This window comes from Meiothermus sp. (genome assembly GCF_037443965.1).
Lineage (GTDB): Bacteria > Deinococcota > Deinococci > Deinococcales > Thermaceae > Meiothermus.
Map to the genome: position 1 here is coordinate 1 of NZ_JBBINI010000024.1, position 54,822 is coordinate 54,822.

Below are 54,822 nucleotides of genomic sequence, written 5' to 3' on the forward strand. Positions count from 1 at the left end.
GGTAGTATCGTTCACTTCGGCAAGCCTAAACGATACTACCGAAATGCTTTTCTACTCCCTTCGGTCGGCTTGAATCCTTCACCTCTGACTGCGGCGGGCGGTGAAGGATTCAAGCGGAAACGGTATGGCTGCTCGAGCGTCCGCCCGAGGTGGAGGTCTACCGAAGGAGGCTATGAGCTAATGAGCTATCACCACATACCCGATCTTCTGGAGGAAGTAGCGCCACCCCAAAATGGCATCCTCAGCCGTACCCTACACAGCGAGGGCGGCATCAAGACCGTTATTTTTGCATTCGACAGCGGGCAGGAACTTTCCGAGCACTCCGCCGCGCACCCGGCTATTCTGCACATACTTTCGGGGCAAGGCCAACTCAAACTGGGCCATGAGGAAAAACCAGCCATGCCCGGCACCTGGGTCTATATGCCGGCTGGGCTGGTGCACGCGGTGCGGGCCGAAGGTCCCCTAATGATGCTGCTAACCTTGTTGCCAAAGGATTGAGTATGGTGGCTCCGACCCCCAGTATCAAAGTCCCCCTCAAGTCGGTGGCGCTCCCCAACGAGCACGGCGGCTGGGGATTCACCCTCGAGCCCGTTCTGCTGGGCCTGCTGGTTGCGCCTGCCTGGGCTGGGCTGGGTTTGGGCATCTTCGCGCTGGCGGCTTTTCTTACCCGCCACCCCCTCAAGCTGTGGCTGGCCGATTTGCGCAAGGGTAAGTCCTACCCTCGAACCCCCATTGCCCGTAATTTCGCCCTGCTCTACGCAGGGTTCGCTTTGGCGGGTCTACTGCTTGCAACCTGGATGGCCCAGGGTGCTTTCTGGTGGCCGCTGCTACTGGCCTTGCCGCTGATGGGCCTTCAGCTCTGGTTCGATGCCCACAACCAGGGCCGCAACCTCGTCCCCGAGTTGGCCGGAGCGGTTGCAATGGGTTCAGTGGCGGCGAGCATCGGGCTGGCAGGGGGCCTGGAGGCCGGGCCCGCGCTGGGGTTGTGGCTGGTGCTGGCGATGCGCTCTATGGCAGCCATCTACTACGCTCGAGCCCAGGTTCGGCGGGCCAGGGGCGAGTCGGTCAATCGGGTAGCTGTCTACCTTACGGAGGTTCTCGCCGTTGCGGTGCTCATCATCGGAACGCGGGTGGGTCTGGTTCCCTGGCCGAGCGTGGTGGCCCTGGCCATGCTCATTCCACTTTCGCTCTATACCTTTAGCAAACCTCCGGTGCCCGCCAGGGTGGTCGGCTGGACGCAGATGGCGTTTGGACTGTTGATCGTAGGGTGCACAGGGTTGGGCCTGCGACTGGGATAGCCGGTGCCCAGAGAAGCCAGCTCAGGGCGTGTTGGGGGTTCTCTGCTCGATGCCTGGCGTGAAAAACATCCTGCGGTTTTCCGGCCAGAACAGCCACACCAAGCCCAGTATGGGCTGGACGAGCGGCAAAAAGCCGTAGTCAATGCCAAAGTCGTGCCAGACCGTGCGCCCAATCACCTCAGGTAGGAAAACGCTGAGGGTTCCCACCACCAGCACGCCCGCCGTCTCGAAGACCAGCACCCCCACCGACATCCGCCAGGCCCAGGGTTTGCGAATGACAAATGCTACCGTCGCCAACAAATAGCATATAGCCGCCACTGCCGAGAGGGCTGGGGGAAAATAGTCCGTTACACCGGGTTTGAAAAAAAGCTGATAAACCGAACGAACCCCTGCGGAAAGTGCCAGTAGCGGATAGGAAACGGCCAGAATCTGTCCAATCGCCCTCATAACCTTAGGCGTCAAGAATCTGTTCATGGCTTCAAGTCTATCGCGCACTTTGTGCTGAGAATGATTCTCATTGCTAAAACTACATAAATCCGACTGGAATACTTGACTTTAGGGCCAGGCCCCAATAGACTCACGCTGAAGTCGGTGACGACTTGAAACCTTTACAGGAGGATGGAAGTGAAACTATATCGTGTCCTGATCTTTACTCTTCTGATGTCGCTGGGTGTAGTACAAGCCCAGCAGCAAACCCTCACGGTCTATACCGGGCGCGGGCAGGGGCTGGTTGAGCCCTTGGTCAAACAGTTCGAGGCCGAGACCGGTATCAAGGTCAACGTGCGCTACGGGCGCGATGCCGAAATACTGGCGGCGCTGCAAGAAGAGGGAAACCGCAGCCCAGCCGACATTTTCTGGGCCAACACGGCAGGTGCCCTGGGTGTTGCTACCGAGCGGGGGCTCTTTATCCGACTGGGAGACTCCGTCACCCGCCTCGCCACCAATTTTGTACCCGCCAGCCGGATGTGGGTTCCCCTGACCATGCGTTTGCGGGTGATGGCCTATAACCCCGCCAAAGTTAAGCCCGAAGACCTGCCCAAGAGCATCATGGACCTACCCAAGCTGACGCAGTACAAAGGCCGCATTGGCTGGACACCCACCTACAGCAGCTTCCAGGACATGATTGCCGCAATGATCCTGCAGTTTGGCGAAGCCCGCACCCGCCTGTGGCTGAGCGAGATGAAAGCGCTGGAACCCAAAGCCTACGCCTCCAACCCCGCCATGATGGAGGCCATTCGCTCGGGTGAGATTGATCTGGGCTCCACCAACCACTACTACATCCAGCGTTTTGTGCGGGCTGGGCAGCAAATTGGCACCTACTATTTTGCCGACGGCGACGTAGGTGGGCTGGCCCTGGTGACCGGTGCAGGCATTCTCAAGACCCACAAAAACCTAGCGGCGGCCAACCGCTTCCTGCTCTGGCTACTCTCACCAAAGGGGCAACAGTTCTTTACCAGTGAGATCATCGAGTACCCTGTTGCCCGTGGCATCGTGCTCACGGGCAACTTACTGCCCATCAACCAGGCCGTAGCCAAGAGTCCTAAAGTAGACTTCGAAAAGCTGCCCCTCGATACCGCGCTCAAGCTGCTGCGCGAGGCTGGCTTGCTGTAAAGCCGCATCTGGTCTGTGCAATAACCAGCCGAAGCTTGCATCGGCTGGTTTGTTTTGATGCCCTCCCAGACTTTTGCCAGTGCTGGGTACATTTATCCCTACTGCCTTTTTGGCATACTATCTAGAAGTTATGGAGTCGCCCATCAACCCCTTACGGCCCCTCTGGCTTTTCCTTGGGTTTTTCTTTGCAGGTTTGGGTTTTGTTGGTACTGTGGTGCCGGGAATGCCCTCCACGGTTTTCTTCATCCTGGCCGCCTACTTTTTCTCCCGCAGCAGCCAGCGGTTTCTCAATTGGGTACTCAACCTGCCCAAAGTAGGCCCCCTGGTGCGCGACTACCGCTCCGGGCTGGGGATGCCCCGCAAAGCCAAGATCTTCGCCCTGTGCATGCTAAGCTTTTTTGCCCTGACCAGCGCCATCTTTCTAATTCCGGTTTTCTGGGTCAAGGTACTGGTGCTGTTGGTTGGGGTGGTGGGTTTTTGGTTCATCCACAGCCGCATTCCCACCAAAGAGATCGTGCTGGCACAGGGCCGGATGGGTGAAGTTCGGTAGAGCGGAGTCCGCTCGTCACGAGACGTTTACTTGATAACGGCAAAAGGTCGTCCGGTGACCGAGATACGGCCTTGGTTCAGGGCCAGGGTGCCCCCTGAGCTACTGGCCCCGACCCGGATAGCCACCCGAAAAGCGCCGCCTTTGATGATGTCCAGGGCGTTCTTGTTCTGGGTATCGCTCAAGGTCAGGTTGATTGAGATTTCCTGCGTGCCCCCTACCGGCACACCAAAATTGCCGGCCCCAAGCCCAATATCACCCCCAGTGTTGTCGTTGACGTTGGTGTCGCTTTCGGGTGCCAGGCGTAGTTCGTAGCTACCACTAAAGGCTGAGTTGCCGGTGTTGTTGAGGGTGGCCGTTACCAGAATCTGCCCCCGCTCGAGGATATCCAGCCGAATGGGTAGGGGAACCAGGAGCCCCTCCTGGTTGGCCCCTGGAAACAAAAGCGAGCCCGAGCCCGAAGGGATGCTCAGGGTACGCTGGTTTTGCGGAATAAAGCTCAGGACGTTGACGTTGATGGTGTAGCGGGTGGCTGCGCTGCAACCTACCAGCAGCAAGATAAGTGTGAGAAGAGCAAGTCTCGGCATGGCTCACCTCAGAATCCCAACCCCAGGCTCAGGGCAATACCAAAAACGGTGTTGCCCACGATGGGTGCACGGTGCGTGGTCAGCGCGGCGTCCAACGTGAATCCTGGCCCCGCAAACCCGGCCCCCAGACCAAAGCGGAAGCCGTTGTCGAAGCCCAGGCCGGCCCGGATGCGGGCGGGGCCCAGGCTGTACTCGCCGCCTATGCGGCCAAACAGGCCGGTTTCGTAGCCCAGATCGCCGCCCACAATTAGGGTTCCCACCTCCAGGGGTAGCTGGGTGGCGGCATTCAGGAAGAAGGCGGGGACAAAACCGAAACTGCTGCGCTCGCCCTGCCCGGAGATGGGGTTGCTGGAAGACCCATCCCAGCGCAGCTCAGTGCCGGTCCAGCGGGCAAATCCCAGGGCGTTGCGGATGCCCAGCCCTACCGTGGTTCCCTGGCTCTCCATCACCATGCCGACATCGGCCCGGGCCCCAAAACCGCTGCCGTTGCCGGGAAGGGTATAAAACACGCTGCCCCGATAGACCGGGGGTTGGTTGGGGTCAAACTGGCCCTGGGCATTGGTCTGAACCCCCACGCTGCCATTGGCCTCGAGGTAGGCCAGGCCGTAAAAAGCCTCCCCTCGAGTCCCGACGTAGAGCCTGGCGGTGCCAAAGTCAGGGATGGGTAGATCGGGCAGCCGGGTCGCGTAGCCAAAGCCCACGCTGAGGCCTGCCTGGGCGCTTCCGTTCAGGATGAGGGCGTACTCGGTGTTGGGCTCGAGGCTGCTCTGTTGCAGTGCTCGACGGAGCTCTGGGTTGGGTGAAAGACCCAGGCCAAAACCTCCGGCGAACAGGCCGAAGTCGAGGTAAAGGTTGCTGCCCAGCGAGAAGGGAACCCGAAAGATGGGGCTCGGTGTGAGGGCCTTGCTCGAGCCCACCCCTGTAGGGGTGCCGAGTCCCAGGTCCAGGTTAATGGGGTTGCCCTGATAGTCGGTAATCCGGACGCCACCGGCTTCCAACTCAATTTGAATTTCGGGATAGCCGGTGTCGGGGTTGATAAAGGCTTTGGAGGAAGCAGGATTAATCAGAAACTGAAAGGGGTGGTTGAACTGGTCGTAAAAGGTCAGCAGGTCAAAGGGGCTGTTCTCGTTGGTGAGGTTGGAGAAGCCGCCCAGAGCGGGTAAGGGGTTGCTTTCCGGGCGCAGCACCAGACCCAGCAATCCGATGGGCAGTTGAAAACCCGTGTCGGAGCCGTATAGGCCTGCTGGAAAGGCTGCGTAGGCCGGGTTCAGATAGGCAGCACCGGGGCTGGGCAGCACCAGGCCGGCCATGCCCATGCTGCGCACCCCTTGCGTAAGGCCAAACCCACCCATTCCCAGGGCTAAAGCTAGTATCGCGAGAAAACGACCCATAGCACCTCATATTGTAGGGGTAGGAAGTTAGCCGACTTGTTTACCTGGCACAAGTGGGTTGTAGAAGCAGTGGGTTAGGGCAATGGCCAGCGCGTCGGCCAGGTGGGTGGGCCTGGGAAGGGTTTTGAGGCCCAAAATGGCCCGCACCATATAGGCTACCTGATCCTTATCGGCCTGACCGTTCCCCACTAGGGCCTGCTTGACCCTGGGGGGGGCGTAGCCATGCACCGGAATCGAAAGTTGATCGGCCACCAGAAACACCGCCCCCATGGCCCAGCCTACCTTGTAGGCCAGTTCGTTCTGCCGATAGAAGAACTGCTCCTCCACGGCAATGGCCTGGGGTCGGTAGGTAGAAGCCACCTGGTAGACGGCCCGATAAAGCTTACCCACCCGCTCGGGTGCCGTCTCGCCGTGGGTAGTTTTGACCACCTCGGCGTGGAGCATCCGGGCCTGCTTGCCCACCTGCTCTACGACGCCCAGGCCCAGATTGGTGATGCCGGGGTCAATGCCAAGGACAACCATATAGCAACACCGGATTCAAGACGACATTCATCTGACAAAAAACTCCAAGGGACGGTCTTTTTGAATCCTCGAGGACGTATCGCCCTCCGCTGCGCGGGTAACGGGGCAGCCCGCAACCGTTCAGTAACAGACTACCCGAAGCTGGTATCACCTCATACGCATTCCGGCAGTATCGTTCACTTTTGAAAGTCTAAACGATACTGCCGAAATGCTTTTCTACTCCCTTCGGTCGGCTTGAATCCTTCACCTTTGACTACGCATGGCGGTGAAGGATTCGAGCGGAAACGGTATCAGTCGGCTCAAATGGTCTTCGTCTAGGAAACTGCCCAACCAATGCTCGGCATGAGGCCAACGGTCGAGCATCGAGAGTCTTCGGTGCCGGTGCTAGACTCCGGTACTCGATGAGCAAGGCTAGTTGCCCCGCTTGGGGGGGTAGTCGCCGTCGCCGTAGCGGATGAAGGCCGGGATATCGAAGTTGCCCACGTCCACGTTGCTGGTGGGGAAGTCCATAAGCGGGCGACCCCCCGGCTTGGCCACCACCGCGCTCTCATTAAAACCCGCTGCAATCAGGATCACCCGCATCTCGTCCTGGGCCCGGTTGTCGTAGGTGAGGCCGTACAGCACGTCTACATCTTCCATGCCGGTGGCTTCGCGGATCTGCTCCACCACGTTGCTGGCTTCCAGGAGCGAGATGTCTTCGTCGCCCACCACGTTGACCAGCAGCTTGCGGGCCCCATCCACCGAGCGATCCAACAAGGGGCTTTGGATGGCCGACTGGGCCGCCTCCGCAACCTTGTTTTCGCCCCGGCCCGCCCCAATGCCCATCAAGACTTGACCGGCTCCAGAGAGCAGCGTGCGCACATCGGCAAAGTCGAGGTTGATCTGGCCGGGCAGGTTGATCACGTCGGTAATGCCCTTCACCCCGTGGTAAAGCACCCGGTCGGCAATCATGAAGGCATCCTTGGCGGAGACTTTTTTGTCGAGGGCGTTCAGCAATCGGTCATTGGAGATGACCACCATCGCGTCTACCTGTTCGCGCAGCCGTTTGATGCCCTCTTCGGCAGCCCGCAGGCGACGAGGGCCTTCCCAGGCAAAGGGGCGGGTGACGACCCCTACCGTGAGGGCCCCAAGGCCCTTGGCAATTTGCGCCACCACCGGAGCGCTGCCGGTGCCGGTGCCCCCGCCCATCCCGGCGGTGATGAAGACCATATCGGAACCCTCGAGGTACTCACTTACCAGTTCTTCGGCTTCCTGGGCGGCTTTTTCACCAATTTCGGGGTTGGCGCCTGCACCCAGCCCTCGAGTGAGTTTGTCGCCCAATTGGATGCGTACATCGGCTAGGCTGGTTGTCAATACCTGTGCATCGGTATTGGCTGCAATAAACTCTACGCCCGTGAGCCCCGACTCGATCATGCGATTGACTGCGTTGTTGCCTGCGCCGCCGAGTCCGATTACCTTGATCTGCACGTCACCCATAATCTCTCCTAGTACCCTCTTCCGATTGCTTCCATACTTCATCTGACCGAACTTCCACAATGCGATATTGGCCTGCTAAAAGAAGTTCTTGAACATCCCTTTGATACGCTCCCACAGCCCGCCTGCGGCATTGACTGCCCCTTCGGTGTTGATGACCGGTTTGCTCGGTTGAATGGTTTTGCTGCGGCTGGGACGGTGTCCTTTGGAAAGGGAGGTCTGTATTGCTAGGTTGGCGGCGTGGCGCACCAGCCCCACTGCGGTTGCGTGGGTAGGGGAGGCTACCACATCGGTCAGACCCTGTACTCCCAGGGGCTTGCCCAACCGTACTGGCAGGTTGAACTGCTTGCGGGCCAGTTCTTCCAAACCGCGCACCATGCTGGCGCCGCCGGTCACGATGACCTTGCCGACGGTAATTTCCAGTGGCCCTAAGGCTTCGTCTACGCTCTGGCGGGCCAGGTGCAGGATTTCGCGCAGGCGAGGGCGGATGATGCGGGCCAGGTCGGGGGCTTGGTAGGTGATCTGGGCCGCACCTTCCTGGCTGACCTCCAGCACCAGCTCGGGATCGGCCAGCTCGGGCAGCGCGGCGCCGTATTTTTTGGCAACCCGCTCGGCTTCCTCCACCGGGATTTGCAGCAGCTTGGCAATGTCTTGCGAGACGTGGTCGCCGCCCAGGGGAATCACCGCCGAGTGGGCCAGCCGCCCCTGGCGGAAGACCGCCACATCGGTGGTGCCTCCACCGATATCCACCAGCATCACGGTCATGGAAAGCTCTTCGGGCGAGAGCACCGCCAGCCCCGAAGCGTAGGCCTGCAACACCATGCCCTGCAAATCCAGGCCTGCGTCTTCGACGGCTTTGCGCAGGTTGGTGAGGGGGCCTTTGCTGCCCGCGACCAGATGCACATCCACTTCTAGGCGTACCCCGGCCATACCGATGGGGTCGCGGATACCTTCCTGACCATCTACGCGGTAATCCAGCGGCAGGGCATGAATCAGTTCGTAGTCGCCCTCGAAGGGGTAGGCTTTGGCCTGTTCGATGGCCCGCTCGACATCGGTGGCGGAGATTTGCTGACCCCGCCGGATGGCCGCCAGACCGTGGCTGGTGACACTGCGGACGTGGGCGCCGGCCACCCCCACCCAGACCCGCTCGGCCTTGACCCCGGCCACCCGCTCGGCCTGGAAAATAGCTTGGCGAATGGACTCGGTGGTGCGCTCGAGATTGGTGACGACCCCGCGCCTGAGCCCCTGGGAAGGAACCGTGCCCTCCCCGATGATGTCCAGGATGCCATCCGAGGATAGTTCACCGATGACTGCGGTTACTTTGGTGGTTCCGACATCTAAGCCTACGAGAATCATCGGCGAGCACTCACCCCCCAAGAATACACATAGATACGGCTATCCGGCGAAGGGCTAGGGTGCGCAAGAGGGTTGCTTGCGTCACTTTTGCCTATTCTGCTGGCTTTGGCCCAATCTTGCAACTCTCTGACATTCTTGCCCCATAAATTAAGATTTAGGGTCAAGACCTGATAGCCCGCTACGCTGTAGCGGATGCGCTGGGCGTCTGGAAAAGTTTGCACCAGCAGAAGCAGGTCTGAAATGGGAATTTCGCCCCTTCCCTCGAGCACTGGGCTCCGTGCAGGCGCACCTGGCAACAGCACCCCATCCCTGCTCAGGCCGTAGCGCTCAGAGCCCTGGATGAGATTAGCAACAGAAGTGCGCTCTTCAAGCACGATGCGCAACCGGCCAGGGGCGGGGCGCTCGAGGCGCACGCTTTGGATCCAGGGGTTGTGCTGGAGGGGCTCGAGCTTGTAGGGCCAGGCCCAAAGCCATGGACGGCCCGGCTCGAGGCCGGTGGCCTGCCGAATTGCGGCCTCTGTGAGCTGCCGGTTCCCCACCACCTCAACCTCTTGGATGGGCAACACCACAAAAGAGCCAATTCCCAGGGAGGCCAGCAACAAGGCCAGCAGCACCGCCCGGATCATACCAACCCCCTTTTAAGAGGCCCATTGCTTTTGCATAACCCCTTGCATCTTCTCATCGGCTCACCTCCGCCTCCACCGCAATCTCACCCCAAATTTCCCACTCCACTTCGAGGGGCAGGGCGGCCTGTACTTTGCGGATCAGGGCATACATCTCGGCGGCCGTGGCCCCGCCCAGGTTGACCAGGAAGTTGCCGTGCTCGAGGCTAATCATGGCCCGGCCTATGGTGGTTCCTTTGAGGCCGTTTGCATCAATCAAACGGCCCGCCGAGTCGCCGGGGGGGTTTTTGAAGGCACAGCCCGCGCTTTTCTTTTTGGGCTGGCCCTTGCGGGCGGCGTCCACCAGGGCGATTTTGGCCCGTACGGCCTCCTCGGTGGAGGGGGTCAGGCGCAGCTTGACGCGGGTGACGATGCTGCCCTCGGGCAGCTCGGAATGCCGGTAGCGGAAGCCCAGCTCCGAAGGGTGGTACACGTGCAGGCCGCCGTCGTGGTAGAGCTCGACGAGCTCGAGGGCGTCGGCCATCTCGCCGAAGCGGGTGCCGGCGTTCATCTTGACTGCGCCGCCCACCTGGGCCGGCACCCCGTGCAGGCCCTCGAGGCCGCTCAGGCCCAGCCGGGCCGAGGCCTGCAGGAGCGTGGGCACCAGGACGCCCGCGCCCACCCAGCCCGCGAGGTCGGGGTTCCATTCGGCAAACTCCCCCGCGAGCCGAATCACCCGTTCCGGGACGCCCGCGTCCGAGACCAGCAGGTTGGAACCGTTGCCCAGCACCCGGTAGGGGGCCTGGGTGGCCGTTTTGAGGTCATCCAGCGTCTCCACCGTCCAGACCTCGGCCTCACCCCCGACCCCGATGGTGGTGAGTTTGGCGAGTGGCAGGCGCGCAATTTCCATGACCTCACCTCATAAAAAATGTAGCCTTCCCCAAACCCCTCACACGGCCTCCTTTTCGGCTGCCAGCAGCCGCCCCAGCCTGGAGACGCTGCCGGCCCCGATGGTCAGAATCAGATCGCCCGGTGCGGCACTCTGGCGCAGGTAGTCAAGAGTGCTGTCCCAGCTTTGGTGCGAAGCCCGGCAGCCTTTGGCGCTGAGGTGCTCGAGCATACGCTGGGCGATCTGGGCGCTGGTGAGTTGGAGGGGGGTCTCCCCGGCGGCGTAGACGTCGAGGAGGAGGGTCTCGTCGGCTTGCTCGAGGGCCTGGGCGTACAGGGGCCACTCCTGCTCGCTGCGGCCATAGCGGTGGGGCTGGAAGACGGCCCGCACCCGCAGGCCGGTGTTGCGGGCGGCTTTGAGCAGGACGAACAGTTTGGTGGCGTTGTGGGCGTAGTCGTCCACGATCAGGGCTCCGTTGAGTTCGCCGATCTTCTCAAAGCGTCGGCTGGCCCCGGTGAACTGGTAGAGGCCCTGTTGAATGGCCTCGAAGGGGATTCCGGCCACCAGCGCCGCCGCCGAGGCGGCCAGGGCGTTGGTGATGTTGTGTTCGCCGGGGACTTGCAGGCGCACCGGCCCCAGCACCTGACCCTGCCAGACCAGCTCGAAGCGGCTGCCGAAGGGCTCGAGGGCAATCTCTTTGGCGTGGCAGTCGCCTGCTAAAAGCCCGAAGCTGCTGCGAGGGCGGCCCTGGGTGAGCGTGTCCAGCAACTGCCAGCGGGGCTCGCCGTTGTAGATGATGTGCCGGGCCCGGCCCGCAAAGGAACCTACAGCATCTTGCAGGGCCTCGAAAGAGGTGTGGTAGTTGGGGCGGGCCTGTCCATCGGGCGATACGTGGTCGGGCTCGAGGTTGGTCAGTACCGCCAAGTCCAGCTCCAGAAAGCGGAACAAGGGGTCGGACTCGTCCACCTCGGCAATCCGATACCGGCCCGAGCCCACCTTGGCGCTGCCGCCGATCAGGCCCAGCTCGGCCCCCAGCAGCACCGTGGGGTCGGTCTGGGCCGCCACAAAAATGCTCGCCAGCATGGAGGTGGTGCTGGTTTTGCCGTGCGAGCCGGTGACGCCCAGGCTATAACCGCCCCGCAGAATCTCAGCCACCACCTGAATCCGCCGCCAGACCGGCAGGCCCAGGGTCTGGGCGGTGGCCAGTTCGGGCTCGCTGTCCGGGATGGCGGTAGAGGCCACCAGCACGTCCACCCCTTCCAGATGCGCTGGGCTATGACCCAGGTAGACCCGGATGCCTTCGCGCTCGAGGTGACGGGTTAGATCGGAGAGCTGGCTATCGCAGCCGCTGACCATGTGCCCGTCCTTGCGCAGGATGCGGGCCAGTCCGCTCATGCTAATCCCGCCAATGCCCATCAGGTGATAATGCTTCACGCCGCCTCCAAAACAATCTGGGCCAGCCGCTCGGCTGCTCCGGCTGGCGACAACCCCTTGAGTCTATCGCGGATGTGGGCCCGCGTGGAGGGGTCGAGCAAAGCATTAAGCTCGGCCTCGAACTGATCCCAGGCGTAAAGCAGCCGGGCCGCGCCCCGCTCGGCATAAAAGCCCACGTTGGCCCACTGCGCGCCCCCGTCCAGGTTGCGGGGTAGCGGTACGCCCAGCACCGGTACCTGGTGGAAGGCGGCTTCTGCCATGGTGCCCGCCCCCCCGCGGGTGATGGCAAAGTCGGCGGCGCTCCAGGCCAGCGCGCTGTCCAGGTAGCCCCGCACCAAGTAGTGGGGTCGCTCTTGGGCCTTGAGCTCAGCTTCCCAGCGCACCCCGCACTGGTGCAGGACCTGCCACTCGTCCAGGAGGGGATTGAGCCGCTGGGGCAGTTGCTCGTTGAGTTCCTTGCTGCCCTGGCTCCCGCCCAGAACCAGGATGGTAGGACGTGTGGGGTCCAGCCCGAGGGCCGCTCGAGCCTCGGCCTGGCTGTGTTTTTCCTCGCGCACCGGGTAACCCACCACCTGGGTTTTGGCGGCCAGCCGGGGTTCCAGTTGTAGGGGCGTGGAGAGGGTAACCCGGCGGGCCAGCCGGGCCAGGATGCGGTTGGTCAGCCCCAGCTTGGCGTTTTGCTCGTGAATCACCATGGGAATGCCCAGCAGCGCGGCCACGAAAGCTATCGGGAAGCCCGCGTAGCCGCCCATAGAGAGCACCGCCCTGGGCCGCAGCTCCCGCACCAGCCACCGGGCTTGCAAAAGGCCCCGCAGCACCTTCATCCCTTCACCCGGACGCAGCGCCTCGCGCGAGAGCTTGCCTGCCGGGATCAGCCGATACGGCAGCTTGGCTTCCGGGAGCACCCGTTCCTCGAGGCCCCCCAAAGCCCCCACATAGGTCACCGGCTCACCAGCGGCCAGTAGCGCCCGCGCCGCTGCCAGCCCCGGATAGAGGTGCCCGCCGGTTCCGCCGCCGGTGACAATCACCATGTGCCTCCTTCGGGGAGCGAGAAGGAAAGGACGCCCCATGGCCCGGTTGGATTGGAGGCCATAACCGTACCCCTCCGCTGGCTTCGTCCAGGTGCACCTTCGCTATTTTTGAACCGGAGGAACCCGGCAGCACAGGACGCAAGGGTTCGCGCTATTTTCGTTTTCATTGCTGGGCCTCCTGGGCGGGCCTTTGCTCCCTGTTCCCAAAGGCCTCGCGCGAGAGGGCTTGCAGAAGGCCCATGGCGATTCCGGCCATAATCATCGAGTTACCGCCCATGCTGACCATGGGCAGCGGGGAACCTCCAATCGGGATGGTGCCCATCACGGCAGCGATATTGAGGGCGGCTTGCAAAACCAAGTACAGCGTGAGCCCCAGTGCCAAGACGCTGACGGAGCCCTCCAGGTTCGCCGCAATCTGGAGCCCTCTGGCCAGCAGTAGCCATAAGGCCAGCAAGACCATCAGTCCCGCCAACCAGCCCCCGGCCCAGATGATCGAGGCCAGCACGAAGTCGTTGTGCGATTCGGGCAGGTGGGGCATCCGCGACCCCACCCCCTGTCCGAAAAGCCCCGCATTCACAATGATTTTGTGGGCCTGGGTGATCTGGTACAAGGGCCCCTGCATGACCTCTGGACTCAGTTCGTTGACTCGCCCGGTCACGTAGGTGCTCCAGCCCTCGAAGCGGTCACGTACTTTTTCAAAGCGATCCAGGTACAGGCCCGAGACCGAGAGAGCCAGAATCCAGGCGGTGGCCCCAATGGCCAGCAGGCGCCGCCAGGGCACGCCAATTACCACCAGCAAGAACCCCGATAATAGCAGCACGAACAGGCCGGTATCCAGATCGGGGGAGGCGATGATGAGCCCGGCTACCAGGCTAATGGCAATGATGGGGCCGATGATGGGGTAGTCGGTGGGCTTGTTGTGGAAGAAGGCGGCCAGGTAAAGCACCACGGCCAGCTTGGCCAGCTCCGAGGCCTGAATATTGAAAGAGGTAAAGGGCAGGTCAATAAAACGCCGTTCGCTGCCGGGCCCAAACCCCACCGCCAGGTTGGCTACCAGCAGCGCCAGCGAGAGGATAAAAAAGGGCCGCGCAGCCCAGATGGCCCAATGGGGGCGCAGGCGCGAGATGAGCAGCATCAAAGCCAGCGAGATGGCAATGTTGCGCAGGTTTTCTAGGCTGTGCGGCGAAGGTGCGGCCCGCATCCAGTCGGAGGTGGCCACCCCCAGTGCCGAAAGAGCAAAGAGCAGCAACTGTGTCAGCAAGAGAATGCTATCCATGCGTACCTCCCAAAGCAAACACCACTTCCCGGAATACCTTGGAGCGTTCTTTGTAATCTTTGAACTGGTCGAAGGACGTAGCCAGCGGGGCCAGCAAAACGCTGCCCGAGGCCAGCCGTTTGCGGGACTCGAGCACCGCCTGTTCCAGGGTTTTGCGCCCGTCTGGTTCGCGGATCACTACGACTTCTACGAGGTCCTGGAAAGGCTCGGCCATGCGGGGGCCGTCGCGGCCTACGGCCAGGATCAAGCGCACCTTGCGCCGCACCACATCCCGCAACTCCTGAAGCGGAGCACCTTTGTCCACGCCCCCCAGCACCCAGGCCACCGGGGCCGGGGCGGCTTCCAGTGCCATGCGCACCGAGTCTATGCGGGTGGCGATGGAATCGTCTATGAACTGTAGCTCGCCCATGCGAGCAAAAATTTCGTAGCGGGCCTGGGGCCGTGGGGCAGAGGTGCGGAAGGGCTTCAGGCTAAGGGCGGTGGGCTCCCTTGCCCAGACCCGTAGGGGTTGTTCGCGCGCTACGATCTGGGCATAGGCCAGGGCCGCCTGCTCGGCGGCGTTCAGGTTGGTTTCGCGGGGGTCGCCCGCGGGCTCGAAGGGATAGCGCCGGGCGGGGTTGCCTTCGATACCCGCTAGGATTTTCTCGTCTTTGGCGTTGTAAACCAGCGCGTCCTCGGCGGTGAGGTTCTTGATCAGGTTGAGCTTGGCGGCGTGGTAGGCCTCGAGGCTGCCGTGGCGGTCGAGGTGGTCTACCCCCAGGAGCAAAAGCACAGCAACCCGGGGCCTAAAGCGTACGATGCGCTCGAGCTGGAAACTGCTCATCTCGGCGGCAACCACCTCGGCATCGTCCACCACGCTCGCCAGGGGGGGGTCAATGTTGCCCCCCTCGACGGCCTTGAAGCCCAGGGCGCGCAAAAAGTGTCCGGTAAACAGGGTGCAACTGGTTTTGCCGGCGGTGCCGGTGATGCCGATGAGCGGGGTTTGCGAATGCCGGTAGACCAGCTCGGCCTCGCCGATAATCTCGGCGCCCCCCGCTCCCAGTGCGGCCAGCCGGGGATGCTGGATGGGAACACCAGGGGCGGCAATCACCTGCTGGTAGCGGCCGGGAAGGGGGTAGGGCTCGAGGTGAAAACCCAGCGCCTCGGCCTGGGCCACCTCTTCAGGCCTCAGCTCATCGTCATAGAAGCGGGCCTGGAGGCCGTGCCGCCTTAGATAACCCAGCACACCAAGGCCGCTACGCCCCAGGCCGTAGACCAGCCGGTTCATGCGGGGCCTCCCCATAGATGTACGGCCAGCGCGGTGCACAGGGCCGTGACCACCACAAAGCGAAAGACCACCTTGCTCTCGGGCCAGCCCGAGAGTTCGAAGTGATGGTGCAGGGGGCTCATCTTGAAAATGCGCCGGCCAGTTCGTCGAAAATAGCTAACCTGGATAAAGACCGAGAGCACTTCCAGCACCGGAATAAGCGCCACCAGCGGAAGCCACCACATCTTGCCTTCCAGGATGAACAGCCCTGCGGCCAGGGCCCCCAGGGCCATGCTGCCGGTGTCGCCCATAAAGACCGTAGCCTTGGGCGCGTTGTACCACAGAAAGCCAAGCAAAGCCCCAATGGTGGCCTGGGCGGTAGGCAGTCCGGCCAAGGGCAACAGGATTACCGCCGATACGCTGGCCAGGAGGCCATCCACCCCATCGGTGAAGTTGAAGGCGTTGCAGGCTGCAATCACCACCAGCGTGAACAGGGCAACGTCCAGCACTGGGTAGGGGGTGTACTGGATCTGGCGCGCTGCCCAAACCGCGAAGACCAGGCTCATCAGCACCTGCACCGCCAGCTTCTCGCGGGCTTTCAAAGGACGGCGCAGCGAACCGGCCAGATCGTCGGCCAAGCCCAGCAGGGCCATGCCCAGCACCAGGAGCCAGAGCCCGGCCCAGCGGTCGCCCCCCACCAGCCCGTAGACGAGAGCAGCCGCCAGCATAAAGGCCACGCCGCCCATGCTGGGGGTTCCCGCTTTGGCCAGGTGGCTCTGCGGCCCATCGGCCCGCACCTGTTTGCCCAGCCTGAGGGACTGCATCAGGCTGATCCATAAGCCCACCAGGAACCAGCTCAGGAGTGCGGCTGCCGCGAGGGTGCTCATGGTGCCTCCGGATGGGGGAGAGAGGCGGCGGTGGAGGCTGTATCTCTCCCAAGGCTTTCGGCGTTGGCTACCCCGGCTCCGCTCGGGTCGGGTTCTTGTTCTTTCACCTCAGCCGATGGGTCTGTGGGTTCCAAACGGCGGGCCGTATCCAGGTTGAGGCGCAGGGTGAGCAGGCGGCCCGACTCGAGGGTATAGAGGAAAGTTCCGTCGGTCTCGAGGCCCCCGAACCTGCCCGCCCGGAAGCCCAGCCGCAAGCCCTCGAGGCTAAGGCGGTGGAGGCCCTCGTCGGTGAGAAGGTAGAGATCCTCGAGCACCACGGCAGCCCTGGCCATGCCGGGCAGCGGGACGCGCAGGTTGTCGGGGAGACGCAAGGCCTCACGTCCGAAAGCATAGACGTAGCGCTGGTTGGCGCTCAGGAAGCTGTAGCGGCCCTCGCTAAGGCGGCGGCGGTCCAGGTTGAGCCCCTCGTCGTCGAGCCAGAAGACCCCCTCGCGGGTGTAGAGCGCATCCTTGGCCTTGTACATGAGTGTGCCCAGGCCCGGCACAAATAGCCGGTCTTCCAGCCCCACCAACGGCAGGGGCTTGGCCCGCACAAAGGTGGGAACCCCCGGCAATGGCAGGCTATCTTGGATAAAGCCGTTCTGGTAGATCAGAAGCTGGAAGGGGTAGGCTGCCAGCAGGATGGGGCCGTTGCGGGCAACCCAGGGGGTAGGGCTGGGCAGGGCCAGTTGCAGTCCAGCGGCCTGTACCAGACGCCCCTCCACCACCCCCCCTTCGATCAGGACGGGTGCACCGCTAGAGGCCGGGGTGCTCTGGGTTTGCGGTATACAGGCCGAAAGCCCCAGGCCCAAAGCCAGCAACCCCCACCTCATGCGCCCTCCTCGACTGGATGGGAGGCCCCGGGCCACAGCTCCAACAGGCGCTCGAGCCCCACGCTGCGCGAAGCCTTCAGGTAGACCAGGTCGCCTTTTTGCACCCGGTGAGATAGAAACTGCACGGCCTCCTCGATGGTCTCGAGAGCCGTACCGCCGGCCTCGGCGGCTTGTTGCCTTGCAAACGGGCCGATAAAAACCAGGTTGGGGCTGACCTGGGCGGCCAGCCGGGCGGCCTCGAGGTGGTGCTTCAAGGCTTCCTCGCCCAGCTCGGCCATACGCCCCAGCACCAGCCATTTGCGGCCCGGTTGGGTTTGCAGGTATTCCATCCCGGCCTTGAAGGAAAGGGGGTTGGCGTTGTAGGCATCGTGGAGGAAATCCACCGCGCCCAACCGCAGGCGCTGCATCCGGCCTGGGGGTAGCTTGAGCGCAGATAAGCGCTCGATTACCTCTGGGAGGGGCTTTTCCAGCATGCGGGCGGCAGCCAGTGCGGCCAGTGCGCCCATGGCTGGCCCCACCCCAGGGTAGGGGAGGGTAACGGTATGCCCCTCAAAGCGGAAGCGGGTAGACTCGAGGCCCATCTCCAACCCCTCGGCGCGGAAGTCCCCCGCGCCAATACCGTAGGTTTTCAGGTGAGGTAGATTTAGAAACTCAGCAGCCTGAATACTGGCCAGCCGTATGGGACTCACATGCAGCAGCCAGCTCTCTTCCCGAACCACGTTCTCGAGGCTCCCCAGCCCCTCCAGGTGCTCCACTCCCAGGCTGGTGAGCACAGCAAAGTCTGGGTGGGCCAGATAGGTTAGCTCGGCCATCTCCAAGAGCCGGTCAATCCCCAGCTCCACCACGCAGCCTTCCCCCTGGGCCAGATGGAAGAAAAAGCGGGTCAGGCCGGGGGCGTTGTTGAGGTTGCCCTCGGGCGCAGGCCATCCCAGGCCCTGGGCCAGGCATTCCTTGGTGGTGGTTTTGCCCGAGCTGCCCCCCACCGCCAGCACCGTGCCGCTAAAGCGGTCGCGCAGGGCCCGCCCCACCGCCAGCAAGGCCCGCTCGGGTTTTTCTACCTGCACTGCGCCGGGGTGGGCCTGGTCGCTCACCACAAAAGCCGCCCCTGCCAGGAGGGCCTGTTGGCTAAAGTCCCGCCCGTGCACCCTGGCACCCGGCAACGCAAAAAACGCCGTGCCGGGCCCTACCTTACGCGAGTCCCAGTGCAAGTCCAGGGCCGGGGCAGTGCCTTCGTGCACCTTGCCGCCGGTCAGGCCGGCAACCCAATCGGGGCTCAGTTCTGGGGGTTCCTTCCGCTGCACCATGGCCTCACATGAGTATCGTCCTCAAGTTGTACAAAATACTCATCGGTTGACCAGTTTACCCTTGGCAGATGAGTTCTCCAACTGGGGTGGGATGCCCCAGAGCGCGAAGAGCCGGGCGGCGACGTCGCGGTAGATGGGGGCAGCCACCTGCGAACCGTGGATGCGCCCTCCCTTGGGGTGAAACAGAGTGATCACCACGGTTACACGGGGGGTGTTGGCCGGAATAAACCCGGCAAACAGGGCAGCATACACGCTGCTGCTGTAGCGCCCATCCACCACCACCTGGGCGGTGCCGGTCTTGCCGCCCAGGACGTAGCCGGGCAGCTTGGCATTTTCCGCGATGCCCTCGGAGAGGGCTTTGCGGAGGTCGCGGGCCACCTGGGGCCGGAAAACCGGGCTGCTTTTCGAGGTGTTGCCTTCAAACAAGATGGGCTGGCGATAGACCCCATCGTTCGCCAGGATGTTGTAGGCGGCTGTCAGGTGCAGCGGGGTGATCAGAAAGCCCTGACCGAAGGTGGCGTTGGCGTACTCCGCGGGCCCCCAGCGGTTCAGGGGGCGAACCTGGGGGGCCGCAACCTGCACGGCCACACGGGGCTGGTAGGAAAGGGGTGGTAGCAGCTCTTGATCCATGAAGTGCATCTTCTGGAAGAAGCTGTAGAGCGTCTGGCGCGGAATTCGCTCGGCTAAAGTGGTAATGCCCACATTGGAGGAGTATTTGAGCACCTCGCTCAGGGTCAGGGTCTCGGGGTGCTTGACCACATCGTTGATGGTCCAGCCGGCGACGCGCCGGCTCATGGGGGCATAGACCTTGGTGTCCAGCCTGACCATGTTTTCCTCGAGCAGCACGGCGGCTGTAAGAGGCTTGATGGTTGAGCCCGGTTCCAGGGCATAGGCGAAGGCGTGGTTGCGCCAGGAGGGGTTGTGCTGGGTGTTGTGCCGCGGTGCGGTGGGGTCGAAGGCCGGCCCATTGGCCACCGCCAGGAGCCGCCCGGTTTTGCTTTCCATTACCACCACCGTGCCCCAGTCGGCCTTGGCGGCCTCGAGGCCCTTCCAAAGGGCCTGCTCGGCGATGGCCTGGACCATGGGGTCCACGGTCAGGCGGAGGCTCTGGCCCTGTGTGAGCAGTTTCTCCAGGTCGAGCTCGAGGCCCGAAAGCCCCTTGCCGCTGCTGCGCTCCCCAAAGCCGATGAGCTGGGTGGCGGAGAGCCCCAGCGGATACAGGCGGGCCTCGTCGTTGGTACTGAAAGCCAGCGGGGTGCCGTCCGAGGCTTCCAGCCTGCCGCGCAGCGGGGGCAGTTCCACCACAGCCGCGGCCGGCCGCAACAGCAGGCTGGGTGCGTTGTGCCACAGCACATAGAGGCCGTAGCCCAGCCCAAACACGAAAGCCAGGAAAGCCAGCACCACCACCCAGCCGCGGTGGAGGGTCGCGGGTTGGTTGGTGCTCGAGCCCAGGCGGTTCAAGGGGTGCTCCTTTGCTGCCCGGTCTCCCAACGGGCCAGACTCATGGGGATGTAACCGTTGGCCTCGGCCCACTCCCGCAGGGCCAGCGGTGCCACCAGCCGATGTTGCTCCAGCAGGAGCTGGGTTTCCTTGCGGCTGCGGTCGGCCTCGGTGGCGTAGAGCGCTTGCAACTGGGCGTTCAACTGCTGGTTGTAATGCCCTAGAACGGTCAAGCCTGTTAGCAACAGTAAATACACTGTGGCCCACCTCAATACGGTCTTCATACGGCACCTCCCTCGATCCTCTGGGCCACCCGCATTTTCGCGCTGCGGGCCCTGGGGTTTTGACGCTGCTCGGTTTCACTGGGCACAATGGGTTTTTTGGTGAGGGGCTCGAGCCGCCTGGAGTCGCGCAGGAAGTGTTTGACCAGGCGATCCTCGAGCGAATGGAAACTAATCATGACCAGCCTGCCCCCAGGTTTTAGGGCTTGCTCGGCGCTCTGAAGCAGTTCTCGTAGCGCCCCCAACTCGTCGTTGACATAAATCCGCAGGGCCTGGAAGCTTTTGCGGGCCGGGTGGCCGGCTTCCCGAAAACCGGTTGCCCGGCGGATAACCTCGGCCAGTTGGGTGGTGGTGGTGAAGGGGCGGTTCTCCACAATGAAGCGGGCGATGCGGCGCGCGCGGGGTTCTTCGCCGTATTTGTAGAGGATGTCGGCAATGGCTTCCTCCTCGAAGGTATTCACCACCTCGGCGGCGGTCAGGTCGCCCGCGCCCATGCGCATATCCAGCGGGCCCTCGTGCTGGTAGCTGAAGCCGCGCTGGGGGTCGTCGAAATGGAAGCTGGAGACCCCCAGATCGGCCAGGATGCCGTCTACCTGGGTGATGCCGAGCTTTTCAAGCTGGGGCAGCAGTTCGCTGAAGTTGGTTTCTACCAGCGTCAGGTGGGGCAGGCCCAGCGCCCGTGCCCGTGCGATGGCCTGGGGGTCTTGGTCGAACGCAATCACCCGTCCGCCCCGCTCGAGGATGCCCCTGGTATGGCCTGCACCCCCCAGCGTGGCGTCCACGTAAACACCACCGGGCCGGACGGCCAGCCAATCCAGGGCTTCCTGGTAGAGCACTGGGGTATGGCTCACCGGGCTACCCCCTTGCTGAAGGGGGTGGGGCGGTTGGGCTGCACAAATTGAGGCATACATGAGCTCATCCAATCAGGCCCCGCAGGGCTTCGGGGGTGGAGGGGTTCTCCACAAACCTGGTGATGCTCTCCCACCAGCGCTGCTCGCTCCAAAGCTCCAGGCGGGTGGGGGCTCCTACCACCACGGCATCGTTGGTGTCCTCGAGGCCGGCAAATTTGCGCAGGGGCGGGGGAATGGTCACCCTCGAGGCATTGTCCATCTGGGTCTTGTGGGCTCCCGAATACAAGAAGCGCACCAGCTCCTGGGCCGGTCGGTCAATCAAGGGTACGTTTTGCAACTGGCGCTCGATGTTGCTCCAGGCCAGCAGGGGGTACATGTACAGACAACCCTCGAGGCCCCTCGTAATCACCACCCCATCCTCGATAAAGGGACGGAAGGGCTGTGGGATCACAACCCTTCCCTTGTCATCGAGGCTATACTGGTGCTCACCGAAGGGCATCTCTTCGTCTCCTGCACAGGTTCGGTTCTTATGGCTCGCTTCCCCACGAGCGTTTCCCACCGGAGGTACTGTTCTGCACAGTAATGTACCATGTTTTCTCCACTTTTTACCACTGTCTCCCACCCAAGCCCCACTTTTTCCCACCATTCGAGAACCAAACGGGCTGAATTCCCACAAGACCAGAACTGCCAGTCCGCCCGGCAGGTTTGGGCAGGTATATGTTGTCTGGGATGTGGAAAACGCCATTTGCAAAATTTCTGAAATTGCACGGCTGGCTCTGCTGGGTTGATTCGAGTAGGAACCGCTTGGCAGGGTCTTAATACTTGGAGCTGCCCGCTTCAACTGGTAGATTCCTGGCGTGGATCGGGCCGGAATCCTCTTCGTCGCGCTATCGGCCCTGGGTTTTGCTACCCTGGGTATTTTTGGCAAAATCGCATTTAGTCTGGGGTGGTCGTCTTCGGATCTGCTCTCCTGGCGGATGTTGCTGGCAGCGGTTGTGGTTTGGGGCTGGCTGTGGTGGCGTGGAGGGTGCCGTTTTGATGTCTCCGAGGCCCGGGTTCCTTTTTTGTTGGGGGCGCTGGGCTACGCCACCCAGACCACCCTCTACTTTGCGGCGCTCGAGCGCCTTCCGGTGGGGGTGCTGGTGCTGTTGATGTATGTCTACCCGGTGTTTGTGGTGCTCCTGGCCTGGCTGCTCGAGCGTGAGCGCCCCACCCCGGCTGCGCTGCTGGCGATGGGGGTGGCTTTGCTGGGCATTGCTCTCACCACCAATCTTTCGGGCCGGGTGGGGCTTCCGGGGGTGTTGCTGGCTATGGCCTCGGCTGCCGTGTACGCGACCTATTTGCTGGTGAGCGCACGGGTGAGCCGCGTTACCGAACCAGTAACCACCTCAGGCTATGTGTTTATCGGAGCGACCCTCTCGTTTACCGCCCTGGCCTTGATGGATGGTCAGTTCAAAATTCCCAGCAGCCTGCCCGACTGGGGTCTGGTCTTGGGCATCAGCACCATTGCCACGGTCTTCCCGGTGATTTTAATTTTTGTGGGTCTACGCCGAATTCGTGCCACCCAGGCCTCGATTGTCTCAATGCTGGAGCCCCTCTTTACCATCGGTATGGGTGTGCTGATTCTGGGTGAACACCTGAATGTTGCGCAACTACTAGGTGGAAGCCTGATCTTGCTTTCGGTGGTTATCCTGCAGCGGCGTTAGTTTGTTTGCGCTTGGAGACCAGGGCTTTAGTCATCTGCTTGTGGCAGGGCTGGCACAGCGTACGCAGATTCTCGGGCGCATGGGTGCCGCCCTCCACCACAGGCCGGATGTGGTCGGCCTCCCATAAGTCGGTGGGCTTCGTCCAGGCTTTGCGGGGTCGCCAGCTCTTGGGCAGTTTCAAGGAAAAGCCATGAAAATCCTGCTGGGACAGCGCATCTGTGAGTTGCTCGTAGGCCACACTCAGCGCTTTATACTCGGCGAATCGGTAGAGGTTTTTATGTGTCCGGTTGGCCTGTCCGATCTGCACTGCGGCCTTCCACAGCTTCATCAGGCTGCGCTTGAGCTTACGGGTGTCGGTGCCGCAGACCTGGCAAACACCCTTCTCACGCTTGCGCAGGTGCTGCCGGGCATAGTTCCAGTGGGCCTGTAGGCGATACTGATGTACGCACTCGTCGCTGCACCAGGTGCGGCGGCCCGGCGGCACCTCGTTGTGGCAGTGCACATAGCGGCAAATCCTACGCCCGCCCGGGCCGCGCTCTTCGCCCAGGCGCAGCAACTCCTTGCCGATAAGGCGGCGGTTCATGAGTGGGATTGTACTGCGATTGGGAGGCAGCAAAAAAACGTCGTTCTTAATGTTGTGGGGTAGCCCGTTGATCCTCCGTCCCTACCTGTGCCACGCCTAGGGGCGGCCTGGGGGTCGAGGGATGGCTCAAGGTTGTTCAAAATTAGGGAAGAGGCGTAAGCCGGGTTCTGTTTCCGCAGCCATCTCTCTGGGATGAGCGTCGCCGCTCACCTCGAGCGTCCCTGCCACAGGTCGTAGCGAACCGGGTCAGTTCTCCCTGGTGTGTCGCCTCGCCTTGGCGAGACGTGGGACTTGCAGCAGATGGGGTTTGCCTAGCTGCCCCTGTTTCCAGAGGCACTGGTGCGCTCTTACCGCACCGTTTCACCTTGACCGCTCGCTTTGGGGCGAAGGCCGTCTGCTTTCTGTTGCACTATTCCGTCGGGTTACCCCGCCCAGCCGTTAGCTGGCATCATGCCCTGTGCTGCCCGGACTTTCCTCTGGTGTTGCCACCAGCAGCTGCGCCCTCTTCCCAAAAAGCTATTTTAGCTCAGATAACCCATTTTGGTAAGGATGGGCTTGGCCCGCAGCAGGGTGATGATATGGGTGGCTTCGTTGAGCAGCCCCCGATCCAGCATTCCGTACACGTCGTCCAGGGAAAACTCCACCACCTCGATCAGTTCGCCGTCCTCAGGTTCTGCAGAACAAACAATTTGGCTGTCCAGCGCAATAAAAGGATTAATGGTAGCGGCTACAATGCCCGCTACGGGCCGGAAAGGCTGAATCGGAAAAAGCTCCCTAGCCTCGGCGCCTACTTCCTCGCGCAACTCACGCCTAGCCCCTTGTTCGGGGGTTTCACTGGGGTTGGCAGAACCTCCAGGGAGTTCAAAGAAATAGCTTCCCCACACATGACGGTACTGATATACCAGCAGCACCCGTCCTTGGGGGGTGATGGGCAATATCGAGACCCACTGGTGCTGCCCGGGCACATACATGTAGGTCACTTCGCGCCCAGTGTGGGTGCGAAGCTGCTCCCGCACGATGGGATAGGGGCTGTGGGCGACGGACTCGAGCCTAAGCCTCGTCCAAGGGTTGGCAGGCTTATCCATTGACGATTCGCTCCACCACCTTCTTCACCCGATCCCCCGGCGCCACCGGCCCAAGCGCCTTGGTCGCGAGGCCGATAGCCGCCATGGGGGACTTAAGCGAAGAGAAGTCTACATTGGCTTTTACCCAAGCTTCGATCTCGGCCTCGCTCATCTCCTGCGGCAGGTATTTGTCCAGGAAGGCAATTTCAAAGGTGTTCTGATTCTCTTCTGCCGTAACCCGCAGAGCCTTGAGAATCTTGACCGCATCGGCATCGGGCAGGGGTCTGCCGTCGCCTTTGCGATCCAACTCGGCCTTGACCACTCGAGCAAAGTCGCGGCTGGCGGCGTCGCCGCGCTTCATGGCTTCGACAATTTCCTTCTTAATCCCTTCATAGATCGTCGTACCCATATTTATAGTCTAGCCTGCTGTGGCGAACCACACCGTTGTAAAGATGCCAATACCCCTCCAGCGGCAGGGCTACACGAAGCCTGTGTTTCGAGAAGTGGGGCTGGGCCAAGGGTATGATTTCTGAGGTATGCGTACGCTTTTATCGGTGTCGAATAAGACAGGCCTGGTGGAGTTTGCGAAGGGCTTGGTAGCACTGGGGTTTGAGCTGGTTTCTACCGGGGGAACCCACAAAACCCTCCAGGCGGCTGGGCTGGCCGTGACCTACGTGTCCGAGGTGACGGGTTTTCCCGAGATTCTGGATGGGCGGGTCAAAACCTTGCACCCGCGCATCCACGCGGGGCTGCTGGCGACCCGGAGCCCTGAACACGAGGCCCAATTGCAGGCCCTGGACATCACCCGTATCGATCTGCTGTGCGTCAACCTCTATCCATTCCAAGAGACGCTGGCCAGGGGGGCTTCCTTTGAAGAGTGCCTCGAGAACATTGACATAGGAGGGCCGGCCATGCTGCGGGCTGCAGCCAAGAACCACGAGGCGGTGTTGCCGGTGTGTGACCCCGCCGACTACCCCGAGGTGCTGCAAGCCTTGCGTACCGGCGTTAGCAGCGAGTTTCGCCGCAGGCTAGCGTATAAAGCCTTTGCCCACACCGCGGTCTATGACGCGGCCATTGCCGACTTTTTGGCTTTCGAGAAGTTCCCCCAGACCCAGCTCCTGAGCCTCGAGCGCCTGCCGGTGGAGCTGCGCTACGGGGAGAACCCCCACCAGGAAGCCGCTCTGTATGCCCTCGAGGGCCACAGAGGCCCGGTGCTCCACGCCCGGGTGCTGGCCGGCAAGCCCATGGGCTTCAACAACTACGCCGATGCCGATGCGGCCTGGAGCCTAGTGACCGAGCTCGAGCTGCCTGCTTGTGTGGTGGTCAAGCACGCCAACCCCTGTGGTGTGGCGCTGGCCGACGACCCTAAAACCGCCTGGGAGCGTGCCCGCGACGCCGACACGCTCTCGGTGTTTGGGGGGGTGGTGGCCCTGAACCGCCCGGTGGATCTGGAAACCGCAGTGGCGATGCGCGGAACCTTTCTGGAGGTGTTGATTGCCCCGGAGGTGAGCGCGGAAGCCCTCGACTGGTTCCGCAGCAAAAAACCCGATCTGCGGGTGTTGGTTGCGGCCCCCGAAGATGCCGATAGCCGCGAATTCCGCCCTCTGGTGGGGGGCTTTCTAGCCCAGGATCGCGACCTTCGGCGTTGGGAAGAACTGCATCTGAGCTACGTGACCGAGCGCATTCCCACACCGCAAGAGTTGCTCGACCTCAAGTTTGCCTGGTATGTGGGCAAGCACACCCGTTCCAACAATGTGGTGTTGGCCAAGGAGGGAGTCACGGTGGGCCTGGGCACGGGTGCGGTGAGCCGCATCTGGGCTGCCGAGCGTGCCCTGTGGAACGCAGGCGAAAAGGCCAGGGGGGCTGTTTTAGCCTCTGAGGCCTTTTTCCCTTTCGACGATGTGGTGCGGGCTGCCGCGGCGGCCGGCGTTACCGCCATTGTGCAACCTGGCGGAGCCAAGCGCGATGGAGAAGTGATTGCAGCCTGCAACGAACTCGGAGTGGCAATGATCTTTACCGGCTCACGCCACTTCAAGCATTGAGGCCAATCAACTGACCTAGACGACCAACTGCAGAACCTTTTAGTGTCTCGATAGTTGAAATGCGAGATCCGATCCCCAAAGATCAGTGGGGAATTGCGTTAGGTACGCCTTGACGATTCCGCTGGTTTGGTCAATCTACCATGGCGCAACTTATCGGCTGCATGTGCGCATAATTTATTCACAAACATAATATCGTGAAAGTACGCACTAATATTTCAGGGTTGTGGGGTGGTTTGCACCACAGATTTCATTCGGCTGCGGAAAACCAGACCGACCCCCAGCAGCACCAGCGCTGCACCGGCCACTGTCCAGATTCCCAGGGGCTCGCGCAAGAAAAGCCACCCCAGCAGCAGCGCGATAACTGGATTGACATAGGCATAGGTGGTCACAAGGCTCAGAGGCAGCAGCCGTACTGCAAAGATGTAGGAGGTATAGGCAATCAGGGAGCCAAAGACAATCAGGTAAAGGTTGGCGGCCCAGCCTGCCAGCGTGGGGGTATGCCATGCCTCACCCAACAAGGGGGAGAGCAGCAAAAAGCCTAGCCCGGCAAAAAGCTGCTGGTAGCCCGAAATAACTACGGCTTGCAGTTGGGGGCTTTTGCGCTGGGTGTAGATGGTTCCGCTGGCCCACAAGAGCGGTGAGATGAAGAGCAGGGCGAAGGCCAGTAGGTTGGTGGGAGAGCCCGCATTGAGTTTGGGCACATTCAGGGCCAGAATGCCCAACAGACCAATCAACAGGCCTATTATTAAGAGGCCAGGGGGCCGCTTGCGGTTCAGCAAGCCTTCCAGAATCGCAGCCCAGATTGGCGCAGTGGAAATCATCAGGGCAACATAGCCGGAGGGCACATACTGGGTGGCAATCAGGATCAGGCCGTTGCCGCCAAGCCACAGCACCACCCCCGATAGGGCCAACATCCCCGCCTCTGCCCAGCTTAGCCGCACCCGCCAGCGTTGCCAGACCGCAAATCCCAGTAAAAGCAGGGCTGCTGGAATAAACCGCGTGGCCCCCATCCAGAAGGGCTCAAAGCCGTTGCTAATGCCTATCTTGAAGGCCAGATAGGTACTGCTCCAGACCAGATATACAACGACCAGGTGAAAAAGGCCGGCTCGAGATAGGGTCATGTCGGGGATGCGGGTTGGCGAATCGGGGCTTGGGCAGAAGAGTAGATGCCGTTCACACCCAGCTTTTAGCGTTTTTGTTGTCGGGCGAACTTTTTTTCAAAACAGAGCTTCCTGACTGATGGTTTTGATTTCCACGCCCTGCTTGGGGCCGAGTTCGTCAAGGGTTTTCTTGACCAGTTGGATGTCTTGCCAGGTGAGGTGTTTGGGGCTGCCCACTTCACGCGAAGGATTTCGCAGGAGGTAGGCAGGGTGAAACATCGGGAAGATTTGGATGCCCTGCCACTCGAAGAACTTGCCGCGCACCTTGGTGATGGATAGCTTTTCACCAGCAAAGAACTCGAGCGCCGTGGCTCCCAGCGGAATGATGATCTGTGGCTTGATAAGCAGTATCTGCTTATTTAGCCATAGCGAGGTGCAGGTTTTGGCCTCCAGGGGCTCGGGAACCCGGTTCTGCGGTGGGCGACACTTGACGATGTTGGCGATGTAGACGCTAGAGCGGGGGATTCCGGCGGCCTCGAGGATTTTATCGAGTAATTGCCCACTGCGTCCCACAAAGGGCCGCCCCTGCAAGTCTTCCTCTTCGCCGGGGCCTTCGCCCACAATCATCAATTTGGCATCTGGATTGCCTTCACCGAATACCACCTGGGTTCGGCTTTGCGACAGACCACAGGCCACGCAGGTTTTGGCTTGGGCAGCGAGAAGTTCGAGATTCATAGGAGGTAGGGACTAGAGCAAGGGAGAGGGGGCTTTGGGAGAAGGGTTTTCCCCTATCCCCTGAACCTTATTCTTTTTACTTGGCTAGACGGGTTTGCGGGCCTTACGGGCTTCCCGGCGAACTTTGGGGTCGAGGCCGATCATCAGGAAGAAGTTCTCGAGCGCGTTTTCTTGCCCCTTGATCTCGGGGTGGGCATCTTCGGCAGTCCCGGTTACAAAAGGCAATTCTTGATACAGTTCCAAGGCTTGACCTACTACCGCATCGGGTCCTTCGGCTTCGGCCACCTCGGCCAGCTTGGCATAGATTTCACGCCGGGCTTCGGCGTGCTGGCGGAAGATATCGGGGTTCGGTGTCTCCGGTGCCCGAAGAACATCCTGCTTGGCGATGCGGCGATAGTGTTTGAGGCCGCGCACAATTTCTTCGGTGGAGAGCGTCACCTTGTACTCCATCCTTGCTCCTTTCAACGCAAAACCCCTTCGGGGGATAAAGGTTGATCTTGCCAATGCGATTATAGGATTCTCAAAAATAGGGTGTCAACGCGACGTATTTCGTATCCAGTCTAGATATAAAGTAATATCGTTCTGCAAAGAGTATCCGGGGATAGGTTCGTGCTGCCGAATTCCTGGCTGCTCAGCCTTGGCTTGTAACCCTAGATGTAAAGAGGAGCTTGTGGGTTGGGCAGTTGTTGCTTATACAAACCCTATTGTCCGCTATTTGTTGAGCTCATACATTTTTCCCCTAGACCTGACCACACTGTACAGGACGCGAATCTCTGGTTTAGATAATGCGCCAGTAGGGTAGGCCGTACTCTATACTGCGGGTTATGGAAAGCCTTGGGCACTACTTATTACGGGGGCGCATTGCGCTGCCGGGGGGCAGTGCGACAGAGGTTTATGAAGGGCAAGATATACGCACCGGCATCGAAGTGTTGGCCTTCAAACCTTTGACTGAAGAACCACCCAAACCACCTATACCCAATACGTTGTCGTGGATCGATCGAGAAGAGGATGTCTGGATCGCAGAGATTCCCGTAGGTGCGGTGCAGGCCTCCTGGTTGGCGGGTCGGGTAGAGATGGCCCGGCTGGTGCAATGGGTCAAACAGCTACTGGGTGTGCTCAAGCATGCCCAGGAACGGGATATCCCCATTGGGTACATCATTCCTGAACTGATTTGGGCTAGAGGAAGCCGGATATGGCTGGGTGGAGTGGGGGTCGCACGCCCCGAGCAAAAATGGGATTTTGCTGGTTTGCTGAACACAGTTCGGGTGATTGCCGGGGATTCCTATCCAGCCGTACCCTGGAGGGAGGCCCTAGAAAACTATGTGACTGGGCAGCTTGACTTCGCTGCGCTGGAAGCGCATATCGAGTCCGGCATGAGGAACGATCAAAAGCCCACAGCTCCATTAGAGGCCTCGTCTACGCTCGAGGCCCGCAGGGCGCGAGCCCAAGATGAGGTGACGGGGGACTCATCGCCTGGTGAGACGGCCTCGTCTACGCTCGAGGCCCGCAGGGCGCGAGCCCAAGATGAGGTGACGGGGGACTCATTGCCTGGTGAGACGGCCTCGTCTACGCTCGAGGCTGCTGTTCCCACAGGGTCGGCTGCCCCGCCATCCACTGAGCCAATAACACCAGAACCCAATCCAACCAAGCCGGCTACCAGTAAGAGCCTCAAGGTACAGGTGAGCGAGCCGGTCGCGCCCCCATCCAGCGCCACGCCGCCGAGGCGAATCCGCATCGAGGAGCGCCTCGAGCCGCCTTTCGAGGTGGTCGAGCCCTCACACACCAGCCGCCGCAGCCTTTTGCTGTGGTTGTGGATTATTCCACTGTTGTTGCTGGCCGGGGGGATTGGTCTTTGGTTGCGCTCGCGAAACCAGGCTACCGTGGAAACGACCGTCTATCCGGTGGAATTTCGGCTTCAGCCGCCCGGCTCTAGGGCCAGCATCGTGGTGCTGGAGATTCCTGAAGGCTCAAAAATGCCGCTAGGCATCGAGATTGCTGAGGTGCCAGGTAAGGTGGATTTCGACCAGCCGGGCGTCTATCGCATACGGGTACGGGTACAGGGCCGTGCACCGGTGGAATCGCTAATCGAGGTGCCCAATCCTGGCGGCGTCACCATCAGTCTCCGTTAATCCCAGGAAACACTCTTAGTGGTTTGGTAAGTTAAAGATTGATATGCCGTGAAGTTCCCAAAATGAAGCGCTCAAAGCAACTCCCAGATATTAGGGGAGCAAAATCCATCCCGGGAATTAAGTTTCCGGAGCACTTAGATACTTTTAGTAGCCATTGTCACGCCGCGGCAGAAGGGCTTAGGCGCTAGGAATCAGCCTCCTGTGCGGATGTGATACGCATTCCGGCGGTATCGTTCACCCTTGAAAGTCTAAACGATACTGTCGGAATGCACTTTTACTCCCTTCGGTCGGCTTGAATCCTTCACCTTTGACTACGCACGGCGGTGAAGGATTCAAGCGGAAACGGTATGAGCGACCCCCGGCTTGGAGCGAATGACCCTGGGCCTTATGCTCTTGGCATGAGTGTGGTTATCCTCGACTATGGTTCGCAGTACACCCGCCTGATTGCCCGCCGTATCCGGGAGTTACGGGCTTATTCGGTCATACTGCCCGGAACTGCAAGTTTGGAGCGTATCAAAGCCGAAAATCCACAGGCGCTCATCCTCTCGGGTGGGCCGGCCTCGGTGTTCGATCCTGCGAGTCCTCGGCCTGCCCCAGGGGTGCTCGAGCAGGGCTGGCCTGTTTTGGGCATCTGCTACGGAATGCAGTACCTGGCCCAGCACTACGGGGGCAAGGTCGAGCGGGCCGGACGGCGCGAGTACGGAAAGGCCCATCTGACTTTTCACACCGGCCCGCTATTCGACGGCCTAGAAGGCGAGTTGCAGATGTGGATGTCACACTCCGATGCCGTCACGGTCTTGCCGGAGGGCTGGCAGGTGGTTGCCAAGACCGATGAAAACCCGGTGGCGGCCATTGCCGCTCCCGACGGTCGTACCTTTGGGGTGCAGTTCCACCCCGAGGTGGTACACAGTCCCAAAGGGATGCAGGTCTTGGAGAATTTTCTGGTTCTCTCAGGGGTCAGCCGCGACTGGACAGCCCAGCACACCCTAGAAAACCTGATCGCCGAGATTCGGGCCAAAGTGGGTGACGACAAGGTGATGCTGGCGGTATCGGGTGGGGTGGATTCGTCCACGCTGGCCCTGCTGCTCTCCCATGCCATTGGCGACAAGCTGACGGCGGTATTTGTTGATCATGGCTTGTTGCGCCTGGGCGAACGCCAGGAGGTCGAGCAGGCCCTGCGTCCACTGGGCCAGGCCCTGCGGGTGGTGGATGCTGCGGAGCAGTTTTTGTCGGCCCTGCAGGGGGTATCCGACCCCGAAGAAAAACGCAAGATTGTGGGTCGGGAGTTTATCCGGGTGTTCGAGCTCGAGGCCCGGCGGCTATCGGCCCAGGGCTACAGATGGCTGGCCCAGGGCACCCTCTACCCCGATGTGATCGAGTCGGCGGGCAGCGGTGAGGGCAGCGCCAACATCAAGAGCCACCACAACGTGGGGGGGCTGCCCCCCGACCTGCAGTTTGAACTGCTGGAGCCTTTCCGCTATTTGTTTAAGGATGAGGTGCGCGAGCTGGCCCTGCTGCTGGGCTTGCCCGAGCCCATCCGCATGCGCCACCCCTTTCCGGGGCCGGGTCTCGCAATTCGCATTCTGGGCGAGGTGACGCCGCAAAAGCTGGACATCCTACGGCGGGCCGACGATATCTTTATCTCGAGCCTGCGTGACTGGAACCTCTACGATCAGGTTTCGCAGGCTGCGGCCATCCTGACCCCCATGCAAAGTGTGGGGGTGATCGGCGACGAGCGGAGCTACGGCTATGTGCTGGGGTTGCGGGCAGTATCCACAGTGGATTTCATGACCGCCGATTGGGCCCGGCTGCCGCTGGATTTTCTGGATGAAGTGGCCCGCAAAATTACCCGCCAGGTGCCCGAGATTGGCCGGGTGGTCTACGACATCACCAGCAAGCCCCCTGCCACTATCGAGTGGGAATAGCCCTCCGTGCCACGCAGAGTATTTTTTCAAATCTCGGAAGCTCCTCGGGCAAGCCTTGCTCTCTGGGTGCGGTATACCTAATAGGAGTCGGGCTGGCGGTACTCAGCTACGCTTGGAACCCTTGTCCAACTCCTCGAGCCAGCTCACTGCGGCCGACTGTAGAATGCGTGGGTTGCTGCCGGTTTGTTTTTCCAATTCTTGCAGATAGGCCTCGAGGCGCTCGTCGGCGGCCATGGCCTTGACCGAATTCGCGAGGCGCATCCAGGCCATGGTTAGCTGGTCGGCTTCGTCCAGGGGCAGGGTGATGTGGGAAAGTTGCCAGATTTGTTCGGTAAGCCAGCCCCACATCACCATCACCTGGCCTTTGGAGATGCCTCGGTTCTGGTGTATCTGGCCTACCAAGAGCTGCCAGGCGAAGTACTCGAGGTTGAAAGGCCCGGCAATGGTGCGCCGATACCAGACCCGCAAAACCTGCTCGCGCATCGCCCGTTCTCCCTCACGGAATACCGAGCGGGTAGCCGGGTGACTGAACAGCGTGTCGTAAAAGCCATTGATAATGGGGTCTTCCCAGCGCTGTAACTGTGGTAGGTAGGTTTTTAGGATGTGCGCGTCCTGGGTGCCAAAGCGCGTGACCGGCGGCAACCCCTCCCAGATTGTCCGTGCAACTTGAAAATACCCCTGCAGCGACGGGTTCATGCAACCAGGGTAGCCCAGCTTAACGGGGCAATTTGCCCCTGCTGGGAACCAAGGTTTGCTCGGCATTTATTGCAGTACCTCGATCAAACGTACGTGGAACGGCTGCCAGTGCAAAAAATAAAACCCCCACCGGCAGGTGGGGGCGTGCCTACACCGAACTAGACCGAACGGGCTTTGGTTGCGCTCTTGCGTTGTTGCTCGCGGGTCTTGTACCAGACCACCAGGGCCGATACCACGTAGATCGATGAGTAGGTTCCCACGATAAAGCCCACCAAAATCGCCAGTGAAAAGTCGCGCAGAACCGGCCCTCCCAGGAAAAGCAGGGCCAGCAGGGGCAGCATGGTAGACAGTGAGGTCATCACGGTGCGCGAAAGGGTTTGGTTGATGGAGGCATTAACAATGTCGTAGTAACTGCGTCCGCGCATCAGTTTGAGGTTCTCACGGATGCGGTCGGAGATGATGACCGAGTCGTTGATGGAGAAACCCACGATGGTGAGCAAGACGGCCACCGTGGGGATGGAGAATTCCAGCCCCAGCAGACTGTACATGCCAGCCACAATCGCCACATCGTGGCCAACTGCAATCACACTGGCCACCCCAAACACCCAGTCGAAGCGGAAGGCCACGTAAATCAGAATGAGCGCCAGCCCCACTAGCACCGCAAAAATGGTATTCCGACGCAGCTCGGCCCCGATGGCCGGGCCTACCGTTTCGGACTGGAGGATGGTGGCTTGCAGGCCTTCCTGGAACTTCTTTTCCAACTCAATGCGCTGATCCTCACTGACCTGCCGTACCCGTACCGAGAACTCATTTCCACTAACGCTGGATAACGAGGTGATCACGGATTCGGCACCCCGTATTTCGGCAACCCCAGTGGTATCAAGGAAGCTGCGTATTTGATCGGCCCTGGTGCTATCGGGAACTCGGATGGTGAAAGCTGTACCGCCGGTGAAGTCAATGCCAAAGTTGAAGCCCTTGAAGAACACAATTCCTGCAGCAACCACCGCCAGGCTGAGCGAAGCGGCGGTCACGATGCGCGCAATACCCAGGAAGTTGATTTTGGTGCCCCACAGCCAGTACGGGGGCTTGACCTCCCGGCGGTCGCCGATGGTTGCCAGAAGCCAGCGGCTAAATACCAGGTTGGAGAAAACCGAGGTCACCACCCCCAGGGCCAGCATCACCGCGAAGCCCCGTACCGGCCCGGTGCTGTACTGGTACAGGGCGGCCGCCGCAAGCAGGTGGCACATGTTCACGTCCAGGATGGTGATGATGGAGTGGGAGAAACCGCCGGGGATGGCCTGGCGGAACTTCTTGCCCATCTTGAGCTCTTCCTTGATGCGCTCGAAGGAGAGCACATTGCCGTCTACCGCAGCGCCCAGGGTCAGAATCAGACCGGCAATGCCCGGCAGCGTCAGGGTTGCGCCCAGCATGGAAATCGAGGCCAACAGGAGGATGGAGGTATACACCAGACCCAGTGCGGCCACCAACCCCATCCAGAAGCCGTAGTAGGCGAAAATCAAAACAAAGAGCAGGACAGTGCCGATAATCCCCGCTTGAATACCGGCATTGATGGCATCCTGGCCCAGGGTGGGGCCAATCGCACGGGTCTCGGCTACTTCGAGCTTTACCGGCAAGGAACCCGAGCGCAGCACCAGGGCGATGTCGGAGGCTTCCTGTACCCCCGATAACCCCTCAATTACCGCCCGTCCACCCGCGATGGCCTGGCGGATATTGGGTGCGGTAAAGACCTTGTCGTCCAGCACGACTGCGAGCTGGCGGTTGACATTGGCCCGGGTTGCCTCCTCAAACTTTTTGGCTCCCTCGGGGGTGAACTCCATGTCTACCTGGGGTCGGCCAAACTGGTCGAAGGAGGCGTTGGCGGTACGCAGGTCGGCCCCGGTGAGCAGGGGCGGGCCCAGGTCTTCAAGCTTGTAGAGGTTTTGCTCGAGCTCGGCCCGCCTAGCCGCCAGCGCGGCTCCGCTGAGGCCGGAATTCCGCAATTGCTCGTTGATTTGCGCTACGGTAGTGCCAGTGGCGCCTTGGTTGACGATACGGAACTCGAGTTTGGCGGTCTGGCCAATCAGGTTGAGGGCCCGTTGCTGCTGGTCTTGCTTGAGTCCGGGCAGCTCCACGATGATGCGGTCGTTGCCCTGCACCTGTACCAGCGGCTCGGCCACCCCGATGGCGTTGACCCGGTTTTCGATCACGGTGCGGGCCACGTCCAGCTCGGTTCTGGCCACGGCCGGGTCAGGGTTGGGATTAACCACTTTGAGGGTGATGCGCAGCCCACCCTGTAGGTCGAGGCCCAGGCGAATCAGGCCGTCGGCGGGCAACAAGGGGTTTTGTGGGTTACGGGCTTCCCAGGGTCGAAAAAGCCCTACGATGGCTCCCAAAAGGAGCAGCAAGAGCAAAATACCTGTCCAGAGGCGGTTGGTCATAAGCTACCTGTCGAAAATGAAGCGTGTGAACCAGAGGGCTTGGGCTTGGAACCGAAAAGAGGAGATTGGGAGAAGAGCGGTGGTGAGGGATTGTGGACTCGGTGCTCCCCAGTTTCGATTGGGCCGGACTAGGCTCCATCGGTTTGCAGGCGGGAGTAGATCAAATAAAGGCGATGACGGTAGATAGGAGCCTGGAGTACAAGGGTTTGTAAGTGAATCGCAAGCTGGAGGTTGCGGGCGACTGGCCGAAGGGCTACGGCAATCAGGCCGGAGCCTGCGGTTTGGAGCTTGCTTTTGGCTTCTACCAGTTGCTGGGGAAGGGGAACGGCGCTCCATCCCTGAGTGAAGCCGTCTCCAGTTTTGGCCTTGCCGGTTGACCAGAGTAGCCCCGGCCCCAGGGCCATCAGGGCCAGGGTGGCGAGGGCGAACCAGCGATGCCAGTGCTTCATAAATGCAGCCTACACACTCTATAACGTCCACTAGGGTTTGACCAGCTCGAGCCGCAGGGGCAAAGGTTCGGTTTGCAGCAGGTCGGCAAGGCGCTCAACCACCTGCTGCGAGCTGAAACCCTGGATGGATACCATACCCCCGGTGATGGGGCCGCGAATGGTGGGAGCGATCAGGATACGCCCGTCCACCACAATAGCCACCCGGCGGCCCACATTGGCCGCAGTGAGGCGGGCGAATTTGGCAGCCCCCTCCCGGTTCAGGCGCAGGGTTAGGGCCGGGCGCCCAGACTCCCCCTGGCTTGCTTGAACCCTGTCCAGGTCGCGGTTGGTGAGCAGGGGTGGTTCCAGGTCGGTCAGTTGGAGCTGACCGATGGAACGGTTGCTGGCACTGGTTTTGACCAACTGGAGGGCCAGGTTGCCTCGCTGGGTCAGCAAAGCATTGACCCGGTTGCGCTGGGCGGCCTCGAGCTCGGGCAGGCGCACGGTTACACGGCTGTCCTGGACCTCGATGCGAAAACCCCGCACGCCAATGTTTTGCAGGCGCTGGGTTAGGATTTTTCGGGTTTGCTCCAAGGTTTGGGCATTCACATTGCCAATAGCCCGCAACTGGAGGGCCTCGAGCCGGGCTTCGGCGGCCTGCGTTTGCCGGTTTCGGTACTCGTTCAGGTCGCGCAAAAACACCGATATGCTGACAAAGAACACCCCCAGCAGAATCACCGGAATTAGGGTGAACAACAGATTGAAAACCCACCGTGCGAGGTTTGTCATTTACATCATGGTAGCGGAAAAGTGGCTCGAGGTTAGCACTTTAGCCTAATCCGTTGCCACCTCGACCTGCTGGCTGGCTTCCAGGATGTCGCCCTCCTGGAACTCAGTAAAGCCCTCGAGCAAAATTCCACACTCGAAACCCTGGGCTACCTCGCGCACATCCTCCTTGACGCGCTTGAGCCCCTCAATCTTGCCCTTCCAGACCTCCTTACCCTTGCGCAGCACCCGCATGTCGGCATTGCGGGTAATCTTGCCCGAGGTCACCATACAGCCTGCAATCACCCCCCGCGAGAGCTTGAAGATCGCCCGCACCTCGGCAGTACCTAGGATTTCTTCTTTATACACTGGCTCGCGCTGCCCCTTGACCATCTTGCGAATCTCGTCTATCAGCTCGTAGATGATGCGGAACGTTTGCAACGGCACACCCTTTTGCTCGGCCATTTTCTTGACCGAGCCGCTGGGGTTGACACTGAAGGAAAGGATGGCCCCATTGGCCGTAGAAGCCAGCAGCACATCCGACTCGCTGGGAGCTCCTACCCCGGCCAGCAGCACATTGATCTTGACTTCTTCGGTGGACTCCTTGGCCAAGATGTTCTGGATGGCCTCCAGGGAACCCTGGGTGTCGGTGCGCAGGATCAGGTTGATCTCTTTCTGCTCGGCTTCTTGTACCTTGCGCATGAGATCGGCCAGGTTGCGGGCTCGGCCCAGCTCGGATACCCCCTGGCTGGCCTTGCGTTCTTCGATGCGTTCCTCGGTGATTTCTTTAGCGGCCACCTGATCGGGAACCCAGGTGAACGTATCGCCCGCCACCGGCAAGTCTGAAAACCCCAAGACCTGCACGGCGCTGCCCGGGCCGGCCTCGCTGCGCCGGGTGCCCTCGGCGTCGGACATGGCCTTGATCTTGCCCCAGTGCTCCCCCGCCACCACATAGTCGCCGATGTGGAGGGTGCCTTGCTGCACCAGCAGACTGACCAAAACCCCCGCTTGCTTGTCCACCCGTGCTTCCAGGATGACCCCCTGGGCCTCGGCTTTGGGGTCGGCCCGCAGGTCTTCAAGTTCGGCGGTCAGCAAGATGGTCTCGAGCAAGTCCGCGATGCCCTGGCCGGTTTTGGCCGAGATAGGCAGCACCTCCGCATCACCGCCATAGGCTACCGAGACGATGCCCATTTGCATTAAGTCCTGGTAGACCTTGTTGATGTCGGCGTTGGGCAAATCCATTTTGTTGGCAGCAAAGATGACCTTGGCCCCAGAAGCCTTGGCATGGGCGATGGCTTCCTTGGTTTGCGGCATCACGCCTTCGGAAGCGGCCACCACAATTACGGCGATGTCGGCTACCTTGGCCCCGCGCTGTCGGATGGTGGTGAAGGCCTCGTGGCCGGGGGTATCAATGAAAACCACGGTGCCCCCCTTGGTCTTTACTTCGAAGGCCCCCACATGTTGGGTGATGCCCCCAGCCTCTTTTTCGGCGATGCGGCTTTTGCGCAGGTAGTCCAGCAAGCTGGTTTTACCGTGGTCTACGTGGCCCATGATGACCACTACCGGGGGGCGATGGGGTATGGATTGGCGAGCTTCCTCGGCTTTTTTGGCAGCTTCGGCCACCCTCTGCTCGCCGATGAGTTCCTTGACGGCAGTAGCGGTGTCTTCCTCGAGGGTACTGGCATGGGACTTGTAGGCCACGCCCATCTCGTCGAGGATTTTGAGCAGCTCGTCATTGGCCATACTCAGTTCTTTGGCGAGCTGATAGATTCTGATTTTTGCCATGCGAACCTCCTGTTTTTATATCGCAGGCCTCAGAACTCAGGGTAGGTCATGGTTCTGACCTCTCTGTTGAGGCGCTCTGTCTTGGGTGCGTTGATTGGCGATACCTTGCAGTACAGTGTGAAGTGCCTGCGATAGTTCTGCGGCTTTACTTCCAGCAAAACGGCGCAACTTTTTCTCTTCCCAGCACGCGGGTTTGTCGGGGCACACGTAGGCCCCGCGTCCGGGCTTACGCCCGGTAGGGTCGAGAACGGGGCCTGCCTCCGTCAGAACCACCCGCAACAATTCGCGCTTGGGCCTGCGTTCACGGCAGGCGATGCACTGTCGAATGGGGATGTGTTTAGCGGCTGACATCTGGTCTCCATCGCATCTCGCAGGTCACTTTTCGCGCGTCAAAAGCAGAGTTTCGACTTTTGACCTCACTCATCTTCCTTGAAGAGGCTCTCGAAGCGGCTCTTGGCATCCTGCGAAACCTTAACACCCTCTTCCTTCTCCGCAGCCTTGAGCATGGCAGCGTCGAGGTCGGTAATTTCCTCGGCTTCCTCAAAATCAATCTCGTAGTTGGTCAGCTTGGAGGCTAGGCGCACGTTTTGCCCAGCCTTGCCAATGGCCAGCGAGTGTTGATCCTTGGCAACCACGACCTTGGCACGGTTTTTGCCCTCTTCGGTGGTAGCGGCCTCGGTCGCGATTTCTCCTACGGTAGCGGGTGAAAGAGCGTTGCGGATAAACTCTTTGGGGTTGGGACTCCACTGGATAATATCCACCCGCTCGCGGCCCAGTTCTGCCGATACCGCCTGGATGCGCTGGCCCTTATGTCCGATGCAGGCCCCGATGGGATCTACGTTGGGGTTGTGGCTCATCACGGCCACTTTGGAGCGGCTACCCGGCTCGCGGGCCACCGCCTTGACTTCCACAATGCCTTCGGCAATCTCGGGCACCTCTTGCCGCAGCAGATACCGCAACAGTTCTTCATTGGCGCGGGAGACCACCAAGCTAGGGCCTTTGGCCGAGCGCTGCACCTGCTTCAGGTAGACCTTGACCCGCTGTCCAGGGTAGTAGCGCTCGGTGGGGATTTGTTCTTTTTGCGGCATCAGGGCTTCGCCCCGTCCCAGCTCGACGTACACATTCCCCCGATTGTCCACCCGGGCCACGCTGCCCGTGACCACTTCCCCCTCTTTGTCTTTGTACTCGTTGTGCACACGGGTGCGCTCGGCCTCCTTGAGGCGCTGGGTAAGCACCTGCTTGGCAATCTGCACAGCGATGCGGCTAAACTCCTCGGGGTCTACCGGAAACTCCATCTCCTCGCCCAAGGCTACCTCGGGGTCGTACTTTTGCGCGGTGGCAAGCTCAATTTCTTTATCGGGGTCTTCGATGGTTTCTACCACCCGCTTGATTTCCAGCACCTCGAGGCTCCCCTCCTGGGGGTCTAGGTGTACCTCGACAATGGGACCTTTACCCTCTTCTTCCACTTCTTTCTGGCGAAAACCCTTCTGCCGTAGATAAGCCAAACGCAGGGCTTCTTCGAAGTTGGAAATCAACTCCTCGGCGGTAACCCCGCGCTCGTGAGCTACCTGGGAAAGGGCGTCTACAAAATCTTTATTCACGGATTGTCCCTCCTTTGTGTCTATATCTCGGGTCGCCGTTCAAAAACACGTCCTCGCGACCTACAACCGCTTTTTACCTTGGCCTATCCGGCCACTCGGCTAGGTTGGCCTTAAAGGTTCCCAACTTGAGGGTGCGATGCTCGCCCGTCTCGAGCAAAAACTCCACCTCGTCGCCCTTGACCAACCCAACCCGCCCGGTAAAGTTCCCCTCGGAGCTGCGCACCTTGGCTTTGAGGCCCACAAAGCGCTCGAAGTGGCGGGCGGTGAACAGGGGACGGTCGGCCCCGGGCGACTCCACTTGCAACAGGTAGCGCTCGGGAAACTCGGCCTCGAGCCTGTCCAGATGGGCTCCGAGTACCCGGTTGGCCCGCTCGAGGTCGGCAACCGAGATGGGCACCTCGTCCTTTCGTTCAATGCGCACCAAAAGCACCGGGCTTTTACCGCTCTTGAGGCTGGCCTCGAGCACGTCGTAGCCGAGTGGGGTCAGAACGCTTTCGACCAGCTTGTCCATTTCCACTCGTTCACCTCCTCTTCCCCAAGAAAGAAGGGTGGGTTTGCAACCCACCCCCCTCGGAATCTTGGGAGAACTAACCAAATAAAAGTTTATCACCGTTTGGTGAGAGGGTAAAGTGAGATGGAATGCCAAACGGTATACGCAGAAGATCCGAAGCTCGAGGGTGTGGCAGCGATAGCAGAATCTCGAACCATCTATTTTTTGTGTTTGCTCTAATAAATGCCCCCATGACCATTGGGTTTGGTTCGTAACCATATAGGCAGCCGCTTGAGCGTGGCCTCGACCAAGATCAGGCAAATTTGCTCAGGTCAGCATTGCCACCACACACCAACACGCCGATGCGCTCGCCCCGGCTGGGTTTGTAGGCTCCGGAAATCAGGGCCGCCAGGGCTGTAGCACCGCCGGGTTCTGCGACCAGTTGCAGGGTCTTCCACAGTATTTGCTGCGCTTCCAGAATGGCTTCATCTGAGACCAGCCGCACCTGGGGGATGTATTGCTGGGCAATTTCAAACATCAAATCGCCCACGCGCCTAGCACCCAGTGAGTCTGCGGCGATACCGCCCGTCTTTACGTCTGTGGGCTGCCCAGCTTTTTGCGATTGGTAAAGCGAAGGGCAGTTTTCGGGCTCCACTGCAATCACCTGCACCTGGTTCTGAAACCAGGTTGCGATGCCCCCAATCAGGCCGCCACCGCCCACCGCTACCAGAACGGTGTCTAAGCCCTCAGCTTGCTCATCGAACTCCTTGCCGACTGTGCCCTGCCCAGCTAGGGTTTCGGGGCTTTCGTAGGCCGAAACCCACAGGGCGCCGGTTTCCTGCTGGCGCTTCAGGCACAATTCCAGCGCTTCGGCATAGTTGGCCCCGCCGATGTGAAGTTGGGCGCCATAGCTGCGAATTTTCTCCACTTTAGGCAGGGTCGAGACGGTAGGGACAAAAATCTCGGCAGGAAGACCCAGGGTTTGGGCGGCATAGGCCACGGCGGCCCCATGGTTGCCCCCCGAGGCCGCAATTACCCCGGCAGAGGGTATCTGGTGGGAAAGGATGCGGTTGAAGGCCCCTCTGGGTTTGAAAGAACCAGCGTGCTGGAGGGACTCGAGCTTGAGCGTGAGCAGCCCCTGCACCCCAAAAGCCCCCCGCTCCATCTCGATCACTGGGGTATAGCGGATGTACGGGCGGATGCGCTGCTCGGCCTCGAGGATATCGCGTCGAGAAATCATGGACACATCCTCGCACGGGGGGTCTCGAGGAAGTCGGGCACGTAGATCATGATTCTGATTGTATCTGTTGACTCTTTCCGAAAAACCGCTCTATGCAGCCGAAAATCTGACGGGGATGAGATAAGCCAGCAGGGTATTGAAGCTGGCGGGGTTCGAAGGTAGCCTGCGGGGGCTAGATGCACAAACAAAACCCCCAATGCTGGGGGTTTGGCTGGTGCCGGGAACAGGACTTGAACCTGCACACCCTTGCGGGCGCATGACCCTGAATCATGTGCGTCTACCAATTCCGCCATCCCGGCTCAGGGCAAAAAGAATAGTAGCTAGTTTAGGCCTCTTCGTCAAGGGGCATCGGGTAGGGGCCACGCAGCGGCCTCGTACAAGACCTCGCCCTTACGCAAGGCCAGGATGGCCTGAAGCCCCATCTCTTCGCACAAAGCCTGGCGGGCCTCCATTAGTAAAGTGCCGAATTCGGAGTCGGCCAGTAGCATGAAGTCGAAAAATGGACGAGACTGCAAAACCTCGAACCGCCGCCGAGCATCCGGCATGAAGCGCCTCGAGTTCGTTCGTTCCCACTGTTGGGCTATGGAGTTGGATTTCATAAGCTTGGCTGCTCTATAAGTTAAAGATTGGGTTGGGGCAGGTACAGTAGACTACCTTTTCCACTGAGATGTGGGCTGATGTGTTGCTCACATCCTTTACCAGAGCGTACACTCTGCCCTGTGGAACCAACCCTATTTCGTGGCCGACGCGACCGAAAGCTGGGTGATAGCCTTGCGGTGCACCTCGAGGGCGTCACCAAGCGCTTTGGTGAACACAAGGCAGTGGATAATATTACCCTCGACATTCGGGATGGTGAGTTTTTTAGCCTATTGGGGCCTTCAGGCTGTGGCAAGACGACCTTGCTGCGAATGATTGCGGGCTTCGATACGCCCGACGAGGGCCGGGTCATTATCGGTGGAAAGGATATGACCCAGGTGCCGCCCTACCTGCGCCCGGTCAACACGGTCTTCCAGAACTACGCGCTTTTCCCGCACATGACCGTGGAGCAGAACATCGCCTTTGGCTTGCGCATGAAAAAAATGCCCAGGGACGAGATTGCCAAACGGGTACAATGGGCGTTGGAACTCATCAACCTTCCGGGCTACGAAAAACGCCGCACCGACCAGATGTCCGGGGGGCAGCGCCAGCGGATTGCCCTGGCCCGGGCCCTGGTCAACGAACCGGAGGTGCTGCTGCTCGACGAGCCGCTTTCGGCCCTCGACCTCAAGCTGCGCCAAGAACTGCGGGTGGATCTGATGAACCTGCAAGAGCGGCTGGGCATTACCTTCATTTTCGTGACCCACGACCAGGAAGAAGCCCTGGTGATGTCGGATCGCATCGCCGTGATGAACAAGGGCCGCATCGAGCAATTAGGCCCCACCGAGGAGATCTACGAACTGCCGCAAACCGCTTTTGTAGCCAAATTTATCGGCGATTCCAACCTCATTCCGGCCAAGGCCCTGGAGCCGCGCAAGGTTAAGACCTCTATCGGCGAGCTCGAGCTCGATAAAGAGGACGCCCTCACCCCAGGGCAAGAGGTTTTACTCTCGATTCGTCCGGAGAAAATTCGCCTCTTCCGCGAGAAACCCAACCTGCCCAACGTCTTTCGGGCCAAGGTAGACGACATCATTTACACCGGCTCGGAAAACCAGTATGTGTTGCTGGTAGATGGTCAGCGCCTGATGTGCGACACCCTCAACCAGGACATCCAGGAACCGGGACATGAAGAGTTCACCTACGATGAAGAAGTCTGGGTGGCCCTTACACCCGAGAAGTTGGTGGTCATCCAGGGTGGGGCCGAGGGGAGTAATCCCTATGCGTGAGGCTGCGACGCCCTGGGAACGGCTGCGCCAGATGCTTCTCACCATTGGGCCGGGAGCCTTCTGGCTGGTGCTGTTCGTGTTGATTCCCACCCTCATTATGCTGGTGGCCTCGCTGATGAGCCGGGGTAGTCTGGGCCAGCTTGTACCGCCCTTTGGCCTGCATAACTACCTGCGTTTTTTCTCCGACCCGCTGTTTGTAGAAATCATCGGGCGTAGCCTGTGGATTGGTTTCTGGTCAACGGTATTCATTATGTTGCTGGGCTACCCGCTGGCCTTTTACGTCGCCCAGAGCCGCTACAAGGAAGCTTTGCTGCTGCTGGTGGTCATCCCGTTCTTCACCAACTTTCTGATCCGGGTCTATGCCTGGATTGTGGTCTTCCAGAAAGAGGGCCTGATAAACGGCCTCATCACGGCTTTTGGCCTCCCGCCTGCCGAGCTGCTGCCCTCTACCTTTGCGGTCTACGTGGCTACGGTCTACACCTACCTGCCTTTTTTCGTGCTGCCGCTTTATGCTGCCGTCGAGCGCATTGACTGGAGCCAGCTCGAGGCCGCCTACGACCTGGGGGCCAGGCCCATTCGGGCTTTTTGGGAGGCCATTTTTCCCCAGACGGTCCCGGGTTTGTTTGCCGGTTTCCTGCTGGTTTTCATCCCGGCGGTGGGCACTTTTGTGATTGCCGACCTGCTGGGGGGTGGGAAGGTTACGCTGGTGGGCAACCTGATCCAGCTCCAGTTTGGCTCCGCGCAGAACTGGGCTTTCGGTAGCGCGGCCAGCATGGTGCTGATGGCTATGGTGCTGCTGGGCTTGTGGCTCTACGCCCGCACCCAGGGCGAGAAAGGACTGGATAAGCTGGTATGAGGCGCTGGCTCTCCTTTCACGCCTGGCTGGTATTTGCTTTTTTGTACCTGCCCATACTGGTCATTGTGGCGCTTTCGTTCAACCAGAGCCGCTTTGGGGTGCGCTTTACCGGCTTCACCTTCGACTGGTACATACGGCTGTTTAGCAACGAGCGCATCCTCGAGTACCTCACCAACACCCTGATTGTGGCGGTGGTGTCCACGCTGGTCTCGACCGTTCTGGGCACCCTGTTGGCGCTGGGGCTGGTGCGCTACCGGTTCCGCTGGCAAAATGCCCTGCGCTACTTGCTTTACGTGCCGGTGGTGGTGCCGGATGTGGTGATGGGCATATCTCTCCTGCTCTTGTTTGACGTGGTGCGCGACGCCATTGGCTGGCCCCGCCTGTCGCTGTTTACCATCATCCTGGCCCATATTAGCTTCCAGATCGCTTACGTGACCCTGGTAGTACGGGCGCGGCTGATGCTGCTCGACCCAACCCTGGAGGAAGCAGCCAAAGACCTGGGCGCGACCCCCTGGCTCACCTTCCGCGAGGTTACGCTGCCCCTGATCATGCCGGGGGTGGTCTCGGGGGCCTTGCTGGCGTTTAGCCTTTCGCTCGACGACTTTGTGGTGACCTTTTTTACCGCCGGCCCTGGCTCTACCACCCTGCCCCTCTACATCTACTCCTCGGTCAAGCTGGGGGTAAGCCCCGAGATTCACGCCCTCTCCACTTTGATGGTGGGGATTACAATTTTGGTGCTGTTGTTGGGGACACTGTTCTGGAGGAAGCGCTCGTAAGTGCGCGAGCGGAGGAAGGTGCGAATGAACAGAGTTTGGTTGGTTGCTTTGTTGGGGCTTTTGGTGGCCGGTTGTGGGCAGCAGAAGAAAGAGCTGCGCCTTTTGAACTGGTCGGACTACATGCCCAAAGAGGTGCTCGAGGCCTTCGAACAGCGCGAGGGCATCAAAGTGGTGGAGGATACCTACGACTCCCCCGAGGCCATGCTCTCCAAGCTGCAAGCCGGGGGCGACGCCGAGTACGACGTGCTGATTACTGCCGACTACACGGTGGGTTCGCTAGCACGGGCCGGCAGCCTGCAGGAACTCGACAAGGCCAAAATTCCCAACCTGAAGAACCTCGACCCCCAGTTCACCGACCCTGCCTTCGATCCGGGGGGCAGGTACAGCGTGGTGTACCAGTGGGGAACCACCGGGCTGGCCTACCGGGAAGACCTGGTGCAGGGGCCGGTGGAGAGCTGGGCGGTGCTGTTCGATCCGGCCAGGCAGGTGGGGCGCTTCTTGCTGCTCGACGAGATGCGCGAGATGGTGGGGGCAGCCCTCAAGTTCAAGGGCGAGTCGGTCAATTCCACCGACCCGGCTAAACTGGCCGAGGTACAGACCCTTTTGCTCGAGGCCAAGCGCCGCTCGCAGGGCTTTGCAGGCGGAACCAGCATCCGTGACCGTCTGATTGCGGGTGACATTGCCGTGGGGCCTGCTTACTCTGGAGATATTCTGGCGGCCCAGGCCGAGAACCCCAGGCTCAAATATGTCATTCCTGTCGAAGGGGCTACCCTCTGGACCGACAACCTGGTGGTGCTGAAGAAAAGCCCCAACCACGAGCTGGCCTACAAGTTCATCAACTTCTTGCTCGAGCCCGAGATCGCCGCGCAAATCTCCAACTCGATTGGCTATGCCACGCCGGTGGCCGCCGCCATGGATCTAATCGAAGAAAAGGACAACCCTCTCATCTACCCCACCCAGGAGAAACGGGCCCGCCTCGAGATGCTCTCCGACCTAGGCGACCAGGCCGATGCTTTCAATAAGGTCTGGTCGGAGGTGAAGTCGCGTTAGGGTCACCTTCATAAGAATAGAATCTTGTCTCCAGCTTGATTTCAGCTAAATGAAGGGCAAAGTTGGTGGCGTGTTATCGGCATTGCTGGCCTGCGGCATTTAGGAATGATTAACTAAACCCGTTGTGAGGCGCAAATCTTACATTTGGCTGGAGGCTCGAGGCTATACTCGAGGTGTGAGAACACTCTTCGGGCTTCTGGCACTCTTCAGCCTAGCGTTGGCCCAGACCGGGCCCCAGCTATACCAGCAGAACTGCGTGTTCTGCCATGGTGAGAATGGGCAGGGAAGGGCAGGGGCTTTCCCGCCGCTGGCGGCCCACACCACCGAGCTCATCAAAACCGCAGAGGGACGTGCTCACCTCATCAACACCCTGCTTTTTGGAATGCAGGGCCCCGTCCGGGTCAAAGGCAATACCTACAATGGGGTCATGCCGGCTTTTGGACAGCTCACCGACGAGCAGATCGCCACAGTGCTCAACCACATCCTCAATGCGTGGGGTAATGACAAGCTGCTTCCACGCGAGCATCGGCCCGTCACGGCAGTGGAGGTGGCCAATGCCCGCAATGTGGGCGGCAACCGCCCAACCCCACAGCAAGTGGGCAGCAACCGGGCACGTATAAACGTCCCATAGGATGTTGACGTAAAATCACCGATGGAGGAGTTTAGATGAAGCATCTAATGGTTGCGTTGGTTCTACTGTTTTCTGCTGCTTTTGCGCAAAGCGGGGCTACCTTATACCAGCAATGCCAGGGCTGCCACCAGCCCACGGGTGCAGGTATTCCCGGTGTCTTTCCCCCACTGGCCGGTCATGTACCCGTGATTTTGGCTGCTAAAGGCGGTCGGGCTTGGCTTATTCAGGTTTTGCTATGGGGAATGAGTGGTGAAATAACGGTCAAGGGGGCGAAGTACAACGGGGTGATGCCGAGCTATCGCCAGCTTAGCGACGCAGATATTGCTGCGGTGCTCAACCACATCTCGACCCAGTGGGGCAACAAACTGCCTGCGGGTCAGAGACCCTTTACTGCCGCCGAAGTACGGGCGCAAAGGGCCAAGACCATGACCGCAGCCCAGGTAAATGCCGCCCGAAAGGCTTTGGGACTGAAGTAGCGCAAGTTTGGTTTGGAGAGCACCTGTAAGGGTGCTCTCCGCTTTTGCAAGGCTACAGACGTAACCAGCCATCAACTCCAAACCTGGAGCGGTGACTGCAAATCGTAGTGCGGTGCCGTGCTGGTTGACTTATATGGGGGAAGTGGTTCGCGGCCTCTTGGATTCAGCTAATCCAAACGCAAACCACTCTATACCCTGCACAAAATAGCAAGCTCGGTAGAGCTTGCTCTGGGAGGGGAGAGGCCAGTTTGATCAGAGATGCTTTCACTGCCGTACTTCTAGGGATATCCCAGCAAGACTCGAGGCCCGGTGCAGCTATGTGCGAAGAGTGCGATAGGCTATGGTTGTGGCGGAGGAGGCAGTTCAAAAGCTTTCAACCACCGACTGGGCCGTGTTGGCAGCCCTGTTGGAGCAGGAGTCGCATGGATTTCGTATTGCGGCCTTGTTTGCCTCGAGCGGCGAACTGGGCGATATCTGGCGCATTCAACGCACCCAGGTTTATCGGGCCTTGGAGCACCTGCAAGCTCTTGGACTGGTGGAAGCGGTGCGGCAGGAAGAGGGTGAGGCGGGGCCACCCAGAACCCTTTTTGCTGCGACCGCAACAGGTCGAGCTTCTGCCTTGAAATGGCTCCTGACCCCAGTGACCCGCTTGCGCTATGGCCGTTCCGATTTGCGGCTCAAAATTGCCTTCCTGATGCGTTTGGGCCACAACCCCAAACCCTTGCTGTTGGCCCAACAAAAGGTCTACGGCCAGATATTGCAGGAACTGACCGCCCGGAACCTCGGGACCGAGGGCGTGCAAGCGGTCTCGTTGTTATGGCGTTTGGAGATGGCCAAGGCCAGTCTGCGCTTTATCGAACAGTTGCTGGAAAAGTAGCTGCGAGCTTGTTTTTGCCCTGGTCGGTGGTCTATAGTTACACTGTAACTTCTTTGGGGTCGGCATGAAGCATTGGATTCTATGGGTTTGGCTGTTGCTGGGAACCGCTTGGGCTCAATCCGATACCATTCGCGTGGTAGCAGCCGCCGATCTCCAGTTTGCGCTCAGTGAAATTGCTCGAGACTTCGTGCGGCAAAACCCTGATGTGCGCGTCTCGATCAGCTTTGGCTCCTCGGGCAAGATGTACACCCAGCTTCAGCAGGGGCTTCCGGCAGATCTGTTTTTTTCTGCCGATGAGGTGTTCCCAAATCTGCTCGAGCGGACCGGTCTGACCACGCCTGGAACCGTGCGGATGTATGCGGTCGGGCGCATGGTCATCTGGGTTTCCCATCGGCTTGTTCAGCAAGGCCTCGATCCTCGGCAGTTAGGGCTGCGAATACTGCTCGACCCCAGGGTGACCAAAATGGCCATTGCCAACCCGGTTCATGCCCCCTATGGGCGGGCTGGGGTGACGCTCTTAGAGCGCTATGGCCTACTGCGCCAAACCCGCCTGGCCAAGTGGGAGGAGATGACGGCTGGCATCCCGGCCTACTACGATATAGCCCCCCTACGAAGGGGCAAGCCCAGCTTCGAGTTTGTCTATGGTGAAAACATCGCCCAGGCGGCTCAACTGGCCCTGACCAGCACCAACATTGGCCTGATTGCCCTCTCGATTGCCAAGAGCGAAACCATGGAGCGGGCGGGGGTGTTCTGGCTGGCCCCCCTGGAGAGCCACCTGCGCCTAAACCAGACCTACGTGATGATGCGCGGCCAGGATCGCCCGGCGGTGCGGCGCTTCTATGACTACATCGGTACTTCGGCAGCCCATCAAGTGCTGCGCAGGTATGGTTTCTTGTTGCCGGGGGAAAAGCTTGACTGACCCGGTTTTCTGGCAGACCCTGCAACTGACCCTCGAGGTTAGCCTGGTCACCACGCTGATCCTGTTGCTGTTGGGTCTGCCGCTGGGCTGGGTGCTGGCCCACAAGCGCTTTTGGGGCAAGCGGATGCTAGAGTCCATCGTGCTGCTGCCCCTGACCCTGCCTCCCACGGTGCTGGGCTTCTATCTACTGCTGCTGCTGGGACAAAATGGCCCAGTAGCCCAAACTTTCGGTTTCACCTGGGCTTTTCGCTTTGAGGGGCTGGTGGTGGGGTCGGTGCTCTTCAGCCTACCCTTTGCCCTCAATGGCTACCGCGAAGCCTTTCGAAGCCTCGAGCTGGACTTGATTCAGACCGCCCGCACCCTGGGAGCGGGGTGGCGGCGGATCTGGCTCGAGGTGATTCTGCCCATCACTTGGCCGGGCATTCTTTCTGGCACCATTCTGGCCTTTGCCCATACGCTAGGGGAGTTCGGGGTGGTGCTGATGGTGGGGGGCAGCATTCCGGGCAAGACCCAGATGGTTAGCATCTATATCTACGACCAGGTGCAGGCCCTTCAGTTTGGGCGGGCAGGCGAGGCAGCGGCGGTTTTGCTGGTGATTAGTTTTGCCCTGGTTTATCTGGTGCGAACCTTGGAGGATGTGTGGAGATCGCGTATGCCCTCGAGCACCCGATAAAGCTGCATCTGAAGCTGCACGTACAGGGCTTTACGGTTTTGCTGGGGGAGAGCGGGGTGGGCAAGACCAGCCTACTGAAGGCAGTAGCAGGTCTGATTTCCGCTACAGGGCAACCTTTTGGGGGCCTGCGGCCCGAGCGACGCCCGGTGGGCTACCTGCCCCAGCATTTTGCCCTGTTTCCCCACCTTCGGGCTTGGCAGAATGTGGCTTTCCCGCTGGCCCATCTGCCCGCAGCCCAGCGCAAATCCAAAGCCCTGGGGTACTTGGCTCAGATGGGCATTGCCGAGTTGGCTGAGCGCTTTCCCCGTCAGCTCTCTGGAGGGCAGCAGCAGCGGGTGGCCCTGGCCCGGGCACTGGCCCGAGAACCGCAAATTCTGTTGCTGGACGAGCCCACCAGCGCCTTAGATGTAGCGACTCGGGAAGAAGTTTTTGGGGGGGTGTTGGGGCGCCTCAAATCCCTCCAGATACCCACCCTGGTGGCCTCGCATGACCAGTGGCTGGCCCAAAGAGCCGACTGGGTAGCAGTTTTGACCAAGGCTGGACTGGTGCAACAAGGAACCTCCGAAGAGGTATTTACCCGTCCCGCGACCCTCGAGGTAGCCCGGCTGGTGGGCTTTCGCAACCTGTGGGAGGGCACGGTTTTGGCTTCGGACGGCGTGTGGGCACAGATACAAACCCACCTTGGCGTGCTCAAAGCTCCGTGCCAGAACTGGATTTCAGTGGGGCAGTCCGTGATGCTGGGCATCCGCTCGGAGGAAGTCTTTACACTGGACAGCGCCGAGAACCGTATTCACGGCCAGGTGCAGCATCTGCGCTCGCAGGGCCTACGGGTGCGTGGCCAGTTGGTGGTGGGCGATGTCACCCTGGATTTCTTGCTACCCCGCTACAAGCAGGCCCAGCTCAAGCTGACCGAAGGCAAGTCGCTCGAGGTGGCCCTCGAGCCGCGCTACCTGCACCTGATGGCAGCCAACAACTAGGATTGCTTTTGCTCTGGTTTGGCTTCCTCTGCTTTCTTGTCGTCTTCGCTCAATCCTTTGCGAAACTCCTTGGCCGATTGGCCTAGACCTCGAGCCAACTCCGGTAGCTTGCGGGCACCAAACAGCAAAACCACAATCACCAGAATGATGATGAGTTCAGTAGGGCCGATAGGCATAGACTTCCTCCTTAGCGCCAGTATACGCCGACTGGCCTAGACCTAACTGTAAACCCAGGTCGTAACAGGAATGTGAAAAAGGGCAAAATTTCTGAGGCGCAGCCCTCGTTCACACTTCCCGATACCGATCTCGATGCATTAGCAAAGCCAGCCCCAGGCCCAGATAAACCATCACCAGGCTGCTGCCCCCTTTGGAAATCAGCGGCAGCGTGAGTCCTGTTACCGGGGCCAGCCCCAGCGTTACGGCGATATTGACCACCACCTGAAAAGCCAGCATGGAGAGTACGCCCGCAATCACCAAGCGATCTTCCATTCGCACGCACTCCAAGACCATTCGGCCTAGGCGGAAGATCAGAAGGGCATACAGCAGCAGCAGGGTCACGGCCCCCACCAGGCCCCATTCCTCAGCCAGCACCGAAAAGATGAAGTCGGTCTGGCGCTCGGGCACAAAGCCCAGTTGGGTCTGGGTACCCGCACCGAAACCCTTGCCCATCAGGCCACCCGAGCCGATAGCGATGGTGGATTGGATCTGCTGGAAGCCCTTGCCCCTGGGATCTTTGGACAAATCAAACAAAATTTCGACCCGATCCCGCTGGTACTGGTTGAGGTTGGGCCAGATGACGGTGGGCACCAGCAATGCCACCGCCACCAATCCAATGATGATGTGGTGCATGGGCATCCCGCGTACAAACAGAATGCCCAGAACCCCTGCAATCAGCACCAGCGTACCCCCTAGGTCGGGCTGGATGAACACCAAAGCCAAAATGGGCGCGGCCAGTAAAGCCGGCAATACATAGTCCAAGGGGCGCTCGAGGGGCCGGGCCGCCAGCACTCGAGCCAGCACTAAGATAAGCCCGATCTTGGCGATCTCCAGGGGCTGAAAGCCGACTGGTCCCAGATCGAACCAAGCCTTGGCCCCGTTAATCTCACGTCCTACCAGCAAGACCAACACCAGCATGGCCACCGAGGTAATGTAGAGCGGAAAGGCCCAGGAGAGTACCTGACGGCGCGAGAACATCTGCACCAAAAGACCCACTGTCAACGCGACCGGAAGAGCCAGCAATTGTTGCAGCCAGACCATTCGGCTGGGAGCCGCACTGTACAGCGTGACCAGACCCAATAAATTAATCAGCAAAACCAGACCAATCAGTACCCAGTCATAGGCAAATACCGGAACCCTGCGCAGTGTCACCACATCAGTCTATCCAGACGTGGTGAGATTTGTGATTTTTCGTGACCGATGCCTGTTGCAAACGTGTGCAGGGCCGAATAATAAGCAGACCCAGGATGTTAGACTCTTGGTGGGAAAAGGAGCTCTGGACACATGGACGAAATCATTACAGTTGGCTCTGGCATCGTAATTATCCTGTTGATCATAATGTTCGTTTTTTTTGTCAAGGATAAGGGTCTGGGCAGTAAGGACGGCCACTAAGCCCAGAGATGATGGATGGGATCGGGCTGAGGGCGCAAGCTTGTGCGCCTGGATAGGTTTGTTTGCTTGCAGCATATATCAAACGAATTTACGTCAGCCGCGGTAAATAGCGTAATATATTCTTTGGAGGCAGATATGCGCGAGGTGTTTGTGGTCTCGGCGGTGCGTACCCCCATTGGTCGGTTTGGCGGGACGCTCAAGGACTTTTCACCCATTGATCTGGGGGCGCACGTGATGAAAGCTGCGCTCGAGCAAGCCAGTCTGAGCGGTGCTGACTTAGATTTGTTTGTTTTTGGACAGGTTTTGCGGGCAGGTCATGGGCAGTTGCCGCCCCGCCAGGCAGCTCTTAAGGCCGGTATTCCCAACACCGTAGATGGCTACGCAGTGGATATGGTGTGTGCCTCGGGGATGCAGGCCGCAGCCAATGGTGCGCTGGTCATTAGGAATGGCGATGCCGAGGTGGTGCTGGTAGGGGGTATGGAATCCATGACCCAGAGCGGATTTTACCTCTCCAGCCGGGCCCGTTGGGGCTACAAGTACCTGGCGGGTGCACCGGAGCAATTGCAAGACATTTTGCAACGTGACGGGCTTTCCGACCCCTTCACCGGCGAGGCCATGGGCGACCAGACCGAACGACTGGCTGCCGAGTTCGGGGTGACCCGGGCGGAACTGGACGAAGTGGCGATGCACTCCAACCTGCGGGCCGCTAAAGCCCAGGAAGCTTGCCACTTCAGCCGGGAGATTGCACCCCTCGAGGTCAAGACCCGCAAAGGGGTGGAAAGAGTCGAAAAAGACGAAGGCGTGCGGCCCGACACTACCCGCGAATCGCTGGCGGCCCTGCGCCCGGCTTTCAAAAAAGACGGGGTGCTGACCGCAGGAAACGCCTCACAAATCTCCGATGGGGCGGCGGCCTTGGTACTCGCCAGCCCCGAGGCCGTGCAAAAGCACGGCCTGAAGCCTATCGCCCGGATTCTGGGCAGTAGTTGGGCTGCTGGAGAGCCTTGGCGCTTTCCCGAGGCCCCAGTTCCGGCGGTTAGGAAGCTGTTGGAAAAGCACAAACTTGGCGTTGCCGACTTCCATCTTTTCGAAAACAACGAAGCCTTCGCACTCAACAACATTTTGTTCAACCGTCTGCTGGGGGTGCCGCTGGACCGCCTGAATGTGCATGGAGGTGCCATTGCCCTGGGCCACCCCATCGGAGCTTCGGGTGCCCGCATCCTGACCACCCTGATTCATGCCCTGCACACCCATGGCAAAGAGCGCGGTCTGGCTGCCATCTGCCACGGAACCGGCGGCTCCACCGCAATGGCATTGGAAGCAATTGGCTAGAGCGAGCCGCTATCAGGCGGCTTCCTACTTCCTTTAGCCGAGGGTTTTTTCATCTCTGCGTGCTAGCATCGAGGGCGGAGGTTGTGCTATGAGTCAGGAAACCAAAAAGACCTGGACAGAAGAACTCGAGGTCTCGGGCGGACAACTGGTAGACAAACTCAAGGAATTGCTGCAACAGGCCAACACCCGCCGGGTCAGCGTCTGCAAAGCCAACGGCGAGGAAATCTTCTCCGTGCCGCTTACAGTGGGCATCCTGGTGGGGGGCGTGGTGACTTTTGCAGCACCTGTTTTGGCAGCGCTGGGAGTAATTGCCGGGGTCGCCACCAAGGTCAAGCTTCGGGTTGAACGCGAAGAGGGTGCGACCACCGAAATTCGGCCTGAAGACAAACTAGATTGAGCATCGGAGGATTGAATGGACAATACCCCCAGACACGAAGAGAAAACTTGGGTTGAGGAAATACAGGTGCAGGGCAGCGAATTGGTTGGCAAGATTCAAGAGCTATTGCGCGACGCTACTGCCACAAGAGTCACCATCTGCAAGCCGAACGGCGAAGAGCTAATTTCGCTGCCGCTTACGGTGGGTGTGCTGGTGGGGGGTTTGCTCACCCTTGCCGCTCCACGCCTAGCCGCCATAGGAGCCATTGGGGGCCTGATCGCCCAGTTCAAACTCAAGGTAGAGCGCCACAGCGATGGGCAACTGCAAGCCCGCACGCCCGATGAAGAAGACCAGACCCTCTTCCCCGACCAACCAGCCTGAGATTGGCTGTTTCTAAGTGAAAAGCAACGCTGCTTGGCGTTGCTTTTTTGTTCTTGCGGGGCATTCTAAACCTATTTGATCCAATGAGGCATCAGTTCTTCCAGGCTTATTTCTTCGATACTCCAGCTCGAGTCCATCACCTCGTACTCGGCCTGGGCTGCGATAAAGTCGGCGGCCTCGCGCAATACCGTCTCGACCCAGACCCCATCGTAACCAATCAAACTAAAGCCCACCACCTCCCAGCCGTGGTCATCCTGTCCGGCCAGTCTGGCCGCCGAGACCGGAAAACGGGAGCGCAGGCGCTCGATGGTGGGCTTGATGAGGGCCCGTTTTTCCTTGAGGCTTTTGACCCAGGGCATTTCCAGTCGTGCGGTATAGATGCCCAGATAGGCTTTCATATCCTAGA

59 protein-coding genes, 1 tRNA gene and 1 other RNA gene are annotated in these 54,822 nt (G+C 60.2%); 21 read left to right on the forward strand and 40 right to left on the reverse strand.

Going from position 1 to position 54,822, the window contains the following annotated elements:
- The first annotated feature begins 180 nt into the window (after positions 1–180).
- Together WKI89_RS12495 and WKI89_RS12500 are read left to right on the forward strand one after the other, a co-directional pair.
- Positions 181–498: a cupin domain-containing protein gene (locus WKI89_RS12495; RefSeq protein ID WP_337870103.1), complete on the forward strand. Its 318-nt coding sequence runs from the start codon at positions 181–183 to the stop codon at positions 496–498.
- A 2-nt stretch (positions 499–500) separates the two neighbouring features.
- On the forward strand, positions 501–1,298 hold the full coding sequence (locus WKI89_RS12500; protein ID WP_337870105.1) for a YwiC-like family protein: 798 nt from the start codon (positions 501–503) through the stop codon (positions 1,296–1,298).
- 21 nt (positions 1,299–1,319) lie between these two features.
- Here WKI89_RS12500 and WKI89_RS12505 read toward each other — a convergent pair whose 3' ends face one another.
- A complete protein-coding gene (locus WKI89_RS12505) occupies positions 1,320–1,772 on the reverse strand; it encodes a hypothetical protein (RefSeq protein ID WP_337870107.1) in 453 nt (150 codons plus the stop codon).
- A gap of 144 nt (positions 1,773–1,916) precedes the next feature.
- Here WKI89_RS12505 and WKI89_RS12510 point away from each other — a divergent pair, with 144 nt between their 5' ends.
- Together WKI89_RS12510 and WKI89_RS12515 are read left to right on the forward strand one after the other, a co-directional pair.
- On the forward strand, positions 1,917–2,909 hold the full coding sequence (locus WKI89_RS12510; protein ID WP_337870108.1) for an iron ABC transporter substrate-binding protein: 993 nt from the start codon (positions 1,917–1,919) through the stop codon (positions 2,907–2,909).
- 130 nt (positions 2,910–3,039) lie between these two features.
- A complete protein-coding gene (locus WKI89_RS12515; protein WP_337870109.1) occupies positions 3,040–3,459 on the forward strand; it encodes a YbaN family protein in 420 nt (139 codons plus the stop codon).
- A 26-nt stretch (positions 3,460–3,485) separates the two neighbouring features.
- Here the strand turns inward: WKI89_RS12515 and WKI89_RS12520 are convergent, their stop codons facing one another.
- The 18 genes from WKI89_RS12520 to mraZ form a co-directional block, all read right to left on the reverse strand.
- On the reverse strand, positions 3,486–4,043 hold the full coding sequence (locus WKI89_RS12520) for a hypothetical protein (RefSeq protein ID WP_337870110.1): 558 nt from the start codon (positions 4,041–4,043) through the stop codon (positions 3,486–3,488).
- Positions 4,044–4,051: 8 nt separating this feature from the next.
- Positions 4,052–5,434, reverse strand: coding sequence for a TetR family transcriptional regulator (locus WKI89_RS12525; RefSeq protein ID WP_337870111.1), 1,383 nt, complete (start codon positions 5,432–5,434; stop codon positions 4,052–4,054).
- 27 nt (positions 5,435–5,461) lie between these two features.
- Entirely contained in the window at positions 5,462–5,956 is a 495-nt protein-coding gene (gene ruvC / locus WKI89_RS12530; RefSeq protein WP_337870112.1) for a crossover junction endodeoxyribonuclease RuvC, read from the reverse strand.
- A 411-nt stretch (positions 5,957–6,367) separates the two neighbouring features.
- Positions 6,368–7,432 (reverse strand): cell division protein FtsZ, encoded by a 1,065-nt coding sequence (gene ftsZ / locus WKI89_RS12535; RefSeq protein WP_337870113.1) that lies wholly within the window; start codon positions 7,430–7,432, stop codon positions 6,368–6,370.
- A gap of 75 nt (positions 7,433–7,507) precedes the next feature.
- A complete protein-coding gene (ftsA, locus tag WKI89_RS12540) occupies positions 7,508–8,785 on the reverse strand; it encodes a cell division protein FtsA (RefSeq protein ID WP_337870115.1) in 1,278 nt (425 codons plus the stop codon).
- On the reverse strand, positions 8,782–9,411 hold the full coding sequence (locus WKI89_RS12545; RefSeq protein ID WP_337870117.1) for an FtsQ-type POTRA domain-containing protein: 630 nt from the start codon (positions 9,409–9,411) through the stop codon (positions 8,782–8,784). The genes ftsA and WKI89_RS12545 overlap by 4 nt, the downstream gene beginning before the upstream one ends.
- 52 nt (positions 9,412–9,463) lie before the next feature.
- A complete protein-coding gene (locus tag WKI89_RS12550) occupies positions 9,464–10,297 on the reverse strand; it encodes a UDP-N-acetylmuramate dehydrogenase (RefSeq protein ID WP_337870119.1) in 834 nt (277 codons plus the stop codon).
- Between the two features lie 39 nt (positions 10,298–10,336).
- Complete coding sequence (gene murC, locus WKI89_RS12555; RefSeq protein WP_337870121.1) at positions 10,337–11,710, reverse strand: UDP-N-acetylmuramate--L-alanine ligase; 1,374 nt, start codon at positions 11,708–11,710, stop codon at positions 10,337–10,339.
- Entirely contained in the window at positions 11,707–12,741 is a 1,035-nt protein-coding gene (locus WKI89_RS12560; protein WP_337870123.1) for a glycosyltransferase, read from the reverse strand. Before WKI89_RS12560 ends, murC begins: the two co-directional genes overlap by 4 nt.
- 163 nt (positions 12,742–12,904) lie before the next feature.
- Entirely contained in the window at positions 12,905–14,017 is a 1,113-nt protein-coding gene (locus WKI89_RS12565; protein ID WP_337870125.1) for an FtsW/RodA/SpoVE family cell cycle protein, read from the reverse strand.
- Positions 14,010–15,284 (reverse strand): UDP-N-acetylmuramoyl-L-alanine--D-glutamate ligase, encoded by a 1,275-nt coding sequence (murD, locus tag WKI89_RS12570; protein WP_337870127.1) that lies wholly within the window; start codon positions 15,282–15,284, stop codon positions 14,010–14,012. The genes WKI89_RS12565 and murD overlap by 8 nt, the downstream gene beginning before the upstream one ends.
- Complete coding sequence (locus WKI89_RS12575; RefSeq protein ID WP_337870128.1) at positions 15,281–16,150, reverse strand: phospho-N-acetylmuramoyl-pentapeptide-transferase; 870 nt, start codon at positions 16,148–16,150, stop codon at positions 15,281–15,283. The genes murD and WKI89_RS12575 overlap by 4 nt, the downstream gene beginning before the upstream one ends.
- On the reverse strand, positions 16,147–17,022 hold the full coding sequence (locus tag WKI89_RS12580; protein WP_337870129.1) for a hypothetical protein: 876 nt from the start codon (positions 17,020–17,022) through the stop codon (positions 16,147–16,149). Before WKI89_RS12580 ends, WKI89_RS12575 begins: the two co-directional genes overlap by 4 nt.
- On the reverse strand, positions 17,019–18,326 hold the full coding sequence (gene murF / locus WKI89_RS12585) for a UDP-N-acetylmuramoyl-tripeptide--D-alanyl-D-alanine ligase (protein ID WP_337870130.1): 1,308 nt from the start codon (positions 18,324–18,326) through the stop codon (positions 17,019–17,021). Before murF ends, WKI89_RS12580 begins: the two co-directional genes overlap by 4 nt.
- A 39-nt stretch (positions 18,327–18,365) precedes the next feature.
- Positions 18,366–19,787, reverse strand: a complete 1,422-nt coding sequence (locus WKI89_RS12590; RefSeq protein WP_337870132.1) for a penicillin-binding protein 2 — start codon at positions 19,785–19,787, stop codon at positions 18,366–18,368.
- Positions 19,784–20,050 carry a hypothetical protein gene (locus WKI89_RS12595; RefSeq protein ID WP_337870134.1) on the reverse strand — a complete coding sequence of 89 codons (267 nt, stop codon included), beginning with the start codon at positions 20,048–20,050 and terminating at the stop codon, positions 19,784–19,786. The genes WKI89_RS12590 and WKI89_RS12595 overlap by 4 nt, the downstream gene beginning before the upstream one ends.
- Positions 20,047–20,958, reverse strand: a complete 912-nt coding sequence (rsmH, locus tag WKI89_RS12600) for a 16S rRNA (cytosine(1402)-N(4))-methyltransferase RsmH (protein ID WP_337870136.1) — start codon at positions 20,956–20,958, stop codon at positions 20,047–20,049. Before rsmH ends, WKI89_RS12595 begins: the two co-directional genes overlap by 4 nt.
- 4 nt (positions 20,959–20,962) lie before the next feature.
- Entirely contained in the window at positions 20,963–21,397 is a 435-nt protein-coding gene (gene mraZ, locus WKI89_RS12605; RefSeq protein WP_337870138.1) for a division/cell wall cluster transcriptional repressor MraZ, read from the reverse strand.
- 358 nt (positions 21,398–21,755) lie between these two features.
- Between mraZ and WKI89_RS12610 the strand changes: the two genes are divergently transcribed.
- Positions 21,756–22,604, forward strand: coding sequence for a DMT family transporter (locus tag WKI89_RS12610; RefSeq protein ID WP_337870139.1), 849 nt, complete (start codon positions 21,756–21,758; stop codon positions 22,602–22,604).
- Here WKI89_RS12610 and WKI89_RS12615 read toward each other — a convergent pair.
- The 4 genes from WKI89_RS12615 to WKI89_RS12630 all read right to left on the reverse strand — a co-directional run bounded on the left by WKI89_RS12615 (position 22,585) and on the right by WKI89_RS12630 (position 24,660).
- Positions 22,585–23,187, reverse strand: coding sequence for an HNH endonuclease signature motif containing protein (locus WKI89_RS12615; RefSeq protein WP_337870140.1), 603 nt, complete (start codon positions 23,185–23,187; stop codon positions 22,585–22,587). The two genes, WKI89_RS12610 and WKI89_RS12615, sit on opposite strands and share 20 nt — an antisense overlap.
- A gap of 140 nt (positions 23,188–23,327) precedes the next feature.
- An RNA gene (rnpB, locus tag WKI89_RS12620) (RNase P RNA component class A) lies at positions 23,328–23,698 on the reverse strand.
- A 10-nt stretch (positions 23,699–23,708) separates the two neighbouring features.
- Positions 23,709–24,272, reverse strand: coding sequence for an NUDIX hydrolase (locus WKI89_RS12625; RefSeq protein ID WP_337870142.1), 564 nt, complete (start codon positions 24,270–24,272; stop codon positions 23,709–23,711).
- The gene (locus WKI89_RS12630) at positions 24,265–24,660 is read right to left on the reverse strand and encodes a hypothetical protein (protein WP_337870143.1); all 396 of its coding nucleotides are present in this window, start codon (positions 24,658–24,660) and stop codon (positions 24,265–24,267) included. The genes WKI89_RS12625 and WKI89_RS12630 overlap by 8 nt, the downstream gene beginning before the upstream one ends.
- Positions 24,661–24,787: 127 nt before the next feature.
- On the opposite strand from WKI89_RS12630, the gene purH reads away from it, so the two are divergent.
- Positions 24,788–26,293 (forward strand): bifunctional phosphoribosylaminoimidazolecarboxamide formyltransferase/IMP cyclohydrolase, encoded by a 1,506-nt coding sequence (purH, locus tag WKI89_RS12635; RefSeq protein WP_337870145.1) that lies wholly within the window; start codon positions 24,788–24,790, stop codon positions 26,291–26,293.
- A gap of 215 nt (positions 26,294–26,508) precedes the next feature.
- Here purH and WKI89_RS12640 read toward each other — a convergent pair whose 3' ends face one another.
- The 3 genes from WKI89_RS12640 to WKI89_RS12650 form a co-directional block, all read right to left on the reverse strand.
- Positions 26,509–27,414 (reverse strand): EamA family transporter, encoded by a 906-nt coding sequence (locus tag WKI89_RS12640; RefSeq protein ID WP_337870147.1) that lies wholly within the window; start codon positions 27,412–27,414, stop codon positions 26,509–26,511.
- 96 nt (positions 27,415–27,510) lie between these two features.
- A complete protein-coding gene (locus WKI89_RS12645; protein WP_337870149.1) occupies positions 27,511–28,128 on the reverse strand; it encodes a uracil-DNA glycosylase in 618 nt (205 codons plus the stop codon).
- 84 nt (positions 28,129–28,212) lie between these two features.
- Positions 28,213–28,578, reverse strand: coding sequence for a hypothetical protein (locus WKI89_RS12650; protein WP_337870150.1), 366 nt, complete (start codon positions 28,576–28,578; stop codon positions 28,213–28,215).
- Between the two features lie 533 nt (positions 28,579–29,111).
- Between WKI89_RS12650 and WKI89_RS12655 the strand changes: the two genes are divergently transcribed.
- Both WKI89_RS12655 and guaA read left to right on the forward strand, forming a co-directional pair.
- The gene (locus WKI89_RS12655) at positions 29,112–30,257 is read left to right on the forward strand and encodes a hypothetical protein (protein ID WP_337870151.1); all 1,146 of its coding nucleotides are present in this window, start codon (positions 29,112–29,114) and stop codon (positions 30,255–30,257) included.
- 398 nt (positions 30,258–30,655) lie between these two features.
- Positions 30,656–32,182, forward strand: coding sequence for a glutamine-hydrolyzing GMP synthase (guaA, locus tag WKI89_RS12660; RefSeq protein ID WP_337870153.1), 1,527 nt, complete (start codon positions 30,656–30,658; stop codon positions 32,180–32,182).
- 102 nt (positions 32,183–32,284) lie between these two features.
- Here guaA and WKI89_RS12665 read toward each other — a convergent pair whose 3' ends face one another.
- The 11 genes from WKI89_RS12665 to WKI89_RS12715 all read right to left on the reverse strand — a co-directional run bounded on the left by WKI89_RS12665 (position 32,285) and on the right by WKI89_RS12715 (position 42,170).
- On the reverse strand, positions 32,285–32,878 hold the full coding sequence (locus tag WKI89_RS12665; RefSeq protein ID WP_337870155.1) for a protoglobin domain-containing protein: 594 nt from the start codon (positions 32,876–32,878) through the stop codon (positions 32,285–32,287).
- Positions 32,879–33,036: 158 nt separating this feature from the next.
- The gene (secD, locus tag WKI89_RS12670; RefSeq protein ID WP_337870157.1) at positions 33,037–35,316 is read right to left on the reverse strand and encodes a protein translocase subunit SecD; all 2,280 of its coding nucleotides are present in this window, start codon (positions 35,314–35,316) and stop codon (positions 33,037–33,039) included.
- Between the two features lie 128 nt (positions 35,317–35,444).
- The gene (locus WKI89_RS12675; protein ID WP_337870159.1) at positions 35,445–35,765 is read right to left on the reverse strand and encodes a hypothetical protein; all 321 of its coding nucleotides are present in this window, start codon (positions 35,763–35,765) and stop codon (positions 35,445–35,447) included.
- A gap of 30 nt (positions 35,766–35,795) precedes the next feature.
- Positions 35,796–36,533, reverse strand: coding sequence for a hypothetical protein (locus tag WKI89_RS12680; protein ID WP_337870161.1), 738 nt, complete (start codon positions 36,531–36,533; stop codon positions 35,796–35,798).
- A gap of 45 nt (positions 36,534–36,578) precedes the next feature.
- Complete coding sequence (gene infB, locus WKI89_RS12685; RefSeq protein WP_337870163.1) at positions 36,579–38,294, reverse strand: translation initiation factor IF-2; 1,716 nt, start codon at positions 38,292–38,294, stop codon at positions 36,579–36,581.
- Between the two features lie 36 nt (positions 38,295–38,330).
- A complete protein-coding gene (locus WKI89_RS12690) occupies positions 38,331–38,645 on the reverse strand; it encodes a YlxR family protein (protein WP_337870164.1) in 315 nt (104 codons plus the stop codon).
- 65 nt (positions 38,646–38,710) lie between these two features.
- Positions 38,711–39,895, reverse strand: a complete 1,185-nt coding sequence (gene nusA, locus WKI89_RS12695; RefSeq protein ID WP_337870166.1) for a transcription termination factor NusA — start codon at positions 39,893–39,895, stop codon at positions 38,711–38,713.
- A 73-nt stretch (positions 39,896–39,968) separates the two neighbouring features.
- Positions 39,969–40,406 (reverse strand): ribosome maturation factor RimP, encoded by a 438-nt coding sequence (gene rimP, locus WKI89_RS12700; RefSeq protein WP_337870206.1) that lies wholly within the window; start codon positions 40,404–40,406, stop codon positions 39,969–39,971.
- A 292-nt stretch (positions 40,407–40,698) separates the two neighbouring features.
- On the reverse strand, positions 40,699–41,625 hold the full coding sequence (locus WKI89_RS12705; protein ID WP_337870168.1) for a threonine/serine dehydratase: 927 nt from the start codon (positions 41,623–41,625) through the stop codon (positions 40,699–40,701).
- A 212-nt stretch (positions 41,626–41,837) separates the two neighbouring features.
- Positions 41,838–41,924 (reverse strand) — tRNA-Leu (locus tag WKI89_RS12710).
- 39 nt (positions 41,925–41,963) lie between these two features.
- The gene (locus tag WKI89_RS12715; RefSeq protein ID WP_337870170.1) at positions 41,964–42,170 is read right to left on the reverse strand and encodes a hypothetical protein; all 207 of its coding nucleotides are present in this window, start codon (positions 42,168–42,170) and stop codon (positions 41,964–41,966) included.
- A 174-nt stretch (positions 42,171–42,344) separates the two neighbouring features.
- On the opposite strand from WKI89_RS12715, the gene WKI89_RS12720 reads away from it, so the two are divergent.
- The 10 genes from WKI89_RS12720 (at position 42,345) to WKI89_RS12765 (ending at position 50,722) form a co-directional block, all read left to right on the forward strand.
- Positions 42,345–43,487, forward strand: coding sequence for an ABC transporter ATP-binding protein (locus WKI89_RS12720; RefSeq protein WP_337870172.1), 1,143 nt, complete (start codon positions 42,345–42,347; stop codon positions 43,485–43,487).
- A complete protein-coding gene (locus tag WKI89_RS12725) occupies positions 43,480–44,343 on the forward strand; it encodes an ABC transporter permease (protein WP_337870174.1) in 864 nt (287 codons plus the stop codon). Before WKI89_RS12720 ends, WKI89_RS12725 begins: the two co-directional genes overlap by 8 nt.
- A complete protein-coding gene (locus WKI89_RS12730; RefSeq protein WP_337870176.1) occupies positions 44,340–45,119 on the forward strand; it encodes an ABC transporter permease in 780 nt (259 codons plus the stop codon). Before WKI89_RS12725 ends, WKI89_RS12730 begins: the two co-directional genes overlap by 4 nt.
- Before the next feature lie 24 nt (positions 45,120–45,143).
- Positions 45,144–46,169, forward strand: coding sequence for a spermidine/putrescine ABC transporter substrate-binding protein (locus WKI89_RS12735; RefSeq protein WP_337870178.1), 1,026 nt, complete (start codon positions 45,144–45,146; stop codon positions 46,167–46,169).
- Between the two features lie 175 nt (positions 46,170–46,344).
- Complete coding sequence (locus WKI89_RS12740; protein ID WP_337870180.1) at positions 46,345–46,800, forward strand: cytochrome c; 456 nt, start codon at positions 46,345–46,347, stop codon at positions 46,798–46,800.
- 35 nt (positions 46,801–46,835) lie between these two features.
- On the forward strand, positions 46,836–47,276 hold the full coding sequence (locus WKI89_RS12745) for a cytochrome c (RefSeq protein WP_337870182.1): 441 nt from the start codon (positions 46,836–46,838) through the stop codon (positions 47,274–47,276).
- A gap of 346 nt (positions 47,277–47,622) precedes the next feature.
- The gene (locus tag WKI89_RS12750; RefSeq protein ID WP_337870184.1) at positions 47,623–48,153 is read left to right on the forward strand and encodes a helix-turn-helix transcriptional regulator; all 531 of its coding nucleotides are present in this window, start codon (positions 47,623–47,625) and stop codon (positions 48,151–48,153) included.
- Positions 48,154–48,217: 64 nt separating this feature from the next.
- Complete coding sequence (gene modA, locus WKI89_RS12755) at positions 48,218–49,072, forward strand: molybdate ABC transporter substrate-binding protein (RefSeq protein ID WP_337870186.1); 855 nt, start codon at positions 48,218–48,220, stop codon at positions 49,070–49,072.
- Positions 49,065–49,745 (forward strand): molybdate ABC transporter permease subunit, encoded by a 681-nt coding sequence (gene modB, locus WKI89_RS12760; protein ID WP_337870187.1) that lies wholly within the window; start codon positions 49,065–49,067, stop codon positions 49,743–49,745. The genes modA and modB overlap by 8 nt, the downstream gene beginning before the upstream one ends.
- Entirely contained in the window at positions 49,712–50,722 is a 1,011-nt protein-coding gene (locus tag WKI89_RS12765) for an ABC transporter ATP-binding protein (protein ID WP_337870188.1), read from the forward strand. Before modB ends, WKI89_RS12765 begins: the two co-directional genes overlap by 34 nt.
- Here the strand turns inward: WKI89_RS12765 and tatA are convergent.
- The gene (gene tatA / locus WKI89_RS12770) at positions 50,719–50,898 is read right to left on the reverse strand and encodes a twin-arginine translocase TatA/TatE family subunit (RefSeq protein WP_337870189.1); all 180 of its coding nucleotides are present in this window, start codon (positions 50,896–50,898) and stop codon (positions 50,719–50,721) included. The two genes, WKI89_RS12765 and tatA, sit on opposite strands and share 4 nt — an antisense overlap.
- A 109-nt stretch (positions 50,899–51,007) precedes the next feature.
- Complete coding sequence (gene rodA / locus WKI89_RS12775; RefSeq protein WP_337870191.1) at positions 51,008–52,090, reverse strand: rod shape-determining protein RodA; 1,083 nt, start codon at positions 52,088–52,090, stop codon at positions 51,008–51,010.
- A gap of 375 nt (positions 52,091–52,465) precedes the next feature.
- Here rodA and WKI89_RS12780 point away from each other — a divergent pair, with 375 nt between their 5' ends.
- From WKI89_RS12780 to WKI89_RS12790, 3 genes are all read left to right on the forward strand, one after another.
- Positions 52,466–53,659, forward strand: a complete 1,194-nt coding sequence (locus WKI89_RS12780) for a thiolase family protein (RefSeq protein ID WP_337870193.1) — start codon at positions 52,466–52,468, stop codon at positions 53,657–53,659.
- An 88-nt stretch (positions 53,660–53,747) separates the two neighbouring features.
- The gene (locus tag WKI89_RS12785) at positions 53,748–54,056 is read left to right on the forward strand and encodes a DUF4342 domain-containing protein (protein ID WP_337870194.1); all 309 of its coding nucleotides are present in this window, start codon (positions 53,748–53,750) and stop codon (positions 54,054–54,056) included.
- Positions 54,057–54,071: 15 nt separating this feature from the next.
- Entirely contained in the window at positions 54,072–54,416 is a 345-nt protein-coding gene (locus tag WKI89_RS12790; RefSeq protein WP_337870196.1) for a DUF4342 domain-containing protein, read from the forward strand.
- A gap of 71 nt (positions 54,417–54,487) precedes the next feature.
- Here the strand turns inward: WKI89_RS12790 and WKI89_RS12795 are convergent, their stop codons facing one another.
- Entirely contained in the window at positions 54,488–54,814 is a 327-nt protein-coding gene (locus WKI89_RS12795) for a DUF503 domain-containing protein (protein WP_337870198.1), read from the reverse strand.
- Between the last annotated feature and the right edge of the window lie 8 nt (positions 54,815–54,822).

Coding starts and splice junctions, on each gene's coding strand:
- WKI89_RS12650 (WP_337870150.1), bottom strand. CDS start 28,578: ATGGAGTACAAGGTGACGCTCTCCACCGAAGAAATTGTGCGCGGCCTC.
- WKI89_RS12560 (WP_337870123.1), bottom strand. CDS start 12,741: ATGGTGATTGTCACCGGCGGCGGAACCGGCGGGCACCTCTATCCGGGG.
- WKI89_RS12625 (WP_337870142.1), bottom strand. CDS start 24,272: ATGGATAAGCCTGCCAACCCTTGGACGAGGCTTAGGCTCGAGTCCGTC.
- WKI89_RS12735 (WP_337870178.1), top strand. CDS start 45,144: ATGAACAGAGTTTGGTTGGTTGCTTTGTTGGGGCTTTTGGTGGCCGGT.
- WKI89_RS12520 (WP_337870110.1), bottom strand. CDS start 4,043: ATGCCGAGACTTGCTCTTCTCACACTTATCTTGCTGCTGGTAGGTTGC.
- WKI89_RS12495 (WP_337870103.1), top strand. CDS start 181: ATGAGCTATCACCACATACCCGATCTTCTGGAGGAAGTAGCGCCACCC.
- WKI89_RS12565 (WP_337870125.1), bottom strand. CDS start 14,017: ATGGATAGCATTCTCTTGCTGACACAGTTGCTGCTCTTTGCTCTTTCG.
- WKI89_RS12790 (WP_337870196.1), top strand. CDS start 54,072: ATGGACAATACCCCCAGACACGAAGAGAAAACTTGGGTTGAGGAAATA.
- WKI89_RS12690 (WP_337870164.1), bottom strand. CDS start 38,645: ATGTCAGCCGCTAAACACATCCCCATTCGACAGTGCATCGCCTGCCGT.
- WKI89_RS12575 (WP_337870128.1), bottom strand. CDS start 16,150: ATGAGCACCCTCGCGGCAGCCGCACTCCTGAGCTGGTTCCTGGTGGGC.
- WKI89_RS12785 (WP_337870194.1), top strand. CDS start 53,748: ATGAGTCAGGAAACCAAAAAGACCTGGACAGAAGAACTCGAGGTCTCG.
- ruvC (WP_337870112.1), bottom strand. CDS start 5,956: ATGGTTGTCCTTGGCATTGACCCCGGCATCACCAATCTGGGCCTGGGC.
- WKI89_RS12645 (WP_337870149.1), bottom strand. CDS start 28,128: ATGAATCTCGAACTTCTCGCTGCCCAAGCCAAAACCTGCGTGGCCTGT.
- WKI89_RS12580 (WP_337870129.1), bottom strand. CDS start 17,022: ATGAGGTGGGGGTTGCTGGCTTTGGGCCTGGGGCTTTCGGCCTGTATA.
- ftsZ (WP_337870113.1), bottom strand. CDS start 7,432: ATGGGTGACGTGCAGATCAAGGTAATCGGACTCGGCGGCGCAGGCAAC.
- tatA (WP_337870189.1), bottom strand. CDS start 50,898: ATGCCTATCGGCCCTACTGAACTCATCATCATTCTGGTGATTGTGGTT.
- rimP (WP_337870206.1), bottom strand. CDS start 40,406: ATGGACAAGCTGGTCGAAAGCGTTCTGACCCCACTCGGCTACGACGTG.
- WKI89_RS12615 (WP_337870140.1), bottom strand. CDS start 23,187: ATGAACCGCCGCCTTATCGGCAAGGAGTTGCTGCGCCTGGGCGAAGAG.
- WKI89_RS12500 (WP_337870105.1), top strand. CDS start 501: ATGGTGGCTCCGACCCCCAGTATCAAAGTCCCCCTCAAGTCGGTGGCG.
- murF (WP_337870130.1), bottom strand. CDS start 18,326: ATGGTGCAGCGGAAGGAACCCCCAGAACTGAGCCCCGATTGGGTTGCC.
- WKI89_RS12510 (WP_337870108.1), top strand. CDS start 1,917: ATGGAAGTGAAACTATATCGTGTCCTGATCTTTACTCTTCTGATGTCG.
- rsmH (WP_337870136.1), bottom strand. CDS start 20,958: ATGTATGCCTCAATTTGTGCAGCCCAACCGCCCCACCCCCTTCAGCAA.
- WKI89_RS12780 (WP_337870193.1), top strand. CDS start 52,466: ATGCGCGAGGTGTTTGTGGTCTCGGCGGTGCGTACCCCCATTGGTCGG.
- WKI89_RS12550 (WP_337870119.1), bottom strand. CDS start 10,297: ATGGAAATTGCGCGCCTGCCACTCGCCAAACTCACCACCATCGGGGTC.
- WKI89_RS12675 (WP_337870159.1), bottom strand. CDS start 35,765: ATGAAGCACTGGCATCGCTGGTTCGCCCTCGCCACCCTGGCCCTGATG.
- WKI89_RS12665 (WP_337870155.1), bottom strand. CDS start 32,878: ATGAACCCGTCGCTGCAGGGGTATTTTCAAGTTGCACGGACAATCTGG.
- secD (WP_337870157.1), bottom strand. CDS start 35,316: ATGACCAACCGCCTCTGGACAGGTATTTTGCTCTTGCTGCTCCTTTTG.
- WKI89_RS12715 (WP_337870170.1), bottom strand. CDS start 42,170: ATGCCGGATGCTCGGCGGCGGTTCGAGGTTTTGCAGTCTCGTCCATTT.
- WKI89_RS12795 (WP_337870198.1), bottom strand. CDS start 54,814: ATGAAAGCCTATCTGGGCATCTATACCGCACGACTGGAAATGCCCTGG.
- WKI89_RS12640 (WP_337870147.1), bottom strand. CDS start 27,414: ATGACCCTATCTCGAGCCGGCCTTTTTCACCTGGTCGTTGTATATCTG.
- WKI89_RS12515 (WP_337870109.1), top strand. CDS start 3,040: ATGGAGTCGCCCATCAACCCCTTACGGCCCCTCTGGCTTTTCCTTGGG.
- WKI89_RS12730 (WP_337870176.1), top strand. CDS start 44,340: ATGAGGCGCTGGCTCTCCTTTCACGCCTGGCTGGTATTTGCTTTTTTG.
- WKI89_RS12745 (WP_337870182.1), top strand. CDS start 46,836: ATGAAGCATCTAATGGTTGCGTTGGTTCTACTGTTTTCTGCTGCTTTT.
- WKI89_RS12680 (WP_337870161.1), bottom strand. CDS start 36,533: ATGACAAACCTCGCACGGTGGGTTTTCAATCTGTTGTTCACCCTAATT.
- purH (WP_337870145.1), top strand. CDS start 24,788: ATGCGTACGCTTTTATCGGTGTCGAATAAGACAGGCCTGGTGGAGTTT.
- WKI89_RS12705 (WP_337870168.1), bottom strand. CDS start 41,625: ATGATTTCTCGACGCGATATCCTCGAGGCCGAGCAGCGCATCCGCCCG.
- murD (WP_337870127.1), bottom strand. CDS start 15,284: ATGAACCGGCTGGTCTACGGCCTGGGGCGTAGCGGCCTTGGTGTGCTG.
- WKI89_RS12595 (WP_337870134.1), bottom strand. CDS start 20,050: ATGAAGACCGTATTGAGGTGGGCCACAGTGTATTTACTGTTGCTAACA.
- mraZ (WP_337870138.1), bottom strand. CDS start 21,397: ATGCCCTTCGGTGAGCACCAGTATAGCCTCGATGACAAGGGAAGGGTT.
- ftsA (WP_337870115.1), bottom strand. CDS start 8,785: ATGATTCTCGTAGGCTTAGATGTCGGAACCACCAAAGTAACCGCAGTC.
- WKI89_RS12630 (WP_337870143.1), bottom strand. CDS start 24,660: ATGGGTACGACGATCTATGAAGGGATTAAGAAGGAAATTGTCGAAGCC.
- infB (WP_337870163.1), bottom strand. CDS start 38,294: ATGGCAAAAATCAGAATCTATCAGCTCGCCAAAGAACTGAGTATGGCC.
- WKI89_RS12725 (WP_337870174.1), top strand. CDS start 43,480: ATGCGTGAGGCTGCGACGCCCTGGGAACGGCTGCGCCAGATGCTTCTC.
- WKI89_RS12505 (WP_337870107.1), bottom strand. CDS start 1,772: ATGAACAGATTCTTGACGCCTAAGGTTATGAGGGCGATTGGACAGATT.
- modA (WP_337870186.1), top strand. CDS start 48,218: ATGAAGCATTGGATTCTATGGGTTTGGCTGTTGCTGGGAACCGCTTGG.
- guaA (WP_337870153.1), top strand. CDS start 30,656: ATGAGTGTGGTTATCCTCGACTATGGTTCGCAGTACACCCGCCTGATT.
- WKI89_RS12525 (WP_337870111.1), bottom strand. CDS start 5,434: ATGGGTCGTTTTCTCGCGATACTAGCTTTAGCCCTGGGAATGGGTGGG.
- WKI89_RS12545 (WP_337870117.1), bottom strand. CDS start 9,411: ATGATCCGGGCGGTGCTGCTGGCCTTGTTGCTGGCCTCCCTGGGAATT.